Consider the following 54156-nt stretch of genomic DNA (forward strand, 5'->3'; position numbering starts at 1 on the left):
AAGCTATTTTCAACCCACTTAGTTTTCGTATAATTGTATTGTCGAATGTTTGCCAATTAGGAGAACGTGTATGGGAACTTATATTAACCAAAATTTATTAAACAACTTGTTTTATATTTTAACGAGCATGTTTGTGTATTATTTTATTTATGACCACCGAAAATGGTGGAAAACAAACTCGCGGCACCAACAATGGTTTTTAATTGTTTGCACCGCGATTCCGATGCTATTATGCATGAAATTTCCGATTTATATCGCGGATAATTGCGTGCATGATTTACGGCAAATTCCGTTTTTAATCGGAACGTTATACGGTGGGTGGACGGTTGGCAGTGCGTTACTCATTCTTTTGTTAGCGGTTCGTTTTTTGTTTTATGGCTTCCAACCAATTACGGTCGCTGTGTATATCACAATGCTTATCATCGCTGCTTTTGCATCCCCGTTTTTCCGCCGGATGAATCGCACAAATAAATTGGTTACATCGGTATGGCTGACGTTTTTTCTTGCTGTGCTTGTCACTATCATCGCCGTTGTCTTTTTCGACTTCCAAGTGATTGATTCGTATATTGTTGATTTTATTTTCATTCCACCCTTTGCGATGTTATTTGTTGTCTATATTATCGAAACGTTAAAAGACGCAATCATCATGCGGTCAAAGCTCGTGAAAGTAGAAAAAATGGAGATTGTCAGTCAACTCGCCGCGAGCATTTCTCATGAGGTGCGCAATCCGCTAACGGTCGTGAAAGGATTTCTTCAATTAATGAAATCGCAAACTATACCAAAAGAAACACAAGAGCGATACATGCACATTGCCCTTGAAGAAATCGACCGTGCAGAAACGATTATTAGCGACTATTTAACGTTCGCCAAACCGACGCCGAAAAAAGAAGAACCACTCCTCGTAGAGCAAGAGTTGGAGCGAGTGACCCATTTATTGCAGCCGTTCGCCCGAATGAATGGAGTACATCTCGTCGAAAAGTGCCAACCGTGTTCCATTATCGGCAATGCCGAATATTTTCGGCAATGTTTTTTAAACTTATTGAAAAATAGTATTGAGGCAACGCCTCGAGGCGGAACGGTCACTATTTCTTGTTCCTGCAAAGGAGAAGAAGTGGTAGTAACGATTGCAGATACCGGCATTGGGATGACCGTCGATCAAATTAGCCGGTTTGGAGAGCCGTATTTCAGTACGAAAGAAAAAGGGACAGGGCTTGGAGCGATGGTCGCTGTCAAGCTGATTGAAACGATGAACGGGACATGGAAAATTGACAGCGAAATCAAAAAAGGAACGACAATAACAATTACATTTCCGTCCGCAAAAACAAGGGGGTAGCAAGTCGCTACACCCCTTCTATATTGCGGTACATTCGTTTTTTCGATGGCTGTGAAAGAAGAAAGACCGTCCATAGAATGCACGCTGCCCCGATCGCCTGAAATACGCCAAACGAAACATGCAAAAACGCAATCGAGGCAAGGACAGCAGATAGCGGCTCAACGCTCGATAATAAGCTCGATTCGGTCGGCGACAAATGGCGGATGCTTTCAACAAACAATAAAAACGCAATTAACGTCCCGAAAAGCACGACGAACGTGATTAATAGCCACGTATCGACCCCGAATACAATATTCGTCGGGACAAGCGATGGAACGAGCCAACACATCGCCGTGCCGCCAATAACCATCCCCCAACCAACGACAAGCGTCGTCTGCCACGTTTTTAATAGCTTCGCAGAAGCAAGGGTATAAAACGCTAACGCGACACCAGACAACACGCCCCAAACGACCGACACGAGCGAAACGGTGAACTGATTCGTTGTGCCGTTCGTCATTAATAAAAACGTGCCTGCAAGCGCTAGAAAAACCGCAAAACTAATTTTTATCGTCGGCTTTTGTTTTTCTTTCACTAATGAATATAAAACGAGATACACCGGTGCTAAATATTGTAGTAGCGTCGCCGTCGCTGCATTCCCGGTCGCGATCGACGCAAAGTACGTATATTGCACGCCAAGCATGCCAACTAACCCAAACAAAATAAGCTGCCAACGGCTTTTTCGCTCTTTCCAAATAGCAAATGGTTCAATCCCTTTCCAAGCGCTTAATACGACGAGCACAAAACCAGCCAATACCATTCTTACTGCTACGAGCCACTCCGCAGTGACGTGCTTTTCTTGAAACAATATTTGCGCAGCTGTCCCTGACAGCCCCCAAAGCGCTGCGCCGGTTACGACCATCGCTAATCCTTTCGCGCGACTTGACATTTTCCCCCTCCTCTTACGATTGCTTTGTTTCAAGGACGGCAATGACAACCCCTGCAACGATGAACGTCCCGCCGAGCCAAAACGGAATATTTAATTGTTCATGCAAAAACAGCCAGCCAAACACTGAGCCGACAAGCGGCTGGAAAAAGAAAAAGAGCGAACCGATGCCAGCATCCATCATTTCCATTCCTTTATTCCAAAGGAAAAACGCGCCCGCGGTCGACACGATGCCCAGGTAGAGAACCCCAAGCACTACTGGCAGCGAAAATGGGAACGGCATCGCTCCCCATAACTCCCACATCATCATCGGTGTTGTGCCAATAAGTGCAACGAAAATCGCATACGTCGTAATGACTAATACCGACAGCCGGGCAGACGCGATTTTTACGAGCACTGATAAAAGCGCCCACGTTAGCGCCGCACCGACTAATAATACGTTCCCTACAAAAGAAGTCGCCTCCCCGCCACCTAATCCGACGACGACAACGACCCCTGCCGTTGCTAATAGCAGCGCAAACAACTTTCGCCACGTAATAATTTCGTGCAACATCCAGCGGGCAAATAGCACAATGAATGCTGGTGTCGCCGATGTGATGAGCGAAGCGGTATGGGCATCCGACCATTTCGTACCGACGAATTGCAAAGAAATCGAAAGGACGTAACCAATCATCCCAATCCAAATAATAAGCTTCCAATCTTTCTTTTCTTTCGGCACAGAAACGCGCTGCACACGTAATATCATCCATAATACAAAAAAGGCAACCGCATACCGTAGCCAAACAAGCGTAAATGGTGGAACGTAATCGAGCACATATTTACTAATGACATACATCCCACCCCAAATGCTAGCAGCGAGCGATAAATACAACGAACCGAAAAATGTTTGTTTCATCTTTTTTCCCTCCGTCTTTTTTCTTTTTCTTTCCTAGACGGAGCGAGCGCTTGCTCCGCCTTAGAAGCAAGCAGCTGGTTGGTCGTTTTCAAACAACATTTTCCATTCTCCTCTCTCTTCATTTCTTCTTATTGTAACAAACTAGGAAGGAAGATGCATGTATTTTTTTACTATTCTAATAATTAACAATAGGTATAGAATGGATTTTCTTGGGGATATTAATTCTAACATTCGCAAAGAAAGGTGTACATGGCTGCATGAGTGATCGATTAAATACACTACAGCTATTGTTTATGTTTATGCTTGCCATCGGTTTCACGAGCCACGTCGTTGCCATTCCGGTATTACTTGAAACGGCTCACCGTGATGCATGGCTTTCAGAAGTACTTGCGCTTTTATTTGTTCCTGTTTTCTTAATCGTTCCTTATTTTTTTATGAAACAGTCAAAGCAAGCGCCACTTTTTCTCTGGTTGAAAACCGAATTCGGTTCGTCAATCGCCTATTTTTTTAGCATATTAAGCAGCGGCTATTTATTGGTGACAAGCTGCATTACGATGAAAGATACAGTAACGTTTACAACGACGTCATATTTAACGACAACTCCAAACATCGTGATTTTACTTATGCTTGTGCTGTTATGTTTTTGGGACGCGTATTGTGGCATTCATTCGATTGCGAAAACCTCGTTTGTCATTTTACCCGTTGTTCTTTGTTTAGGTGTTTTCGTCGCGCTAGCGACCATCCCACAAAAAGACTATTCATTGTTGCGCCCATTTTTAGAGGATGGATGGCGCCCTGTGTTTCAAGGGATATTACCTTCCCTTTTAGGAGGAACAGAACTCGTTCTTTTGCTTTTTATGCAACAATACGTGCGCCCAAACATTTCTTTTCGTTCATTTTTGCTTATTGGCGTGCTATGCGCTAGCTTAGCAATTGGGCCGACGATTGGCGCCATTATCGAATTCGGTCCAGAAGAAGCAACAAAATTGCGCTACCCTGCTTTTGAGCAATGGCGGCTTGTGACGTTAGGAACGTTTATTGAGCATCTTGACTTTTTGTCAATTTACCAATGGCTGTCTGGAGCGTTTATTCGCATTTCTTTAGCGACTACTCTTATTCTTGAATTATTTCACGTCCGCAGTCAAAAAGGAAGAGCGTGGATGCTTGTTGCTATATACCTAGGAATAGTTGCTTTTTCCTTAGCACCAATGAGCGATACGCGCTTTTTTCAATGGCTATCGCTATATACATCACGAGGGGCGCTGTATTTATTCGCTTTATCGCTCCTTCTTAGTTTACTTGCTCTTCTTTCAAAGCTGAGAAAAAAACGACTGGAGGAAAAAGAAAATGGAATGTAATTTAGCGGTTTCTGAACAAATGCTTCGTCACCATTTTCGCTATTGCCCAGATGTAGCAGTCCTTCGAACCACAATTCGTTCTGAACGAGACGACTGTCCATTTTCTGTCATCTTTGTTTATTGCGAAGGATTATGTGACATTCAACAATTCCATAGTGTCATTTTGCCTGTTTTTTATGAAATGGGGAAAAATGCTTTTTTTCATTCTGTTGACGCCATTGAAACGTATCGAACATTTCCAATGCGGCTTCTTGGTAAACATGTATCTGCCGATATGCTTAATTTTGCTGTTTTTAATGGCGACGTTTTAGTTTATTTTGAAGCCGCTGATGTTCTATACACTTTTCCGCTCCAAAACCAACCAAACCGCGACCCGGAAGAGCCAAATACCGAAGTATCCGTTCGTGGTTCAAAAGATGGGTTTATTGAGGAAATTGAAAAAAATATGGCGCTTGTGCGCAAACGGATTAAATCGCATTTATTAGTGGCAAAGCCGTTCGTTATCGGTGAACGAACTCAAACAAAAGTTCGCTTATTATATATAGCGGATATTATAAACGAAGAACTCGTTCAAAAAGTGACAAGGCGGTTGCTCGATTTAAAAATCGACGGCTTGACAGGCTCTACTCAATTAGAAGAGTTAATTACCGAAGCAAAGCTGTCGATTTTTCCGCTTTTTACGTATACAGGAAGACCCGATCACGTCGCAAACGCTTTATTAAACGGTCGGTTTGCTCTTTTGGTTGACGGGTCGCCAACTGCGATTATTGGCCCTGCGAATTTAACGTTTGTGTTAAATACGGCAGAAGATAACAACACTTCGTTTTTATTTGTCATGTTTCAACGATTTATTCGGTTTGCTGGGCTCGTTTCGTCGATTGCGTTTCCTGGATTTTGGGTGGCGCTAAAAACATACCATCAAGACCAAATGCCGTTTACGCTGTTAGCAACGGTCATTTTATCGCGGCAAGGTGTTCCGTTGCCGACCCCGTTAGAAATGTTTCTTATTTTGATTTTATTTGAAGTTTTTAAAGAAGCTGGGATGCGTTTACCGATGGCAATTGGGCAGACGCTGTCCGTCGTTGGAGGACTGATTGTCGGCCAAGCAGCGATTAACGCTGGGTTAGCTGCGCCTGGAACGGTTGTCATGGCAGCGATTTCGCTCGTTGCGACGTATACGCTCGTCAATCAAGCATTATCTGGTGCGGTTACGATGATTCGTTTTTTTATCGTCGCAATGGCTTCATTTTTAGGAATGTTCGGGTTTATTGTCGCGCTATTTGTCATTTTACTGTACCTTTCTAATTTAAGTACGTTTGGCATCCCATACCTTACCCCGCTTGCCCCATTGGAAAAGCGAGATATATGGAAAGTGTTTATTCCGAGCGGGTGGAAAAAGTTTAAAAAGCGACCGTCGATGTTAAAAACAGACGATGAGCTGTTGAAGGAGTGAGACGCCATGAAAATAAAGATACTTCTTCCACTTTTACTATCGTTCATGTTATCAGGATGTTGGGGCGCGAAAAACGTCGATCAACTCACGTACGTTCATGCCATCGGCATTGATTATAAAAATAACAAGTTTACCGTATATGTACAAGTTATCAACTTCCAAAATTTAGCAAAAATCGAATCTGGGGGTGGGAAAGAAGAATCGTCGGTAGCCATTGAACAAGCAACGGGCGAAACGTTTAACATCGCCACCGATAAACTATATGCCGCGATGCAACAACGCGTTTCTTGGGGACATGTCCAAAGTATTATTTTTAGTAAAAACGCATTGCGTCCAGACGTTTTCCAAGACGTATTCGATGTACTGGGAAGATATAATGAAATTCGCCATACAATTTGGATATACGCAACCGATTCGTCATTAAAGCAGCTATTGCAAAATATCCCTGTTCTTAACGGCTCTCCTTACTACTCGCGGCTGTCGAATCCATGGGATGTATATCGACAAAGCTCCTTTATTCGACCGCTCCGTCTTAATCGATTTATTGCCTATGCGAATGAAAAAGCGGAAACAGTTCACATTCCGCTCATGAACAGCTCAAAAAAAGATTGGGAAGAAAATCGCAAAGCAAAACCAATGTTGAAGACAGAAGGCGCATGTTTTTTAGAAGGATATAAGCTAAAGTTATGTGAACAAAGTGATAAACTATCTGGGTTACGCTGGGTTGAGCCCGGGGTGAAACGAACGCCAATTTATGTTCGAGATAGGAAGAAAACAGTCGCTTCGATTGTTTTTTTGCGCCCGTCGGCAAAGATTACGTACAAACTAAAAAATGGACGTCCTATTTTCCAAATAAAAGTAAAAGCGAAAGGAAGCGTAATCGAAGTGCGTCGACCATTTACCGAAAAAGAGTTAGTTCGCCTCGGAAAAAAATCGATCGAAAAAGAAATTCGGTCTTTGTTTGAACTAGGATTAACCGACCAGCTAGATACTCTTAATCTGTCGGAAATACTTTATCGGAAAGATCCGAAAGTATGGAAAAAAATAGCGAAAAATGGACGAATCCCATTAACGAAAGACATGCTCGACAAAATCCAAATCGACCTTTCTATCGATACTTCTGGAAAGCTGAAGCTATAAAAAACGGCTCTTTCGCGAAAGAGCCGTTTTTTATGCTTCTTTAAAATATTCTTTATAAAACCCGCCGATTTTTCCGGTATTATCCACAATAAAGTAAAATTCTTCTGTTTCGTTTTTCACGTCATATGTTTTTCCTGGTGTCAATACGCGATTCACGACGTATTTTTCCGCATTCGTATGGACGCATGTCACTTTTTTGATCGTTGGGCGGTTTAGCCATGTATGATGAATCATCTCCCTACTCCTTTCGTCATCCGTTGCTTCTTCTATTGTAGCGTTCTTTTCGTTATTGGGCAATACGTCCTTTTTTCACATATTTTTCGTATAGTCCATACAAAATCACCGCTTTATACGTTTCGAGCTTTTTTCGCTCGACAGGATGGCGGTAAATTCCATTCTTTTTTAATTGCTCTACTAGCCAACCTTTTGAACCAACAGGAGTCATTGCAATCATCCCCTTTTTTTCGTCCTTGTCCTATCCATATGAAAAAAATAGGATGCATATGAAAAAAAGCCGACTGGCATTTCGCCAATCAGCTTTCTTGAACAGATTCTTTCTTTTTCCCTTTTAAGAAAAAGGATAAAATGAGCGCTAACAACGCTAGTGCGGTTGCCACAATAAACGCATCGTTAATGCCTTCTACCGCCGAGCGTTGCTGCACTAGTCCATACAGTAATTGAGTAACCGCTTCATCGCTCGGAATGAGCCGCTTCAATTGCGACACAACTTCTACCGCCATTGGGTTATCGCTCGTCAATTCGTTGCGGTAATTTTCCGCATGAAACTTTGCCCGGTTAGACATCACGGTAACGAGAAACGCTGTTCCTAATGAAGAAGCGACTTGACGCAACGTATTAGCGGTCGCCGTTCCGTGGCTATACAAATGGCGCGGCAACACATTTAATCCTGCCGTCATAATCGTCATCGATAACATCGACATACCGAGCATCCGGAAAATATAAAGCCATAAAATATGCCGATATGGTGTATCTAGCGTTAATTGGCTGAATTCCCATGTCGTCACAACGGTAATGATAAGCCCGACAATAGCGAGCGCCCGCACGCCAATCCGGTCGAAAATCATCCCTGAAATCGGCGACATAATAGCCATCACAATCGCTCCAGGCAACAGGAGCAATCCAGAATCAAGCGGAGTAAAGCCGCGGATGTTTTGTAAATACACAGGCAACAGAACCATCGCGGCAAATAACGCCATATTTAACACACAACCAATAATGGTCGTAAGTGTAAATACACTGTATTTAAAAACACGCAAATTTAAAATCGGATGTTCGGCAGTAAAACAACGCCAAGTAAACAAAATAAGGAAAAAGACACCAATAACAATGGAAATCGCTACTTCCGTACTCCCCCACCCGTTGCTTCCCGCTTCACTAAATCCATACAACACGCCGCCAAAGCCAAGGGTAGAATAGACAGCACCGCGGACATCGAATGTCGGGTTGGTCGTTTTTGGCGTATTTTTTAACCAAAGAAAGGCTAAGACAATATCGATAATCGCAATCGGCAAAACGATATCAAACAGAAGACGCCACGAATAATGTTCCACTAGCCACCCAGACAACGTCGGACCAATCGCTGGAGCAAACATCATCGCAATTCCTACCGTCCCCATCGCTACGCCTCGTTTTTCTGGCGGGAAAATCGTTAACATAACAACCATCATGAGCTGCATAATAATTCCTGCGCCAACTGCTTGAATTAACCGACCGGTTAAAATGACCGCAAACGATGGGGCGAACGAACAAATGAGCGCCCCGACGGCAAAAAACGTCATACCCGAAAGAAATAGTTTTTTCGTTGGAAATTTCGCGATTAAAAACGGACTGACGGGAATCAATACCCCGTTTACGAGCATATATCCCGTTACGAGCCATTGAATAGTAGATGTTTCTACGTTAAAGTCGCCCATCATATGCGGGAGTGCTACGTTAATTAATGTTTGGTTTAAAATCGCAACAAACGCCCCAAGCATAATTGTCGCTACGACTTTCGCCCGGCTCGCTCCTAACGCCATTTCCCCCACAGCTTGGGGAGTCATTTCTTTTTCCGCTACTTGTTCCTCTTCTTGCACGTCTTTTTGTTTTTTCTTTCTTAACATATAATTAAACAGCCCTAGCACAAGAAGGGAAAAGAAGATGTACCCCGTGAAAAACGTTGACATCATGATCACCTACTTATGAATGCGAACGGTGACGTTCATTCCTGGTACAAGTCCCGCTCCGTTATAGTTATCAATAGAAATGGTAATCGGAATGACTTGTGTCACTTTTGTATAGTTTCCTGTCGTGTTCGAGCTTGGCAATAAGCTAAACGTATTGGCAGTAGCGAATCCTAGCTTCTCCACTTTTCCTGTAAATTTTCGGTCTGGATAAGCGTCGACGTAAATATCGACATCTTGCCCTGTTTTAATATCTTCGATTTTTGTCTCTTCGATATTTGCAGTGACCCATAAATGCGATAAATCATATCCACGCGCTAGCGGAACGGTTGGCGCAACAAGCGAGTTGGCGACTGCGCTTTGCTGAACGATTGTCATATGATGTGGAACGGTAATCGGAAACGTATTTTTCCCGTCTGACACTGCGCCAATTTGGTCGCCGCTATCAAATGTTTTCCCGATATCGCCAGACCAGCTAACTAATTTTCCTGCCATTGGAGGCACGATGGAAATTGCTTGCCCGTCAATCCGTGCGTTGTCTGTCTTAATGTAATTCGTTGTTTCATTGACGTAGTAATAAGCCGCAAATCCCCCTGCTACTAATAAAAGCAACACAATAATATTTAACGTAATTAAACGTTTCATACTCACTGGTTTATTCCTCCCCTAATAAAATCGTTCTTACTTTTTGTTGTAGCGCTAGTAATGTTTCGATCTCCTCTTTTGCGAGCGTTGTCTCTACTTTTTGCAATCGCTGAAGAAGGAGCGATTCGTCATTGAACGCTTCTTGTAGTTTTTCTTTCCCTTTTTCTGAAAGATGGAGCGTGACCGCGCGCCGGTCTTCTTTGGATGGTTTGCGTATGACCAATTCTGCACTGACAAGACGTTCAATCGTCCCGCTAATCGTGCTATTGCTCATGTTCAGTTTTTCTGCTAAATCGTTTAAACGAATGTTGTCCTTTTTCGATAGCGTATAAAGAATGATTAGCTGTAGCTCTGTAATCCCTACTCTTGTAGCGTCTTCGCGAATTAATGTGTATAACGCTTTACGAATTCGGAACACAGAGTACATCATTTCTCTCCCGAATGTTTCCATCTTCTCCCCTCCCTTCCAACTGAAATAATTCGAATACGAACTATTCGCGTACGAATCATGATTATACTATGTTTGTAGGAAAAAAGCAAACGAACCGACCTTTTTTCGATCGGTTCGTTTGACGCCGCGAGTTGCCGTTGGTTGAATGCAGTTTCTCAACCACACTCCACTACGTGGGTGTTCGCAGAAACGTTCTTGTCGTCCCTGTTTCCGCATTGTAGGGCATGACATTCCCGTTTCGATGTAGAACTCCCTCTTTTCAGCCATCGGTTGAAACTTCATTCGTTCACGTACACCGCAGCGGTGATTATTATCATACATAATCTTTTTCGTTTTGGCAAGTTAGTTAGACGGGATAGACGCCATGCTTTCGTTCTGAGAACGTCATGTATTTTGTACGGTACGCATCAAAGCGGCGAATTAATTCCTCGCGAAGCGAATTCGGAGCGATAATCCCGTCAATCACCATTTCTGAAGCGAGACGGTAAATATCGATATCGCGGCGATATTCTTCCCGCTTTTGCTCAATAAATGCCGCGCGTTCTTCTTCTGGAAGCTCGGCAATTTTGTTGGCGTACACTGCATTTACCGCCGCTTCCGGTCCCATGACAGCAATTTGCGCGTTCGGGAACGCTAAGCAGCAATCCGGTTCAAATGCTGGCCCTGCCATTGCATAAAGACCAGCCCCGTATGCTTTGCGGACGATGACCGATATTTTCGGAACGGTCGCTTCGGACATCGCCGAAATCATTTTGGCTCCGTGACGAATAATGCCAGCGCGTTCTACTTTTGTGCCAATCATAAAGCCTGGGATGTCGGCTAAAAAGAGAAGCGGAATATGGAACGCATCGCAAAGCGTAATAAATTTTGCCGCTTTATCGGCGGAGTCATGGAACAAGACACCGCCTTTGACGCGCGGCTGGTTTGCGATAATGCCAATCGGTTCGCCGTTTAGGCGGGCAAGCCCTGTAATAAGTTCGGGCGCGAACAATTTTTTAATTTCGCAAAACGAGCCTTCATCAATGAACCGTTCAATTAAATCGTACATATTAAATGGCGCATTTTGGTTGACTGGCAAAATGTCCTCGATTGTTTTTTCAAACATTTTTGGCGGTCTTGCTTCATGAACAGGTGGTTTCTCGCTAAAGTTTGCTGGAAAATACGACAAATACTTACGCGCAAACTGAATCGCTTCTTCTTCTGTTTTGACAAGCACATCGCCGCAACCGGATACGCTACAATGCATGCGCGCTCCGCCCATTTCTTCGAGCGTCACTTTCTCCCCGATGACCATTTCTGCCATGCGTGGAGAGCCTAAGTACATCGACGCGTTTCCTTCGACCATAATGACGATATCACAAAACGCCGGAATGTAGGCGCCACCAGCGGCAGATGGTCCGAACAATAAGCAAATTTGCGGTACTTTCCCTGAAAGTTTGACTTGGTTGTAAAAAATGCGCCCTGCCCCGCGACGACCTGGAAACATTTCAATTTGATCCGTAATGCGCGCACCAGCGGAGTCCACTAAATATAAAATCGGGCAACGAAGTTTCTCAGCTGTTTCTTGAATGCGAATAATTTTTTCCACCGTGCGCGCTCCCCACGACCCCGCTTTGACGGTTGAGTCGTTTGCCATGACGCATACCGTTTGCCCGTTAATTTTCCCGACGCCAGTGACAACGCCATCTGCAGGCAGGCCGTCCGCAAGACAATTCGCAAACAAGGCGTCTTCGAACTGCATGCCGTCATCGAATAATAGCTTTAGTCGGTCGCGGACGAACAATTTTCCTTGTTCCGCGTTTTTTCGGTGATATTTTTGTTCCCCACCTTGCTCAATTTGTTTTGTGCGTTCGATTAATGTTTCCGTTAACGTTTTTCCGTTCATAGTTCTACTCCCCTTTATAGACCGGTTTTCGTTTTTCTTTAAAAGCAGCTAGCGCCTCTAAACGGTCTTTTGTCGGAATTGTGACTTCATACGCCATTTGTTCGATTTTTAGCCCTGTCGATAAATCGACGTCAAGCCCGCGGTTAATGGCAAGTTTTGCTTGGACGACGGCAATTGGACCGTTTTGGGCAATTTGTTGGGCAAGTTCGTTAGCTTTTGCCAACAGTTGTTCACGCGGGACGACGTGTTCGACAAGCCCGATGTCTAGCGCTTCCGTAGCGGAAATGCGTTTGGCGGTGAAGATGAGCTCTTTTGCTTTTCCTACCCCGACTAAACGAGGAAGCCGCTGCGTTCCGCCAGCGCCTGGAATAATAGCAAGCGATGTTTCGGTTAAACCGAGCAGCGCATGGTCAGCAGCGATGCGAATATCACACGCCAACGCCAACTCCAACCCTCCGCCGAACGCCGAACCGTTCAACGCACAAATAACTGGCTGTGGAAGCTGTTCAAATGCGTTAATGGTGTCGCGAATAAGCGCGACTGTTTGGCGCACTTCCGTTTCGTTCATGCCAGCGCGCTCTTTTAAATCGGCGCCTGCGCAAAACACTTTTTCTCCGCTTCCCGTAACAATGACCGTGCGGATATGTTTCGCGAATTTCAAATCCCGTAACAATTGTTGCAATTCATTCAGCAACGTGACCGATAGCGCGTTTGCCGCTTCCGGTCGATTTAGCGTAATCCACGCAACTCCATTTTCTACTGTATAAAGAACGGCTTCCATTCTCCCATCTCCCTTTGATTAAGTAAATACTCCTATGATGTTCTACACACGTCAGCGCCCGCGAGCGCGTCGATTTTACTATTAAGTACGGCACGAAGTAAGTGCTTGCAAATGGTGGCTATGGAGCGCTCGCCCGATTTTTTCTTGAATAAATAAGGCCGCTTCCGTTAAGCGATCAAGGTCAACGCCAGTAGAAATCCCCATGCTGTGTAGCATGTAAAGCAAATCGTCTGTCGCCACATTTCCCGACGCTCCCGGAGCATATGGGCAGCCCCCTAATCCGCCGAGCGAACTATCGAACGTAGTAATGCCCATTTGCAAAGACATGAGCACGTTCGCTAACGCCGTACCGCGCGTATCGTGAAAATGCATCGCGAGCTTTTCTTTTGGGAATCGCTTAAGCAATACTGTCAGCACTTCTTCCACTTGGCGAGGGTTGGCGACGCCAATCGTATCGCCAAGCGACAATTCATCAATGCCCATTTCTAACAATTTTTCGGCGACATTGCTGACTTGTTCGACGGAAATAGTCCCTTCATACGGACAGCCGAATACGGTCGATACATAGCCACGTACCGTTTTTTGTGCTGCTTTCGCTTCACGAACGACGTCAGCTAAAATTGGAAACGTTTCTGTGATGGATTTATTAATGTTTTTCCGATTGTGCGTTTCGCTTGCCGACATAAAGACAGACACTTCATCGACGTTGGCGGCAAGCGCTTTTTCTAATCCCTTTTGGTTTGGGACAAGTGCGGCATACGTTACACCTTCTACTCGTTCAATGTTCGTTGCTACTTCGTATGAATCCGACAGTTGCGGAATCCATTTTGGCGACACGAACGATGTAATTTCAATGTATCGCAATCCAGTGTTCGCTAGCTGATGAATCCAAGCAATTTTGTCTTCTGTTGCAACCGTGACCGCTTCGTTTTGCAGTCCGTCGCGCGGTCCGACTTCTTTAATAATGACATGCTCAGGCCACTTCATCATCATCGGGCGATTCCTCCTTTCGCTTAACAATGGTAGAGCTTTTTACAAGCCACCACTTCCAAAGCCTAATGTTTTCGTTCATTCCAACGTCAATAAAACGTCTCCCTCGTTGACGAAATCGCCCTCTTGCACGTGAATTTCTTGTACCGTTCCGTTTGCTTCTGCAGCGATTGGAATTTCCATTTTCATCGATTCTAAAATGACGACATCTTGCCCTTCTTCCACTTGTTCTCCTACGGTGACAACAATTTTCCATACGTTCCCTGCCATTGTTGCTACTACTTGTTTCATTGCTCATTTCCTCCCATTTTAGTATTTTATGTAAGCGAGTCTTCCGCTTCGATAAGCGGAAGACATCTTCAGAATTGGCTATTTCGCCGACTGTTTATACAAATGTGTTGAAATAAAATTCGTTGTTGTATGTCCCGCTTGAAATGCCGGATGATTCAATACTTCTTTTAACATCGGAATATTCGTTTTTATCCCTTCTACTTGATAGTGCGAAATCGCCTGTACCATCCGCGCAATCGCTTCTTCTCGAGTGTTACCTTTTGTAATCAGTTTGGCAATCATCGGGTCATAAAATGGCGTGACTGCGATGCCGCTTGTTACCGCTGTTTCGTTGCGAACGCCTTCTCCCTCCGGCAGCTGAAAAGCGGTAATCGTCCCAGGCGACGGGAAAAATGTTTTCGGGTCTTCGGCATAAATACGCACTTCAATCGCATGACCGTTCCGTTGGATGTCTTGTTGCGTGTAGCCTAACCGTTCGCCAGCAGCCACCCGAAGCTGTTCTTCGACAAGGTCGATGCCTGTAACTTCTTCCGTCACTGGATGCTCAACCTGAAGACGTGTATTCATTTCGAGAAAGTAGAAGTTTTTTTGCTCATCAACAAGAAATTCAATCGTTCCAGCGTTCGTGTAACCAATATATTTTGCCGCACGCACCGCTGCTTCGCCCATGTTCCGGCGCGTTTCTTCGTCTAAAAATGGCGACGGTGCCTCTTCAATGACTTTTTGATGCCGACGTTGAATCGAGCATTCCCGTTCCCATAAATAGACGCAATTTCCGTGATGGTCAGCAAGAAGCTGAATTTCAATATGCCTTGGGTTTTCAATATATTTTTCTAAATACATCGCACCATCGCCAAAGAAAGACGCCGCACGTTTTTGGTTTCCTTCAAACGCTTTCCGCAATTCTTCCTCGTTGCGGACGATTTGCATTCCAATTCCGCCTCCGCCAGCAGATGCTTTTAACATAATCGGGTAACCGATTGTTTCCGCAGTTTTCACCGCTTCTTCCACATCTTGCAGCGGAAACGAAATGCCAGGAACAATTGGAATACCAGCTTCCGCCATCGTTTTCCGTGCTTCAATTTTACTTCCCATGCTAGCGATGACGTTCGCGTTTGGACCAATAAATACAATTCCTTCTTCTTCGCAGCGGCGAGCGAACGTTGGATTTTCTGATAACAAGCCGTATCCTGGGTGAATGGCTTCGGCCTTTGTTTCTTTAGCGATTTCGATCATTTTTTCGATATTTAAATAGCTTTCACTCACCCGTGGTTTCCCGATGAGAAACGCTTCGTCCGCCCATTTCACATGAAGCGAGTCGGCATCTGCTTCGGAATAGACCGCGACCGTCTGGATGCCTAGCTTTTTGCACGTCCGAATGACCCGGGCAGCTATTTCCCCACGGTTGGCAATTAAAAGTTTTTTAAACATACAATCCCCCTATTCTGTCACAAGTCCAAGTCGCTGTTTCGCCTGTTCACGCAACTTAAATTTTTGAATTTTCCCTGAAGCTGTCATTGGATAAGCATCGGTAAATTCGATGTAGCGCGGAATTTTATGGCGCGAAATTTTCCCGCGACAAAATTCGCGAATTTCTTCTGCTGTTGCCGTTTGTCCTTCTTTTAAAATGATCCACGCCATCACTTCTTCTCCATATTTTTCGTCAGGCACACCGACGACTTGAACGTCTAAAATTTTCGGATGTTTATATAAAAATTCCTCGATTTCTCGCGGATAAATGTTTTCCCCACCGCGAATGATCATGTCTTTTAACCGACCTGTAATGCGGCAGTACCCATTTTCATCCATGACCGCTAAATCGCCTGTATGGAGCCACCCATCTTCATCAATCGCTTCTTTCGTTGCTTCTGGATTGTTATAATATCCTTTCATGACGTGATAGCCGCGCGTACACAATTCCCCTTGCACGCCACGCGGTACCTCGTTATTCGTTCCTGGTTCTACGATTTTCACTTCGACGTTCGGAAGGGCTCTACCGACCGTTTCGACGCGCAAATGAATTGGGTCGTCTGTTCTCGTTTGCGTAATGACTGGGGATGATTCTGTTTGCCCATAGGCAATCGTAATTTCTTTCGCCCCCATTTTTTCGATAACTGCTTTCATCACTTCGATTGGACAGTTCGAGCCTGCCATAATTCCCGTACGTAAAGATGATAAATCGAATGTTTCAAAGTCTGGGTCGTTCAACTCAGCGATAAACATCGTTGGAACTCCGTGCAACGCGGTGCATTTTTCGTCTTGCACTGTCTGCAATACTTGTTTTGCGTTAAATTCTTGCAGCGGTACCATCGTTGCGCCGACGGAGACGCATGCTAATGTGCCGAGAACGCAACCGAAACAATGGAAAAACGGAACCGGAATGCATAAACGGTCGTCTTTTGTTAGTTTCATGCATTGGGCGATGTTGTAAGCGTTGTTGACAATGTTGTAGTGGGTCAACATGACTCCTTTTGGAAACCCGGTCGTTCCTGAGGTGTATTGCATGTTGATGACATCGTGCGGGTCAAGGGAGTTCATTCGTTCGTCTAGTGCTTCTTCTGTTACGTCGTTGGCCATCGCCAATAAGTCGTTCCATGAGTAAGTGCCAGAATATCGTTTGTCGCTTAACACAATGACATTTTTTAATTTTGGTAGCCGTTTTGCTTTTAGTTGTCCAGGTTCGCATTCGTTTAACTCCGGAGCAATTTCATAGATCATGTCAATATACGAAGAATCTCGATATTGTTCGATTAAAAGCAACGTAGTAGAATCTGATTGTTTTAGCAAATATTCTAATTCGGCTGTACGGTAGTTCGTGTTGACCGTGACAAGCACTGCGCCCATTTTGCCAGTCGCAAACTGGCAAGCAAGCCATTCGGGAGTATTCGTCGCCCAAATGGCGATATGCTCTCCTGCTTCAATTCCTAATTTCATCAATCCACGGGCAACGAAACGGCAATAGTCGTCAAATTGTTTGTACGTCATTCGTAAGCCGCGATCTGCATAAACGACCGCTTCATGGTCTGGGTGCGCTTTTGCTTTTTCCTCGAGCAATTTCCCTACTGTGATATTCAACATGCCAACCATAAAATACCCCCCCTGTTTCACCTTGCGTACGTTTCCAGCCGATTAGCATCCAAGTTGACGGGCAATCACGAGCCGTTGAATTTCCGACGTTCCTTCGCCGATTTCCATTAGTTTAATGTCGCGTAAATGGCGTTCCACTCCGTATTCTTTCATATAGCCATAACCGCCGTGAATTTGAATTGCTTGGTTGCACGCGCGAAATCCTGCTTCTGATGCAAAAAGTTTGGCGTAAGCCGCTTCTTTTGTAAACGGTTTCCCTTGATCTTTTAACCATGCCGCTTTGTGTACCATGTTGCGAGCAAGTTCAATTTCCATCGCCATATCTGCAAGTTTGAATTGAATGGCTTGGAATTTAGAAATGGACTGCCCAAATTGGGTACGTTCTTTTGCGTATTGAAGCGCTTTCTCGAACGCGGCTTGTGCAATGCCAACAGCAAGTGCTGCGATGGAAATGCGTCCGCCGTCAAGCGTGTATAAAAATTGTTTAAATCCTTTCGTCGGGTCGCCAAGTACGTTTTCTTTCGGTACGCGCACGTTTTCAAAGACAAGTTCACACGTATTAGAAGCACGAACGCCCATTTTGTCATAGTCGCAGCGAATCGTAAAACCAGGGGTGTTGGTCGGAACGATAATGGCAGAAATCACGTTTTTGCCACGCTCATCTTTCCCTGTAACTGCAGTGACAATGACTTGTCTTGCGTGTCCTGCGTTTGTGATCCAACATTTTTCACCGTTGATGACGTATTCGTCGCCGTCAAGCACCGCTTTTGTCCGCGTTCCACCAGCATCAGAACCAGCGTTTGGCTCTGTCAATCCGAACGCGCCTAACGTTTCCCCTTTTGCCATCGGAACTAGCCATTGTTGTTTTTGTTCTTCTGTTCCGAAATAGTAGATCGGGCTTGCGCCAAGTGAAACAGCGGCCGCATAGCTCAATCCAGTTCCACCGCACGCACGACCAATTTCTTCCACGGCAATCGCATAGGAAATCGTGTCACCGCCTGCCCCACCGTATTGTTCAGGAAACGGGATGCCTAAAAGCCCTAACTCGCCCATTTTTTTGAATACTTCGACAGGAAAATACGCTTCTTCATCCCATTTCGCCGCGTTTGGTGCAATTTCCTTCTCCGCAAACTCACGCACCATTTCTTTAATCATTTGTTGCTCTTTTGTCAGTTCAAAATTCATCGTTTCTCTCCCCCATTGTTTAATATATTAGAACCGACTAGTCGGTTTACAGAAAGCACAAAGACCGACTAGTTGGTTTGTTTACGTTATTTAACCTGTGACCTTTATTTCATCTGTAATTTTTTGTTAAATCATTTGTTTACTCGCTAAGAAAAAGGATATGTTTTCCACTTTTTGCTTCGCTTCTTCCGTCAAGACGGAATGCAAAATGAAATCGATAAAATGGGTCGCGATTTGTTCAATCGTCATTGGACCGTTTGGTTTATACCATTTATACGTCCAGTTCACCATGCCAATAATGCTCATGCCGGTAATTTCAACAGAAAGTTCAGGACGAAATTCTCCTGCTTCTATCCCTTCGCGAATGACTTGGAAAATGACTCGTTTAAACTCGTCGCGCTTTTCGTTAATTTTTTGCGAGTATTCTGGCCGTAAATACGTAGACTCTTGATAAAAAACAGTAATATGTGGCTTATATAAATGGAATACTTTCACAAACGACTGAACGATCGCGCATAGCCGCTCTGTTGGCGTATGGTAATTTTTATATGCGTCTTGTGCTTTGTTTAATACATACGTAATAAATACGTCGTGAATATGGTAAAGAAGCTCATCTTTTGATTTAAAATTATGGTAAAATCCACCTTTTGAAGCGTCACTTTCTGTTACAATCCGATCGACTGTGACCCCGTGGTAACCATATTGCTCAAACAAGCGCAATGCTGTGTCAATAATTCGTTCTTTTAACGTTTTTTCTGCCATGAGAAACCCCTGCTCTTTCATGTTAACATAATTTTTTTGAAAAGTTAAATATTTTTTATATCGCTATTTATAACATACGGAATCGCTGCATGAAATGTCAATCATCATTTATAATAAGATAGACGAAAATAGAAAGAGGTTGATAGTATGCCAAACATTTTATTGCTAAACGGAAGCTCGCGAGAAAATGGGAATACGGAACAACTAACCAATATATTACTGCAAGATGTGGCGCATACGCACGTGAATTTGCGAGATTTTCTCATTCAGCCAATCGAGGACAAACGTCACACACCAGGTGGATTTACGGAGGTAGCCGACGATTATGAAAAACTTATTCAACTCGTCCGCGAACATGACATACTCGTATTTGCGACACCGATTTATTGGTATGGGATGAGTGGACAAATGAAGTTGTTTGTCGATCGTTGGTCGCAAAGTTTACGCGATCCGCGCTTTTCCTTCAAAGAAGAAATGAAAACGAAAAAAGCATTCGTTGTCCTTTGCGGCGGTGACGATCCGTACGTGAAAGGACTTCCCCTGCTACAACAGTTCCAATACATTTTTCAATTTTTCGGCACCGAATGGCTCGGTTATGTTATCGGGAAAGGAAATGCACCTGGTGAGGCGCTCAATGACCAACAAGCAGTTCAACAAGCAAACTATTGGAATAAAGTGTTTCGTTCTTTTTAACCTAATTCCGAGAAAAATCTCCCACTTCAAGCTAAGTGGGAGTAGTTTATCTTTCCCTCCATTATGGGAAGAGGCTATTTTTTGTTCATCAATTGCTTCGCTGTTTCGCTTCTCGGCACGTCTTTTTCATCTTTAAACGTGCCAAATACGATGTCCATGGATGGATTCGTTACGCCGAACCAAAAGTTTTCGTTTTTATAGTGATGCCAAAGGTGAATTTTTTTCATCCACTTTCCCCATCTTGTTCGCGGTTGAATCGGACGGTGCGCCACATAGTGGGTCCATTCGTAATAAAGGAGGGCTACTGCTAAGCCAGCATATATCGCGAGTGCGTAGGCAAGCTGTGGGAAAAGAAGATACGTTGCAACGCTAATGGCGATCATTTGCGGAAAACTGTACCAAATCGGCAAAAATAATAGTTCGAGGTCGTTTGGGTGCACGTGATGGTCATAGTGAAGCCGCTTCAGCAACGAAAGGAAAAACGGATGTTTTGGCGGCTTCATATGAAAAAGAAACCGATGGGTCAAGTATTCGCTTACGACATACAACACGATCCCGAGAAAAAACGGCAAGAAAACAAACCAACTTTGCGCCAAAACGGCTGTGGCAACGAGCGAAATGAAAGCGGTTGCAGACATGAAAACAATGTCCTTTACCGAAAAAAATTCTTTTATATACTTCCCCACTTCTTCTCACCCTTTCTGTTACTTTTCATTTCTTCATCTTTATTTCGCCGCACTTCCCTTCATTCCTCTCTTCGCATGCATAATTATCCTTCTCGTTTGAAAAATAAGAAATGGAGGTGATTCGTTTGGAACCGATGTTATGTCCAGGATGCAAAACAAACCGAACGCGGTTTAATATTATTGAACAGCACCCAAAAGCAGTCAAGCTTCATCCGCAAACTGGGGAAATTGAAACCGAATATACGAACGGAGCGCTCGATCCGTTTCATCTTCCTTATCGCGGCCCGAGTTACCGCGTGCAATGCGCTGCCTGCGGATTGATTGAAAATGCGGAAACGTTCGTCAAGCATGCACAACATTTTTCGGAGGTGAACAAATGGTGAAAAAACAGACCCCATCTAACGAAGTAGACCAAAAAGCGCTTGTCAACGAAAAAGCGAAAAAAGCGCAGACAGAAGAAAATAAGCACGTTCGCCGCGTGACATTAAACGGCGCTGACGGACAATAGCGAGGGACAGTCGTGAAATTTATCGACGAATTATACGAATATTATAAAGACCGGCTCAGTGGCGATGAAGAAGACGCAGAGATTTTAACAATGTCCGTATTAGAAGAGTTAAGCCGTGAAGATTTGTTGGAACTTATAAAAGAAATGGACGACGCCGAATTAGTTGGCATGGTTGGGCTGTATATGCTCGAAAGGTTAAAAGCAAAAATGGCACAAGAAGGAATCGGACAAACGAAATGGTTCTCCTCTCCATCGATTATCCATTAAAAAGGATGGCCTAGTAGCCACCCTTTTTTATTGGAAAAATTCCACATCGTACCCTTCTTTTATTAACACTTGATGAATGTGATGAATATGGTCTTGGTTTTTTGTTTCGAGCGAAAAATGAATTTCTGCCTGTCCCGGCAACACTTTTGCGCCGATTCGTTGATGATGGATGGACATCACGTTTGCTTCTAATTCAGCAATAATGCGCAGTAGTTTATTCAACTGTCCTGGTTTATCGGAAATAACGGTCGTAAATGTCACAAACCGGCCTGATTCGACTAGCCCACGCTCAATGATGCGGGAAATGAGCGTAACGTCGACATTTCCGCCGCTTAGCACTGCTACGACTTTTTTGCCGGTAAACGGAAGCTTATGATATAACAGCGCTGCCAGCGAACATGCTCCGGACCCTTCCACTAATAATTTATTTCGCTCCAACAAATAAAGCATCGTGCGCGAAATTTCCGCTTCTTCGACGCATACAACTCCGTCAACGTATTTTTCAATATACTCGTACGTAATGTTGCCAGGTTTTTTGACCGCAATGCCGTCGGCGATTGTATCGGAAGACGTGATCGTCACTGGCTTTTTATGGCGAAGGGCTGCAGTCATACCTGGGCAAGCGGTCGACTCTACCCCGTATACTTGAATCGACGGTTTTAGCTGCTTTAATGTAAAAGCTAAGCCAGCAAGCAATCCACCACCGCCCACTGGGCATAATACTACTTCTGCGTCTGGAAGTTGTTCTAAAATTTCTAAACCAATCGTTCCTTGCCCTGCCATTACCGCTAAATCGTCAAACGGATGAACGAACGTCGCTTGCTGTTGTCGCTGCAGGTCAAGCGCATATTCCAATGACTCATCAAACACGTCCCCATGTAAAATTACGTCTGCCCCGTACCCTTTTGTTGCCTGCACTTTGCTTAGCGGTGCTCCCTTTGGCATGACGATCGTGCACGGAATACCAATCATCGTACTCGAATATGCGACCCCTTGGGCATGGTTTCCAGCGGAAGCGGCAACTACTCCACGCTGTCGCTCCTCTTCACTTAACGACATAATTTTATTAAACGAGCCGCGTACTTTAAACGAACCAGTTTTCTGCAAGTTCTCTAATTTCATGTATACTTCGTTGTGGGAAAACTGGCTGAACGTTTGTGAATGTTCCAATGGAGTTTGGTGAACAATTCCTTTCATTTTTTCTCTTGCTTGCAAAACATCATTAAGCGTTAACATGTGTATCACCTTGTTCATCATGAGGTTAAACGGTTGCATTGCCATTATAGCGAATTTATGCACTGTATTCCACTGTCTGCTTTTTTTCTTTTACTAAATAGGCGACATAAAAAAGAAAAGGAAACCCCAAAAAGCTTAGGAGTGCTAGCGAAGCAAATAAATATCCGCCTTGCGACACGCCAAAAAAAGAAAGTAAAAAACCTCCGACTACGGGACCGAACGCGTTGCCGATGGAGGTAAATCCCATTGCGCCAAAATAGAGCCCTTTCATCTGCGGTTTCGCGATTTGGTCGACAAATAAATCGGTCATCGTAAACATCATTACCTCTCCAATAGTAAAGACAACCATCGCCGTTACTAGTAATAGCGGGTGGTGAAATAAACCAAATAGGCATAATCCAATACCGCTAGTTATTGTTCCGAGCGCAATTGATACTGCTGGTGAATACAGTTTGCCGATGCGCGTGATTGGATATTGGGCGATTAATACAGTAATTGCATTGACGACGATTAAATAAGAAAATAGTTGAACTCCATCGGTGTAGGACGATACGTATTGCGGAATAGTAGAGTTAAATTGCGAATACCCTGCTACTCCTAGCGTAATGCCAATCATTCCTAATAAAAAAATTTTATCATGAACAATTACCGTGCACGCGTTCCAAAAAGTAACGCGTGTTTCTTTTGGTTGAGAGGAAACCGTTTCACGTTGAGACATCCACCATAACGACAACCCATACAACGCATAAATGAATGCGGTCAACCAAAACGCTGAAGTCGAAGAAGCACTGCCCATTTTTAATCCGAAGAGTGGACCAATCGCCGCTGCGACATTAATTGCCGCATAGCGCAAATTAAAGACAAGCAATTTATGTTCTTGCTTTGTTACGTCGGACAAAAGCGCCCGAGAAGACGGTTCAAAAAAAGAACGGCATATTCCGTTTAAAGCATTCAATAAAAAAAAGAGCCATACATCGTTTGCTATCGCAAAACCGATAAAGACAAGCGACCAAAGCCATACAGAGCCAATCATGACGTTTTTGCGGCCAAAACGGTCAGATAAATATCCGCCAATAAATCCGCTAAATATGCTGACAAACGAACTTATGCCAATAATCATGCCTGCCTCTATTGCGCTTATCCCTTTTACTTTTGTTAAATAAATGGATAAAAACGGAATCGTCATAAACGTTGCCGCTCTTGCAAAAAAAGTTCCGATAATGATATGTAGACTAATACGGTTTAATTTTTTCCACATAGAGTATTTCTCCTTTGAAAATAAGTTGGTGCTCGATTATGATAAGAAGAGCATTATTTTACTGGAGGTGATAGCAATTGAATCTCTCGCTTTTATTCATGGTGATGTTTCTTGTGATGTCCGGGTTTGGCATTATTATTCCTGTTCTTCCGTTTTTTGCGGAAAACTTAGGGGCTACGCCGACGGAGCTCGGGCTGTTAATGGCGGTATATTCGTTGATGCAGCTGTTGTTTGCACCCGTCTGGGGTCGCCTGTCCGATCGATACGGTAGAAAACCGTTTTTATTGCTCGGCATTAGCGGGTTGGCGCTTTCCTTTTTCTTATTTGCCATCGCTAATACCCTTTCGCTGCTGTTTATTGCACGCATCATCGGCGGAATGTTATCGGCAGCGACGATGCCGACAGCAACCGCCTATGTCGCAGACGTTACTTCCGTTGAAGAACGCGGAAAAGGAATGGGAATGATTGGGGCAGCGATTGGACTAGGGTTTATTTTTGGTCCAGCGATTGGCGGAGTACTTTCGAAAAACGATTTACATACACCGTTTTGGTTAGCTGGGTGTCTTTCGCTTGCCACTTTCTTACTTGTACTCGTTTTTTTAAAGGAGTCACTGCCAAAAGAAAAGCGAACACATCGCGCACCGAAGCGATTGGCATTATCCATATGGAAAGAGCCTGTTATGTTTTTATACCTTTTGCAATGGTTTGTTTCTTTTTCGCTAGCGGGCTTAGAAGCAACGTTTGCTTACTACGCAGCGCAACGGGCAGGGCTTCATTCCGTTGAACTTGGCTATATTTTTATGATGATGGGGCTAGCGAGCGCGTTTGTTCAAGGTGGATTGATTGGCAAGCTGATTCGCACATTCGGCGAAGGAAAAGTTATCCAAAGCGGAATTGTGCTTTCTGCGCTCGGGTTTGCGCTTATTTTGCTCGTTCATAACTTTTGGACTGCTGCTTTCTATTTGTCGATTTTCGGGATAGGAAACGGTGTCATCCGTCCATGTCTTTCCTCACTCATCACGAAGCAAGCACCAGATAGTGAAGGGAGCGCTGCTGGATTCCTTTCTTCCTTTGATTCACTCGGCAGACTAGTCGGGCCGCCGCTTGCTGGATGGCTTTTTACGATCACCGCCTATTTGCCATATGTGCTTGGCATCGCTTTATGTAGTCTGGCTTTTCTCTGCTATTATTTGTTTGTTGCCAAGCAAAAGAGCCATGCGATCGGATAAGGGAAGCAATCTCTTCCCTTATCCAGCAGAAGAATCGTTTCGCTGCAAAGAAACCGAATTACCTGTTTCGCGCACGAAGAAATAGATAAGAAGTAACAATGACAAACCGCTAAATAACACTACCATCTTTTCGAGACCAACGACATCAAGGAAAAAGCCTGTTCCGAGCAAGACGATTTGAAATAATACGCGATCTAACATATTTTTCAAAGAAAAAAAGCGACCGTGATATTCTTTCGGGATGTTCGTTTGAAAAATGGTCGCTGTAATTGGGAAAAAGCACCCTACGCTGAATCCAAATAAGGCGAATGATGCTAATGAAGCGATTTTCATCGCTGCTAAATATAACGAACCTTGCGAAACAGCAATTAGAAAGGAAAAAATATATAGCAGCTTTCGCAAATCACGATTCCTCGTCATTTGCTTCACAGCAAACGCACCGACCATAAAAGCAATTCCTTCTGTCGTGTATAACAATCCCTTTATTGCGCGATCGTGCTGCAACTCACTAATGCTCATGACGATTAAGTTAAATCCCCCAAGGAATAGCATTGGAATGAGCGTTAATAGCAACGCGATTTTCACAAGTGGATACTTTTTTAATAACGGAATCATCTCTGTAAACCGCATTTTAGGACGCTGGTTGGACTCGTTTGTATGTTCATCATTAGGAACGTTTAGAAAAAACGTCACTCCGAATAATATTACGTAAGCGACGAAACTCGCGATATAAAGCGACCGAAGGCTTACAAGCGCAAGTAACATCCCTCCTAGCGCTGTTCCTGCAATTCGCGAAATGGTGGAAACATTCATATGAATCCCATTTATCGTAAGCAATTCTTTTTCCTCTACAATTAATGGAATCGTTGCTTGAAGGGCAGGAAAATAAAAAGCAGCAGAGATTTGAAACGTTACCGTAAAAACAAGCATCCAACTAATGGATGAAAAATGAAGCGCTAGCAACATAAACGTGACACTGATCATCCGAAGAAAACCGGAATACAGTAAGACAATTTTTTTGCTATAACGGTCACACACTTTGCCAGCGAATGGCCCAACGAGCACTCCTGCTAATAGCCCAATAAACAAAATAAGCGATTTGAAAAAGTCAGACGGGACGTGTTGTTGTAAAAATTCTAAATTACCGATGATCCCGAACCAAAGCCCTAGCCCTGCTACAAGTTCGCCCGCTAAAATAATCCATACATTTTTATTTTTCCACATTACACCTCTCCCTTTCTTTGCCAATTTATTGTATCATAATGTTTCGTTTAACGAAATATTTTTTTATTTTGCTGATTATTTAGAACATAGTTTTCTAAAAATAAAAAAATCCCCTCTAGCCGAGTGGCGAAATTTTCGGTACACTACTAACGAACCTTTGTTTTTTTTAGATAAGGAGCAATGACGAATGGATAGGAAGATAGAAAAAAGAAGCGCGGAATTGGAAAAAGAAGTTCAATTTTATAAACGTTTTATTCAACAGTTGCCATTTCCTTTTCAATTCACAGACTATTCGTTAGGAATGACGATGACGAAAAAACGTGGAACAGCTGAGCCAGAAATTCGGTTTGACGTGGCTACTCATCAAGCACCTGCAAAACTTCAGCTAGATATTGATCCGATTTCGGACTTGCCGTTTGAAAAAGTGGAAGCATTTTTAGCCCCGATTCTCGATCTTGTTCCCCATCATATCGTATTTGTCGATGGGAACGGCATTATCACTCTTTGTAACTTGCAAGCTGCAAACGATACCGGTGTAGACCGCGATGCGATGATTGGCAAACATATTCGCGAACTACTGAAACTACCAGACGAACTCATTATGACGCTTAAATCGATTGAAAAAAATGAGCCGATTTACAACCAAGAAGTATTAGATCGTTATTACGGAATTATTAATACGCGCTTTATTCGAAATGAAGATGGCTCGATTAAACGCGTCATTAGCATGTTTCAATCGCTCAATTTAATGAAAGAAACAGAAAAATTAGCTGTCGCCGGTCGCATCGCCGCTGGGATTGCCCATGAAATTCGCAATCCTCTGACAACGGTGCGCGGATATTTGCAGTTTTTTAAAAACGAACTTCCCGACCGAATTGTGTCGCTTATTGATAAATTGCTTATTCCTGAATTAGATAGAGCCAATGGAATTATTACCGATTTTTTAAACATTGCGAAACCAGCGGAAGTAAAGGCAGAAAAGATGAATATTAACCAATTCATTACGGAAGATTTAGGGATTTTGCTGCATAGCGAGGCATTGCTTCGTGATGTGGAAGTCCATTATCAGTTGGATGAACGACTAAGCAACTACGACGTAGAAGCAGATAAAAATCAGCTCCTGCAAGTGTTTTTAAATCTTTTCCATAACGCAGTAGAAGCAAAAGTAAAAAAAACGATGCGTATTTCGATTACAAGCAAACTGCATAACAACATTGTGCAAATTTTCTTTTGCGACGATGGCCCAGGGATTCCGTCAACAATTATTGATTATATTTTTGACCCATTTTTCTCGACAAAAGAAACAGGAACGGGACTCGGATTGTCATTGTCGCGCAAAATCATTGAACTACATAAAGGAACAATGAAAGTGCAAAGCGATGAAACCGGCACATGCTTTTTACTTGAATTGCCTGTTTATCCTCGTGCCTCTTTATGAGGCGTTTTTTTGTTATAGGTTGTTTATTTAGAACAATGTTTCATTTATTTTTAGGGTTGTTTATTTTCCATTTTTTTCGTAACCTATAGTAATAGCGAGAAGGGAGGTTTTTACGTGAGACAGACGTTTTCACCTAAAGAAAAGATGTGGCAATTGCTTCATCTTCTGTTGCCTGTATTGGTCACACAAGTTGGGCTTTATGCGATGAACTTTGCAGATGTGGCAATGTCGGGGCATGCTAGCGCACAAGACTTGGCTGGAGTGGCGATTGGGTCAAATATTTGGGTTCCTATCTTTACAGGTCTAGGTGGTATTTTGCTTGCACTTACTCCGGTCGTTTCGCACCATCTTGGCGCCAAACGTCCTGAACAAATTCCATATTCGGTCATGCAGGCGGTTTATTTAGCCGTTATGATTGCTTTCGCCATTCTGTTTATCGGGTCGTTTACACTGCCAAGCATATTAGCCATGATGCAGTTAGAAGAAAGTGTAAAGGATATTGCCTATCATTATTTAATTGCACTTTCGCTTGGTATCATTCCGTTATTCATATACCACGCACTTCGCTGTTTTATGGACGCACTCGGGCAAACAAAAATAACGATGTTCATTACATTAAGTTCTTTGCCGGTCAATGTTGTGTTTAACTATTTGCTTATTTTCGGGAAGTTTGGTTTTCCGGCATTAGGTGGTGTCGGCGCTGGGTACGCGACGACAATTACGTACTGGTTTTGCTTAGTTGTCGCGTTATTCGTCACAACGAGATGTCGCCCGTTTTCTCATTACGGGCTTTTCCGCTCGTTTCCTTCTCTTTCCGTTGCCGCATGGAAAGAGTTGTTGAAAATCGGGCTACCGATTGGCTTTGCCATTTTCTTTGAAACGAGCATTTTTGCAGCCGTCACATTGTTAATGAGCCAATTTAACACGGTGACAATTGCAGCGCATCAAAGTGCGATTAATTTTGCTTCCCTTCTTTATATGATTCCGTTAAGCGTATCGATGGCGTTAACGATTGCGGTCGGATTTGAAGCAGGAGCGAAACGTTATGTAGATGCAAAGCAATATAGCATTCTTGGCATTAGTATTGCCGTCAGCACCGCGGTCATTACTTCGCTTGTTCTTTATGTATTCCGCGGCGAAATAGCAGCTCTCTACACAAACGATGAACCTGTATGGGAGTTGACAAAACAATTTTTATTATACGCGATCTTTTTCCAGTTTTCTGATGCCGTCGCTGCACCTATTCAAGGGGCACTTAGAGGATATAAAGACGTAAACGCTGCTTTTCTTGCTGCACTTTTAGCCTATTGGGTCATCGGATTGCCAGTTGGCTATGTATTGGCTAATTACACTGCCGCTAAAGCGTTCGGCTATTGGATCGGGCTTATTACCGGATTAGCTGCCGGTGCAGTCTTTTTATCGTTTCGTTTATTGCGCGTTCAAAAGAAAGAGCATAACGAACAAAAGGCGGAAGAAGCGTGTTAGCCTCTCCGCCTTTTTGTTAAAAAATTAGCACCATGCGGCACCGACGATAATTAATAAGATAAACAACACAACGATGAGCACGAAGCCGCGCCCATAGCCGTATCCACCATATCCATAGCCGCCGTAACCATAACCGTATCCGTATCCAAATGGCATCTCTTTCCCTCCCTTTTTTACAAAGTAACGTTTTCATAGGCGCAGGGATTAGTACCCCCAACCACCAACAAATGCCGCACCAACAATAATTAACAAAATAAACAACACAACGATTAACGCAAATCCGCCGCCGTAAGCTGCACCCATCTTGAGCACCTCCTTCACTATTGTACTTGTAGACTATTCATCTAATGGGAAAAAGGTTAGATATTTTTACGAAAATGGGTATTTGCCGACTAAAAAACGGACTGCCTACTGGACAGTCCGTTATCTTGCACCAAATGAATTTCGTTGGACAATTTTATGATGCCATCCTTGCATTCGTTTTGTTTTGGCAAATGAAAAAACGATAAGGGCAAGCCAAATGCAGCTGAACGCGTATAAGTGCGCTTTTGTAAACGGTTCGTGAAACAAAAAAACGCCTAACATTAAGCTTAATGTCGGAGAAAGATATTGTAAAAAGCCGACCATCGTTAAAGAAATTCGTTTTGCCCCTTTAGCAAAATATAAAAGCGGCAAAGCGGTTGCTGGGCCTGCTCCTACCAATAAAAATGTTTGCCAATTGGATAATGAAAGCGGTTCGCTATGTATGATAAGATAAACAAACGAAATTGGCATGACAACCATTGTTTCAAACGTTAATCCAATGGCTGCTTCAAATGAAGCTAATTTTTTCGTTAGTCCATAAAAAGCAAACGATAAGGCAAGCGATAAGGCAACGAACGGAAACTTTCCGTATTGGAACGTAATAATTAACACACCGCAAAGCGCAAGCAAAAACGACACCCATTGCCATATGTTTAGCCGTTCTTTTAATACAACCATCCCTAAGGCAACGCTAAATAGCGGGTTAATATAATACCCTAAACTCGCTTCGACGATATGGTCATGATTGACTGCCCATATGTAAATAAACCAATTGGCGCTAATTAAACAGGCAGACGCGATGACCCCGATCGCTAGTTTCGGCTGCTTCCATATCTCAACAATCTGTGCCCGAAAGAGCGAAAATTGCTTCGTTACAACGAGCAAGCCAATCATAAAAACGAACGACCAAACAATTCGGTGGGCCAAAATTTCTGCTGCTGCATAATTGTCCAACAGTTTCCAATAAAGCGGTAAAATCCCCCACATAAGATAAGCTGCTGCGGTATAAAAAATACCAAGCTTTCGTTCATGTTCGTTCATCACTATATCTCCTTGTTTTCCAAGTTGGCAATAGTTTTATTATAAACGGTTTTTATCGCTTTTCCAAGAAAAAGCATTTCTATGACTTCCCCCACCATTTTTCTTATCTTTTAAAAAACCATTTAATCGTTTATGAGTGATTAAGGTCTGGTTCGATATGTACGTGCGTCGTTTCGATGTGGTATTGGTTTTTCATCATTTTTTCTATTTCGTCGGCAATTTCGTGGCTCTCGGCAACCGTTAAATCAGCGGCAACGTGAATAGTGACATCGAGAATAATTTGGTTGCCGACCATTCTCGCCTTCACATCCGATACTCGCTTCACCCCATTAATCGATGCAATTTCTTGTTCGTACGCCGTTAACGCTTGTTCGTCAAACCCGTCGGTTAGCAAATGTGACGTTTCGAAAAAAATATGCCATGCCGTTTTACAAATAATGACGCCGATGAGCAAGGCGGCAAGCGGATCAAGCCACCATATTCCCCATTTCGCCCCGAAAATTCCAACGACTGTTCCCATGCTGACAAGGGCATCGGATAGATGGTCTTTGGCAGCAGAAGCAAGCGCCTGACTGTTCACTCGTTCAGAAAGCCGTTTATTAAACGAATAGACGACAAACATTATCGCGGCAGAAAACATCCCAACCCATGCCGCAATAAATTGTGGCACCTCCTCTTTCCGATGAAAGAGCGACATTCCTCCTTTGCCGACGACATCTAGACCAATTGACATCATCATAAACGCCGCAATAAGCGATGAAATGTTTTCCGCACGTGAATGGCCGTACGGATGGTTATGGTCGCGCGGTTTTTGCGCGATTTTAATGCCGATTAAAATCGCGACGGACGAAATAATATCACTGAAGTTGTTCCAGCCATCTGCTGTGACCCCATCGGAATGAGCAACATACCCAATGATTAACTTTATCATTGCTAAACTAATATAACTGCCGATGCTCACCCATGCTCCTAGTTCTGGTTTCATCTTTTTCACCCTTATTTTTCTTGCTTGCACGTATTAGTTTACCAGCATCGGATCGTGTGAGTCTACAGCAACAAAATTGTGACGTCGAACAACTATAGAAGGCGACAAACTTTTTCTCCCTTAGCGAAATTTATTGGATAAAGGAAAAATAATTATTTACATAAGTTTTATTATGTAAACTATATAACTATAAACGGATGCTCGCCTTGAGCATCCGTTATACTTTTTTCACTATTTGGAAATATTCTTCTAACGTGATGTTTTTTTCATAAATGACTTTTGCTGCTTTTTGCCCAACATATCGAATGTGCCATGGCTCGTATTGATAGCCCGTGATGGCTTCTTTTCCTTTTGGGTAGCGAATAATAAAGCCGTATTCGTGGGCGTGAACGGCAACCCATTTCCCTTCGTTCGTGTCACCAAATGAAGCAGTAAGGTTAGCTTTTATGCTTTGGCTTGAAATGTCGATGGCAAGCCCGGTTTGATGTTCGCTCTGTCCTGGAAATGCCACTGCATGAACGGCTTTTTCTTTCCCGTTTTTCTTCACTTCTTCATCGAACAGTTCTTTTTGCCGCTCATACGACCGATAGCCGGAAACCGCTATGAGCGATATTCCTTCTTTTTGTGCTGCGGCAAATAGTTGTTCAAGCGCCCTTGCTGCTTCTAGGCGCATGTACCGTTTTTCCACATTTGTTTCGGAAAACGAAAACGGCACGTTCGGAACGACTAAATCGTTCGGTTTATAGGAAGCTGGCAAACTTTGTTCTTTATTGACGAGCGCTAATATATTCGTTGGGTTCATAATGATTTTTTGGCCGTTTTTCACTTCGATGACGTTCCAATATTTCGCCTCTAAAAATAAATCTTGGTCAACCGGTGGGTGTTGGGCAGGTTGTTCTGTGCTAGGTTGCTCTATATTAGGCTGTTGCTCTTCTGTCGTCGGTGCTTCGGTCGAAGGTTGTTTTTCGTTTTTGTTTTCTACTTGCGGCTTCGTTGGTTGTGCATGTTGTTCAACGGGCGCGCAACCGGCTGCAAGGCAAACCGCAGTGAGCATTAATAATGTGCGTTTCACTTTCTTCACCTTACTTGGAAACACCCTTGGAGAACCAAGGGTGTTTTTGTTTACACACGAATCGCAGCTTCTAAAGCGACTTCAATCATTTCATTAAACGTCGTTTGCCGCTCTTGCGCTGTCGTTTCTTCTCCGGTTAAAATGTGGTCGCTTACCGTTAATACAGAAAGCGCTTTACGACCGAATTTAGCAGCTAGCGTATAAAGAGCCGCTGTTTCCATTTCTACTGCAAGCACACCGTAACGAGCCCATTTTTCAAACTCTGCATTGTCATTGTAGAACATATCTGCGGTGAATACGTTCCCTACTTTTAATTGCAACCCTTTTTCGACCCCAACTTCATAAGCTGTTCGCAACAAATCGAAGTTTGCCGTTGGTGCATAGTCGACTCCTCCGAAAGTAAGCCGATTCATTTGCGAATCCGTTGAAGCGCTCATCGCTAAAATGACGTCGCGCACCTTCACATCTTTTTGAATCGCTCCGCACGTGCCGACGCGGATTAACGTTTGGACGTTATAGCTTTGCATTAATTCGTTTACATAAATCGAAATTGATGGAACGCCCATCCCTGTTCCTTGTACCGAAACGCGATGGCCTTTATATGTACCCGTAAATCCAAGCATACCGCGAACGCGGTTATAGCAAGTTGCCCCTTCTAAAAACGTTTCCGCAATATATTGCGCTCGGAGCGGATCGCCTGGCAACAAAATTTTATCGGCAATTTCATGTTCCTTTGCTTCGATGTGAATGCTCATCTGTTTGTCCTCCTTCATTCTCAGTCATGGGAATTTCCCTTTCTCATTGTACACCCTTTATCGTTTAGATACAATGGGAGGACGGATGGATGTCAAAAAGGCAACAAACGAAAAGGGGCCACGAGTGTTGATTATCCATTATTTTACTAAAAAACACAGAATCATTTGACTGAACACAAGCTTTTCTGCCTCTTCCCTCGAACAAGAACGCCGGCGGGCAAATGTCATTTGCCCGCAAAGCGTTCATTGTTCGAGGAGGGCATGCGTACAGCATGCCCAGTCGGCAAGCGAACCGCTTGCCGACTACGGCAGAAAAGCTAGGAATAGAGCGATTTCAACTGGTTTTTAATGGTTAATCAACACGCCTGAAAAGGGGCAAAAAAATAAAGGGGGACTCCCTTTTAAGATGTTTTGGAATGATAATGATCGTGCCGCCGGTGCGTTAAATATTTTTGTTTAATGTATAGCACCTTTTTGTCCGCGCTTGTCGTATATTTTTTCTCCTTTTTCTCATAACGGGCAAACCAAATGCCGAACAATACATAAAGAGGTAATAATAGCTCGATTGCCCCGAAATAGACATAAAACAGCTGTTTTCCGTGAAGCGACATATTCGCAAGCGAATAATACACGCTAGCGATAACTCCGCCGATGGCCAATACGTTGACGGCATGTAATGAAGGAATTTTTTTACGTCGATAAAACCGTCGCTCGATTGCTGCTTTTACGTACAACGAAGCCGCCGTCAACACTACACCGAGAACTGCAGAAACAAATAGTGCCGTCATCGATCATTACTCCTTTCTGGAAAATTTCCTAAAATAGTTATCTATAACAAAAGGCAACGAGCGCATACTAATAACCGACAAACGAAAAGGGAGGAACAAACGATGGGAAAAAAACATCGCAACCGCATTAACGGACAGAAGAAAAATAACCATATTCCGAAAGAAGCGTTGCTGTCAGAAGATGCTGCCCATGGGAAAGAATATTCGGCAGCGGAACGAAAAAACGGACCTGGACACCACGATAACCCGTCCGATTGACAACAAACCCTTGTATTTACAAGGGTTTGTTTGCGGTGTCCACTTCGTCAAACGATAATGTCGTTACTTTCGTATACTCTCCGCGAGCGATTTCTTCTTTCGAGGCGTTTCGATTGAGCTCTTCCGAATCATCGATTCCTAGTGCAATCGTTGGAAATTCGTGTTGTTTTGCCAAGTGCTCGCCCCCCTTTCTTTTTCTAACCATTCCCTTGTGCATCCCGTTTTATTCGTTTTCTTTATTGTATCACATTGCTCTTATGAATAAAACTAATTATTTTGAATTTTCTTATTTTTATCGAAGATGGAGGCGATTAATTTTTTTCCATCCATCCGAACAAAGCTTATAATACGTTTGCCCGCGCACTCCTTCGTCGATTAACACAATATCGCCAGTGCTCACGTAGCGAGCTTTGTAATCTTCTGGAAGTAAATCTGCTACATTAAACGTGCGATACACAGCGGCTAACACTTCATCGTGCATCGAAGCTGTTAACGTCAGCCGGTATACTTGTTCATATCCTTTCCATTGGCCGAATTTAGGTGTTTGAAACAATGTCACATCATACGTCTGTTTTGTTTTTAATACTTTTTTCAAAAGACTAACCATTACCATCCACTTCCTTTCTTTTCTACAACATATTAGCGCTTTACCGTGTCGATTCCTTTAGCAAAATGACAGTTGTTTTGTCGAATAAAATAAAAAGACTGGGTGATCACCCAATCTTTAACAATATGATTGTATAAGTTGTGTTAATTTTCGCGAAAGATTTGGGATATCAGCCGTTGTTAGACGAATTCGCACATATGATTCGTCTAAATCAAGCGCTTCCGCGAATAAACTGCCAATCCCCCGCGCGCGGCGGTCAATTTGTAATAACGCATCGACTTCTGTTTTCGAAAGCGGGAAAAAAATGACTTCGACTTCATCGAGTTTTCCGCGAAACGGACCGCTTTTTGGCACGTACTCAAACTCTTGGACAAACGGTAAGCGATGATGCCAGGAAGCTTTTTTGCACTCTACTTCGCGAAGGCGAAACCCAAGTGTTTCCATCGATGAGAGCAGTGCCATCATAATCGGAATTGGCTCGACGCGAATGTAATCATTGTCCGTCGGGTCGACTGCTTGCTTAATGTCTAAGCCGGTGTGAAGCCACACTTTCGTCTTGCCGACAGAAATCGGGGTATCAATTGGCAGCGTAAATCGAAAGGGGATGCTTCTTTTTTCATTGGCACCAATCGTCAACTGTTCAGTCACTTTCCACTTCCCGATAAGCGCATGGGAGGTCGTTTTTCTGTCGTTTGCCTCCACTGTGTACGTCGCATACAGCGAAAGATAAATGTGGTCGATTGCTTGCGCAACTTGACCGCCTGTAATTTCGATAACTCCTTCGACTTCGTCTCCAGCCATCAACCGCTCGGATAAAAGCTTCGTATCCACTTTCGCCGCACCGATTCCGATGCTTGCTAACATTTTATGAAACAATGACATCTTTTCTCCACCTTTCCATCGTTTGTTCGATTTCTTTTATCAATTCTCGACTATCGCGATACATTTCGTCAATTTGTAACATTTTTCGCAACATTATCCGTACTGGTTCGGAAAGATTTAATTCTTCTTCCCAGCTGCGCTCTTCCTTTGTGTCTGGTTGATACGACGAATAAAGCAAAAATAAGAAGAAATGACCTAATGCATAGATGTCGCTTTTTACGTCAATTTCGCGGCGCAGCTTTTTTTCTAACGGATACGTATCCTCTGGAGGAGTCTTCTCTCCTAGAAAGCGAGCTAAGCCAAAATCGATGATATAGACGCGGTCATTTTTGAGTAAAATGTTTGGGATACGTAAATCGCGATGGACGATGCCTTTTTCATGAATGAATGAAACAATTTCCAACACGCGTAACAATACCGCCAACGCTTCTTGTTCCGTATATGTTTTCCCCGTTTCAAAAATAAGCGATTCCACCGTCTCCCCATCGATATATTCCATCACAAGATGCATCACCCCACGTTCCAAAAACGTTTCATATAACGAAGGGATTTGCGGATGGGAGAGATGCTGTAAAATAGTGGCTTCTCGCAAAAAAGATTCCTTTATTTGTTTCTTTCGTATCGTTCGCATTTGTTTAATGACGACTTGGTTATTCGTCTGTTTATCAAACGCAACATACGTAATCCCATAACTTCCCATCCCAAGTTCACGCATTATTTTATAGCGACCGCGCAACATCATCCCAGAGCGATAACGACGCTCGCATAACCGTTCGACGAATCGGGAAATATAAGAAAAACACATTGTTAACTACCAAAAAAGCTAGAGAAAAAGCTGCCGCTATGGTGCTTCTTTTTATAATGGCTATGGCCGTAATGAGAAGGATGAATCGATTTATACTTGTAATTGTAATAGCGGTCGCTACTTGTATAGTGTGGTTTATGGTATTGGTGCGACAGGCTTTCTTTCAAAATGGACTTAATAATTTTTTTCAACATTCTCATCGCTCCTTTTTTTCATTAACTATTTATGTATACGGAATAACCGTCGCAAGGTTTCAAAAAATTGGTGAGGAGATTTACGATGAATGCATTCGTTCGACTTTTCGCTACACTTTCTCATCCGATTCAATCGCTCTATCGTCACTGGCTGTATCGACAGTCCATTTCGATTAGTTCCTCAGCCATGCTTCAAAAGCTATTTCAAGAGGAAACACTAGTAAAACCGTTAACAAATGACGAACGAAAATTAGTGATGGCGATAAAAAACGAAACAACACGGCTAAACCGGGATAACATTACCCGCACAGAAGCATATTTTTCCTTTTTTCAACGCCATCCTGAAATACATTGGGCGTTTTTAGCACACCTTGTATCGCGCAATGGTGGATGGAATATGACGGACTTAAAAGGAAGCCTTGTTCCAGTAGTCGTGGCAACCGAGCAAATTAAGCCATTGTTTTTGTTTTTGGAACGAGCCAATGCCCTTATTTTCCATGACGCATACCCACAACTTCTTTTATACGAAAAAAGTAAAGAACAGAAGAAAAAACTATTTCATTTATTGCCGTCCTTTTCTGTTTCCGCGTTTATGCGGCCATTTTGGGAACATTTTTACGAAACGAACGATGCACCGTTGTTGACGGTTGCGCTTATTATTAATGAACAGCAATATATTCAACATCGTGTCGTACAACATCCTTTTTTTCAAGAACAAGTCGTTAAAACCTTTCCGTTTTTATGCCAGCAATGGCTTGGATTCAACGATGTGCTCATCCCTTATAAAAACGGTCGCCGCGTTCGCTTAACCGGCATTACCGTTCGCGACTTCGCGGACGTTTCGCACCGTATCGAAATCGGCAAAGCGCTTTACGGAATGCTCTTTTATCGAAACTCGCTGTTTCAGCGGGTGTATCATTTTGCTTGCCAAACGAAACATACCGGATCGCGTGCAGATTTTTGGCCACACATCTTTTCGGCAACGAACGACGGGGTTCGTATCTTCAGTCCGACGCTAAACGACGCTTGGCCTGTGATAGAACATCGGTTTCCAGATAAACACGACTGGTTTTATGACTTAACGATTTTACGTGCGGCAGAAACGATTCCTTTGATGAGCCATCCTTCGCTAACTGCCCATTATGTCGACAACCTAAAAAAATTACAAAAAATCGCAACCGCCGCAAAACAAGCAACGCATTCATGAATCCTACGTGCACGTCGATCGATGAGTTTCATGAAAAAACGAAAAAACGACGAGCCTTCTCGTCGTTCCTATTCTTCCCATTCTTCGTCAATAATACATTTTTCAATTAAGTAATCAAACGTGATGTCGGCGAGTTCTTCGAGTTCGATTTGCGATGGAACAAAGCCGCGACGGATGAGCTCTCGATGAAAAAATTCAGCAATTTCCTCCGTATCAATAACGACTTCGATTTCTTTCACTGTATCGCCCCCTTTTTACTGTTTTATGTTTCAAACGATTGCTTTATGTCAAAAAAATTTTCCGTGCGTATGTATGGAAAAAAAGAAGCGGTCATACATTGGAAATAACAAAATGAGGAGGGATGGCCATGAATAAAGTCGATGAAATCATCGACAATGTGATGGAGTTTATTACAAACGGCATGTTTTTAATGATCGTTTTGTTTGGGGTGCCTTACTTTTTCTACGTGATTGCCCAATTTTTAAGCGGATGAGTTTTTTTCGTGGACAAGCTTTTGCAAGGTAATCAATGTCATTTCCATCTGTTGTTTATATTGCTCATCGCCAAACCATTCATACAATCGCCGATAATCATTATACATATCTAATAATTGGTCGACCGATTCCGTTGGTACGGACGGAGCCGCTGGCAAAAGAGGATACGGCTCATGCCGGCCAATGTATCCTAGTAGCGCAATATTTTGCAGCACAACAACCGATGGTTCTTCGGAAGAAGCGATGGAAATGACGTCCTCAATACTTGCCTCAATTTCTAGTCCATCCGTTAGCCTCTTCAACTCATAAACGATTTCTTCCCATCCTTCCTCTTGGTAACGGTAAATTTCCGTGCGAACACCAATAATTTTGAATACGTCGTTATCGTAGTTGTGCACGTGAACAAGTTCTCCGAGGAAAAACGGCAATTCTATTTCTACTTCATCAGTAATCCACACATCTCCAGAGAACTCCGATAATAGCACTAACGATTGCTCCATAAACAAACTCGCACTATGATTCACTTCATATAAAAACACCCCGTCAATATATTGCACATCTGTAATCGCTCCGACCGTTCCGTATAGCGTGTTTACGACAACATCGCCAATCGTAAATTTTGCCCCTTCCATCTTACTCCCTCCTCTCGTGTTATTATTAAATTATATGCAACGAAAAACAAGCGGACACATACGCAAGCGCCCTATGATAGCGTTTTCAAAAAAAGAGGGAGCGTTTTTTCGCTTACACCTCGTGCAAAAAACGCTCCCATGCTTCATCGAAAATAGACATGCTTTCTAAATAATCGCCATTCATTTCTAAGTAACGGCTAATTTCATCATAATCGGTCGACGCTTTTGGAAAGCTATGGTCGTAATACACCCCATTTGCGAATCGAACGACCGGATCGTCTTTTTTTCCGTCGCGAAATTTAAGTAAATAGCGATAAAACGAACACATCATTGCCCCAGCCTCTTTCGTTATTCTTGTTGTTTGTCATTTTAATCGCTTTTTTGTTATTTGTGAAGCATTATCGAAAATAATTTCGTTTCAAACGCCGCGGTTGGCTCATGAGTGCCTCATACGTAATCGATTTCGCTAAATGGGTCGTGTCGATAAGAAAAAGCTGGTCTTCAATTGCTGTTACTATTTCTTCCTCTTGATAAATCATGCCGCACGCATGGCACGAGACGCTTGGTGTACAAGTAATTTCAATCGCGCGCAATCCATCGGGAAGCTCCCAATATACCGTTTGCTTGGTCGCCGTCCCCTCGTTAGAACCACACCAAAGACAGATCATTCGCTTGTTCGCTCCTCCGTTTTTTGTAGCATTGCTCGATATTTTTTCTCTTTTAATTCGTTTCGCTTCTCACGCAAATCTTTTAATGACTTATGGGTTGGGTCTGCTTCATACATTTTCCGCCGCTCCATCCGGTTGAGCCCTTCCGGAACGATTACAGACTTACTTTCGTTGGCAATAGCTGCAATGCCAGTTGTCGACTGTTTTTCATCAACATCAGGAAAAATTTCTTTAAAGTATGCTTCGGCACGATTCGGCACGTACTCTTTTGGCTCTGGGTAAAACGTAATGACCCCTTCATAGTTGCGTAAAATGACTTTTTCTGGCGTTTGTGATAATAAATAGTTTGGCTGTAGCGCAATTTTCCCTCCCCCGCCTGGCGCATCGACGACAAACGTTGGTACAGCATAACCGGAAGTATGCCCACGCAATCCTTCGATAATCTCCAGCCCTTTCGAAACAGGGGCACGGAAATGGCTAATCCCTTCCGACAAATCACATTGGTAAATATAGTACGGACGGACACGCATTTTCACTAAATCGTGCATTAACTTTTTCATAATCGGAACGCTGTCGTTAATACCTGCTAAAATGACGGATTGATTGCCGACAGGTACGCCAGCGTTCACGAGCATTTCACATGCCCGCTTCGACTGTTCGGTAATTTCAATCGATGTGTTAAAATGGGTATTCAACCAAATCGGGTGGTATTTTTTTAAAATGTTGCACAAGTTTTCGGTAATTCGTTGTGGAAAAACAACAGGAGCTCTTGTTCCAATGCGAATAATTTCTACATGAGGAATAGCACGCAATTTCTTTAAAATATACTCTAAAATTTGGTCGTTCACTAATAATGCATCCCCGCCAGATAATAACACGTCGCGCACTTGGGGGGTTTGGGCAATGTATTCAATTGCAGCATCGAGCTGTTTCTTTGGCACCCCCATGCCAATCTGCCCAGAAAAACGTCTTCTCGTACAGTAGCGACAGTACATTGAGCATTGGTTCGTAATTAAAAAGAGGACGCGATCTGGGTAGCGATGTGTTAAGCCAGGAACAGGCGAGTCTTCATCTTCATGAAGCGGGTCTTCTAAGTCGTATTTTGTTTTTTGCTGTTCTTTCGCAACTGGTACGGACTGCATGCGAATTGGACAGCGCGGGTCATCTGGGTTCATTAACGAAGCATAGTACGGAGTAATGTTCAATGGGATAGTTTTCGCTGATATTTTCACCCCTTCTTCTTCTTCCGGTGTTAAGTGGATCACTTTTTTCAAATCTTCTAACGTACGAATCGTGTTCGTTAATTGCCAAAGCCAATCGTTCCATTGTTCTTCCGTGACGTCTTTCCAAAGCTCAATTTCTTTCCAATGGCGTTTCGGGCGATACATACTTAACTCCTCCTCTCCAAATTTATTAGCAATGTATGCCATATATAAAAATGCGTCACGCACTCGATACGTCTTTTACCCATATATTCATATCTTCTAAGTCTTCGTAAATGTAGCAATTATTTGTTAGTCTTCCGCTATAGCGGTAGCCAAGCTGGTGAAATGCTGCGTTCATTCCGTATGATGGTGCGCGCGCAAGCGAATAGACGCAAAAGATAGTTTGCTTTTTCAACTCTTCTTCTAGTTTTTTTAATAAATGTTTCATTAAGCCGTGCGTACGGTAATTAGGCAACGTTGCGCAGTCGGTCAGTTCTGCGTTATGGTACATTTCGTTGATTTCTGCTGAGGCAGCGCTAACGATTTGTTTATCGTGTTCGATGACGTAAAACATTGCTCCCTTTTTCAACACGTTTTCTACATATGCCAAGTCGTGAAGCGGGGAAGGATAAATAACAAAAATCGATCGATATAAATTCACGAGCGCTTCGGCATCCGCCGGTTCTGCCTTGCGCATCGTATATTCCGCCGGAAGCGGGGCTAAAGAAACGAAACGCGGTTTTGTTTGGATGGACGCGACGATTTGGTCTTCCATATTGGCATTTTCGCTCGTCTTTCGCTCTTGTTGGAAATAGAGTACTAAAAAATGGGCGTCACTTCCGTTAAAATAGCCTTGAATCCAACCTTCATATTGAAACCCTTTTTCGATAAAGATCGACAAATGCTCATATCTTGCTTTGACAATTAATTTTGTATATCCTTTTTGCTGCGCTGCATCCGTCACGTAGTCAATTAACGCAGGGACGTAACCGCGGTAGTCTTCGACGCGCAGCCGCTCATTGAAATCGTCAAAAATAACGGACGCAGCAAACCGCTCTGTCTGAATCGCTTGCTCCATTAAATTTCCCCCCTATCGTTCCGCCACGCCACACCAGTCAATCATGGCATAAGCAATCATTTCCGCCGCCTCTAAGACGCGGTCGATATCAATATATTCGTTTGGATAGTGTGCGACCGCAGTCGTTCCTGGCCCGAACACAATCGTCGGAATCGCTCCGACTTGGGTAAGCAGCCCACCGTCCGTTCCCCATGGAGCCGCTTCGATGATCGGATCTTCTCCTTTTACTTGGCGGTATGCTTTTGTCATTGTTTGTAGCAACGGATGCGTCACCTCAAGCGAGCTAGGCAGCCATTGGGCACCGAACCATTCTAGTTCAATGTTCGATTGCAGCCATGCATCTTGTTCGCCAAGCGCACAAAGTGCCTCTTTCATCTCTTGTTTTGCTTGTTCAATCGTTTCATTCGGTGCGACCCCCATTCGCCCTTCTAATACGACGCAATCCGGCACGGATGAAGGCCACGTCCCGCCACGAATCGTGCCGATATTAATAGGAATCGGAATCGGAACGTGCGCATACAGCGGGTCGTCGATACGTTCGTTTCGTTTTGTTTCTAATTGTTGAAGGCAACGAACGACGGTCCATGCTTTTTCGATTGCGCTTACCCCTTCATACCGTGTTCCTCCGTGCGCTGATTTGCCGCGAACGGTAATGCGAAACCAGAGTGAACCTTGTTGTTTTGGAAATAATTTCATATCGGTTGGTTCAGGAATGATTGCTCCATCCGCTCGATACCCACGTAAGATAGCAGCTAATGTCCCTGCCCCGCCGCTTTCTTCTTCGATGACGCTTTGGAAAATCACATCTCCTTTCAAACGAATGCCAAGCGCTTGCAATGCCTCGATTGCTAATAAAAGTGCGACCGTCCCGCCCTTCATATCTGACGCACCACGCCCATACAATTTGCCATCTTCCACTTTGCCGCTGTATGGATCTGCTGCCCATTGGGTAACATCCCCCTCTGGCACGACGTCAATGTGGCTATTTAAAATGAGCGAACGTCCGCCGCCCGTTCCCTTCCATACCGCAACAACATTCGGGCTATGACGAAAGCTCGTACGTGCAGAAACAAAATAGGGGTGCTTTTTCAATTGTTCGATTTCTGGTTCCCATATGTCGAGTTCCAGCTGCAACTGGCGGCATTTTTCGATAATGAGCGCTTGGGCAGTGGCTTCGTTCGTTTGCGTACTTGCCTCTTGGACGAGCCGACGCAATAGTTCGATGCCCCCCTTTTTTTGCTTGATGAACCAACGATGAAGGTCGTTCATTTTCTTTCCCCTCCTCTTTCACTCGACACGCTTTAACGAAGCCGCAATACGTAGCGGTGCGGCAGTATAGCGCACAACATCTTCTACATCATATGGAGCCATCACTTCTGTTAGCAATAACCCTTCGTCTGTCACTTCAATGACTGCTCGATCGGTAATGATTAAGTTGACGCACCGTCTTGCCGTAAGCGGCAATGTGCACGTCGAAACAATTTTCGGTTCATTGTCTTTGCTGACATGGCTCATAACGACAATCACTTTTTTCGTTTTTTGCGCCAATTCCATCCCGCCACCGACTCCTGGCACTCGTTTTCCCGGCACCATCCAATTCGCCAAGTCTCCTTTCTCACTTACTTGCAATCCTCCTAATACCGTGACATCAATTAGTCCTTTCCGAATCATCGCAAACGCCGTAGCGCTGTCGAAATAGGAGGCACCGCTAACGACGGTTACCGGATAGCCCGCTGCATTGCAAAGGTTAGCGTCTTCCTTTCCTTTGGAAGGACTTTTTCCGATGCCAAGCACTCCGTTTTCCGCTTGAAAAAAGATGCGTTTATCGCCTAAAAAATTTGGAATAAGCGACGGAATGCCGATCCCAAGATTAACAACCATTCCGTCCATTAATTCTTGCGCTGCCCGTTTGGCGATGCGCTCTCTTCCCATATCCATTTCCAGTTCACCCCATTGCTTTGCACGATATAGTGGACAAATACGCCTGGTGTAACGATTGCTTCCGGATCTAGTGCACCAAGTGGTACGATTTCTTCGACTTCGGCAATCGTTATCGTCCCCGCCATCGCAACGAGCGGATTCGTATTGCGCGCACTTTTGTCATATATTAAATTGCCGAATGGGTCGGCTTTTTTCGCATACACAATCGATACGTCGGCAGTGAGCGGCAGCTCTAAAAGAAAGCGCTTTCCATCCACTTCAATGACTTGTTTCCCAGCCGCAAGCCACTCGTGATCGACGCCGATATCGACAAGAATGCCGCCAAGCCCCGCTCCGCCGGCACGAATTCGCTCCACGAGTACCCCTTGCGGACAAAACTCGACGTCTAACGTTCCATCGTGAAGCCGTTGTCCCGCGATTGGATTAGAGCCGATATGGGAAACGATCGCTTTTTTTACTCTTCCTTCGCAAATAAGCGGACCGACGCCAAGATGGGGAAACGCGGTGTCGTTACAAATGAGCGTCAGCTCTCTAACTCCTTTTTCGATAATCGCCTGCAACAATGACGGCGGCGAACCGACCCCACCGAATCCGCCCACCATTAACGAACAGCCGTCAGTAATGTAAGAAGCAGCTTGCTCGATGGAAATAATTTTGCCATACTCATTTCGAACCATTGTCATCATTCCTTTTTAAAATGCCGGGACATCTCCGTTGTACTTCCCGAAACGTTTGTTCAAGCAAATCAATGAGTTCATCAACTTGCGATTGTTCGATTGTTAGCGGCGGGGCGATGATAATGGCTGCGCCGTCTTTTCCGTTACCCGCAGCGGCTGGATAAACAAGTAGTCCTTTCTGTTGAGCGACAGTGACGACGAGATCAGTGAAAGCAAGGTCGCTTGGAACCATTTCCTTTCCTGATACGACAAACTCGATGCCGAGCAACAGCCCTTTGCCGCGGACGTCGCCAATCCAAGCAAACTGTTTTTGCAAGTTTTGCAGTTTCGTGAATAAATATGTCCCTATCTCGTGCGCCCGCTGTACGAGATGATGTCGCTCGATGTATTGTAGTACCGCGAGTGCGACAGACGCTGATAGCGGATTTGCGCTTAACGTATGCCCGCTCATAATGACTCCAGAACCGTTCATAATTGGCGCCATGACACGCTCGCTTGCTAAAGTTGCGGCGATCGGTGTATACCCTGCCCCTAATCCTTTCCCGAGCGCAATAATGTCCGCTTGTACATTCCAATGGTCAAGCCCCATCATTTTTCCTGTCCGCCCTAGCCCTGTCATCACTTCATCGGCAATAAACAAAATGTCATGCCGTTGGCAAATGTCATAAATGCGTTCGTAGTAACCGTCTGGCGGGGTGATTGCCGCCCCAGCCGCGCCAATAATCGGTTCGGCGATAAACGCAGCAATATGTTCTGCACCGATGCGAACGATTGCCGTTTCTAGTTCATCCGCGCAGCGCCATTGGCAGCTAGGATAGGTCAGTCCGTACGGGCAGCGAAAGCAATATGGCGGCGAAATGGTCGGAAAATCTTCGAGCAGCGGAACGAAACGTGCACGCCTCATTGGATGACCTGATAACGAAAGGGCGCCAATCGTAATGCCGTGGTAGCTTAACCAGCGGGATAAAATTTTGTTTTTCCCTTTTCGCCCTTGTTCTTGCCAATATTGAATGGCGATTTTCATTGCTGTTTCGGTCGCTTCCGAACCGCTATTGACAAGAAATGTCCAATATGTCGTTCCGCGGCCGATTTGTTGACTTAACGCTTCTGCTAGTTTCTCTGCCGCTTCGCTCGTAAACTGCGAACGGTACACGAACGCTACTTGCTCTGCTTGTTTGTTCATTGCCATCATTACTTCTTGTACCCCGTGGCCGAGGTTTGCTGTTACCGCTCCGGAACAGCCGTCGAGATACTTTTTTCCATCGGTATCGTACACGTATATTCCTTTCGCTGATCGCACCGTCGGATACGTGCGGTGGAGATGCGGTTTAATGAGATACGTCATGCATTGCTCCCCCTTTTTTTCTCTGTATTGAGATAGTATGCAGCGAAAAACTTTTTCATGAAAGTAAGTGATTGATTGGAAAAAGAAAAACTGCTTCCGTATTGGAAGCAGTTTAGCAAACAGGCTGAGGAACAAAATCGATTTCAAAGCCGAGGTCTTCGAGCATTTGAAAATCTTTTGACTTTTCTTGGCCAGCCGTCGTTAAATAATCGCCAACGAAAATCGAATTAGCGGCATATAGTCCAAGCGGCTGCAATGAGCGCAAGTTCACTTCCCGTCCGCCAGAAATGCGAATTTCTTTTGTCGGGTTAATGTAACGGAACAGCGCTAATACTTTTAAGCAGTACCGTGGATTCAGTTCGTTCGTACCCGCAAGCGGAGTGCCATCGATCGCATGCAAAAAGTTTACCGGAATCGAATCTGCGTCGAGCGCTTTTAAGCTGCGCGCCATGTTAATCACGTCTTGTTTCGTTTCTTTCATGCCGATAATGACCCCTGAACATGGCGACATTCCCGCTTGTTTTACCGTTTCGACTGTTTGGACACGGTCATCGTATGTATGCGATGTCGTAATGTTTGGGTGGTGTTCTTTTGACGTATTAATGTTATGGTTGTAACGGTCCACCCCTGCTTCTTTTAGCCGCAGCGCTTGTTCTGGTTTTAAAATTCCTAAACAGGCGCACACTTTTAGCCCGAATCGTTCTTTAATTTCTTGGACGGCGGACACAACGACATCGACTTCTTTATCGCTCGGTCCACGGCCGCTCGCCACAATACAGTATGTGCCGATTTGTTGACGGTACGCCTCTTCTGCACCGCGAACGAGCGTGTCTTTATCGACCATTTTGTACGTGTTCACCGGCGCATTAGAAATCGATGATTGCGAACAGTAGCCGCAGTTTTCTGGGCATAGCCCCGATTTAGCGTTCATAATTCTATTTAGTTTTACTTTGTTGCCGAAATATGCCCGACGAATCGTATACGCCCCTTGCATTAATAAAAGCAGTTCGCTATCTGGGCAATCTAGCATCGCTTCTGCTTCGTTATCCGTAATTTCTTCTCCCGCTAATACGCGGTCGGCAAGTGCTAACCAATCTGGCATGACGCCTCTCCCCCTTCTGTCACTTTCACACAACGTGTGATTACATTTATCGTATGGCAAGGAGTGTTTAATTGTCAACCGTTTTTAAAAATAAGTTTACTATAATAAAAAAGGATGAGGCTCTCCCATCCTTTTATCTCGTCAGTTTTTCAACAATATCGCGAGCGATCCAAACGCCACATGCACTTGCTTGCGCTAACCCACGAGTAATGCCTGCGCCGTCGCCGCCTACATACAATCCGGAAATTTCCGTTTCAAACCGGTCATTTAGCTTCGGACGAGCGGAATAAAATTTCGCCTCTACCCCGTAAAACAGCGTATGTTCAGAAGCAAGCCCTGGCGTGACGTGATTTAATGCTTCTGTCATTTCTATTAAACTTTTCATTGTGTTATACGGTAGCACCAACCCTAAATCGCCAGGAACGGCTTCTTTTAATGTCGGTTCAATAAATCCTTCTTTTAGGCGCTTTTCGGTAGAGCGTCTTCCTTTTAAAATATCGCCATATTTTTGCACAATAATGCCGCCGTTTGATAAAGCGTTTGCTAAGCGAGAAATTTCGTGCGCATATTCGTTTGGTTTATCAAACGGATCCGAAAATTTATGGGATACTAATAATGCAAAATTCGTATTGTTGCTTCCGAGTTTTGGGTCTTTGTAGGCGTGTCCGTTCGCTAACATAATGCCGGAATGGTTTTCAACGACAACATGACCGGACGGGTTGCTGCAAAACGTCCGCACTTGAGTGCCGACCGATGTGTTGAAAATAAACTTTCCTTCATATAAATGCTCATTAATTTCTTCCATGACAATATTCGACGTTTCGACGCGCACACCGATGTCGACCTGGTTGTTAATCATGCGGAGGCGGCGTTTTTTTAATAGCTTCGAAAGCCAAGCCGACCCGTCACGTCCCGGTGAGATGACTACTTTTTCAGCGGTGATTGTATTGCCGTTTTTTAATAAAATCCCTTTTACGACATGCGTGTTGTCTTGTTTTTCGGTCACTAAATCGTCTACTTCTGTTTGGAATGCCATATCGATATGTTCGCGCAAATATTCATAAATGCTTTTTAAAATTTCTAAGTTTTGTTCCGTTCCTAAATGACGAACGTTCGCCCTTAACAACTTCAACCCAGCCGCATAGGCCCGTCGCTCAATTTCTTTCACTTTTTCTGTCGTCGGGTCAGTGATGGACTCTGTCGCTCCATGTTTTAAGTTAATCGCATCGACATAGCGGATGAGTTCTAGCACTGTGGATGCCGGCAAATAGTCCGTCATCCACCCACCAAATTCGCTTGTAATATTAAATTTTCCATCTGAATACGCTCCGGCGCCGCCGAATCCGTTCGTAATCGAACAGGCAGGTACACAGCCTGCATAGTCTTTTTTTCCCGCAGGTGGCGGACATTTTTCAATCTTTTTTTGCAAAATCGGACAATGCCGTTTATAAATATCATGCCCTTTATCAATAAGAAGAACATTTGCCTCTTTCAACTTTAGCGTTAATTCATAGCAAGTAAAAATTCCTGCCGGGCCTGCCCCGACAACAATGACATCATAATGCGATTTCATCGAAAAATCCTCCAACCTATCATTTTTTCCATTTGTAACTATAGCAAGGAAAAGCGAGCGAGTCAACTATAAAAACGAACTTTTTTATTAATAAAATTTAATAATGTTCGTGTTTTAACCAACTTGTCTTTTTGCATAAAACTTGATAAGGTGATAAAGGAAAATGAAGGAGGGAGACATGTGAAGTTTTTCGTCAAAAATTTTCTAAATGGCGTGTTGACAATTGTGCCAATTATTTTAGCGATTTATGTGTTTGTCGAAGTATTTGCGTTTCTCGACGGGTTGCTCGGAAAATATGTAAAGCCTTATTTGGCGGATGCGTATGTTCCTGGAATTGGGATTTTATGCACCATCGCATTAATTACCGTGCTCGGTTGGTTGTCAACGCAATACGTTAGCGGGCGATTCATTCGGTTGCTCGATCGTTTACTTGAAAGTATTCCGTTTATGAAAACCGTTTATTCCGTGTTAAAAGATACAATCGCTTCGTTCGTCGGGGAAAAACGGTCGTTCGCTAAAGTCGTGCTTGTTAAATGGCCGAACACGGAAATGAAGTGTATCGGATTTATTACCACCGAAGAAGTCGACACGCTTTTTCATTCATTGGAAGACCATGTCGCTGTATATATTCCGCAAACGTTTCAAATGGCTGGAATCACTTTGTTAGTGCCAAAAACGAACATAGAAGTCGTTGACGTAAAGCCGGAAGAAGCGATGAAGTTTGTGCTGTCTGGTGGGATGGCATCGTCAAAAAGTAAAGGGCCTTCCATGTAAGGAAAGCCCTTTTTGTTTAAAAATAGCGTTTTTTCCAAAACAAAAACGCTGTAGCGCTTGATAATAGCGCAGAAAGAAGGAGCGCTGTCAAAAAGGCGTGTGGCGAGTTTTGGTACGGGATTGGCACGTTCATTCCATAAAAACTAGCCACCATTGTTGGCAATGACAAAACAATCGTCACGGCGGTTAAAAATTTCATCACAATATTCAAGTTATTGGAAATAACGGAGGCAAACGCGTCCATCATGCCGCTTAAGATGCTGCTATATACTTCGGTCATTTCAATCGCCTGCTTGTTTTCAATGATGACATCTTCAAGCAGTTCTTGATCGTCATCGTACATGCGCAAATAATTGAGACGCATGAGCCGCTCCATCACGATGTTGTTGGCCTTTAACGAAGTAGTAAAATACACTAAACTTTTTTCCATGCTAAGAAGCGAAAATAGTTCTTCATTTTTCATCGACTGATGTAGCCGTTTTTCGATTTCGCTCGTCCGGCGGTTAATTTGCTTTAAATAACGCAAATAGTACGTGGAAATCATATAGAGCATTTGCAGTGCAAACCGTGTTTTCATAAACGTGTAAAAGTTCTTAATTTTGTTGTTCGCAAATTCTTGAAAGATCGGGTTTTCTTGTAAGCAAACGGTAATAAAACATGTGTTCGTAATAATCATGCCGATTGGAATCGTTTCGTAAATCGGTCCATCGACTTCGTCTTGAGTGATAATTGGAATATCAACGATAATAAGAACATGGTTGTCTTCTTTTTCAATGCGCGACCGTTCTTCGTCATCGAGCGCATCTTTAATCGAGTCAATCGGGATGTCCAAGTGATTCGCAATGTAACGAATTTCTTCTTCCGTCGGCGCGATTAAATTAATCCAGCAGCCATTTTTTAGCTCGTGGATTTCTTCGATTTTTCCGTTGGCATTGGACAAATACATTTTCATCATAAGCACACTTCCTCCTTTTCCTAAGCGAGGAAGGTTGCTATCTCCTCTTTTCGAATGGAGCTCGTTTTCGAGAGTAGCTCGTTCATTCGAAAAGAAAAAAGCAATGCTTCCCCGCTGTATTCCGGTTCTGGTTCGTTCGAACTTCGACTACTCATATACGAAAACGTCACCCCTTCTACAAAAATTTCTGTCCTTATTAATAATAACGTTGAAACGACTATTTGTATAGTAATTTTTTCAATTTGTCATGGAAAAAGCAGCCGGTGTTAGCTGCTTTTATTCGCTCGACGGTGTTGTGTTAAAGAATGGTTTCATTTCCTTTTTGTTGGCAGGTTGTTTTTTTGGTGAACGTTTTCCCATCACTCCATCGGATTCATAGCTTAAAGGAGAAGAGGGGGATTTTTTATCCATGAATATCTCTCCTTTCAACAATCGTTATGCTTACTTTGCGCAAGCATCGTACAATTTAGTCAACGTCACGAAATGTTTATACTTTTTTTGGTCGACTATGTTTGGATAGTTTATAATGAAGGTATAGGAGGTTTTGGCGATGGAAATTGTGATCAAACCAAAAGCGTTCGAATGGTATAAAGAAGAGTTGAATTTACGTCAAGGCGATTTTGTCCGCTTTTTCCCGCGCTACGGCGGCTGTGGTACGGTACATGCAGGATTTTCTCTCGGGATCGATAAAGAAACGCCGCTAGATGCAAAAGTAGTCACAACAGTGGACGGTGTGACATTTTTTATTGAAGAACGCGACACATGGTATTTCGATGGGCGCCATTTAGTTGTCGATTTTAATGAACAAGCTGCGGAGCCGGTGTTTCATGTGCAATAAAAAAGCTAGCGTTACGCTAGCTTTTTTTGATGACGGCGATGGTACAGCGGGAAACGCAAACGAGGCGCTGTTGTTCGTCGGTAATTTTAATGTCCCAAACCATCGTTGTTTTGCCGCGGTGTAACACCGTGCCTGTCGCCGTAACAGTCCCGCTGCGAACCGCGCGAATATGGTTGGCGTTAATTTCAAGCCCAACTACCCCTTCTGTTTCTTGATCGACGAGCGCATATGCCCCGATGCTCGCAACCGTTTCTGCTAATGCGACGGATGCCCCGCCATGAAGCAGGCCGAACGGCTGGTGGGTGCGATGGTCGACCGGCATCGTGGCGACAACGTGTCCTTGCCCGAGTTCTGTAATTTCAATACCAAGCGCTTCTAATAACGTACCTCTCCTCATTTCCTTTGCGTCCATTTTTTTCTCCCTTTCTACAAACGAAATCGTTTGACGTGTTCGCCAAGCCCTTCCTTGCGCAAAATTTCTTTTTGCCTCTCTCCTAATAAGTCAAAATGGGGAAATGAATCGCGCTTATGTATCCATTCTGGGCGAAGGTTGTATTTCGCTCCCCAAGCCACCAATTTCTCTAAGTCGCTGCAGCCCACTTTCGTTACCGTTGTATAGTGTGGGAAGCGCGCATCGTACCAAAAATGGGTGAGAAACGCGATTTCTCCATTTTGTACTTTCTCTTTCCATTGTTCCAATTCCTGCTTTCGAATGCCAAACGCCATATGTATCGCCTTACTTTTTCGCCCGTTCGTAAGCTTCGTGCCAGTCGGGAAAATATTTGCGAATTAAAATCGGACGAAACGAATCCCGTTTGACGCAAACGTGCTGCGTTTTTCCTGTCGCAGCTAATTCTCCATCTGGCGTCAAAATTTCGTATGCATAGGTGACGCGAATCCCGTCGTACGACTCAATCCATGTTCTTACCGTTGCTGTTTCCCCATAACGCAACGGCTTTTTATAAGAAATTTGCAAATCTGTTACCGGTGCGATTACCCCTTCTTTTTCCATATCCGTATATCGAAATCCAAGCTGTTCAATTAACGCTGCCCGCCCAATTTCCATCCAAACAAGATAGTTTGCATGGTATACTACTCCCATTTGATCCGTTTCTGCATAGCGAACTTCGACTTGTTTTTCAGCTACTTTCAAAGTCGTTCCCCCATTCGTTTGTTGTTTCTTTTATCTTATCATATTAGTGGGAAATTGTCCCACAAAGAAAGCGACCCGAATGAATGGGTCGCTTTTTTATTGATAGCCGTTTTCCCTTGCTCTCGCTTCATCTTTAATTTCTTCGCGCATCGCAGCGATCGCTTCTTCGCGTCGCTCGTTTTTCGCTTTAATTTTTTCTCGTTCTTCTGGCGAGGAAAATTGCATCGTTTCTTCTGCTTTTTCGATATTTTCAATCGTATTTTGAACCATATCTTGCAGTTTTTCAACATTATCGCTGCGGTCGTCTGGATTTGGGCGTTGGTAAGACATTCTCGTTCCTCCTTCGTGCCAACAATAGAAGTTTCTGATAATCATATTATGTCAACAATACTATTCTCCCTTTGTTTGGATTACTTGAGCATGTTGACCAGATTGATCTTGCATTTTCTTCCCTTTGTTTCCTCCGGCGGCACGAGATTGTGTGCCTAGATGGTTCGGAGCATAATGTTCGTTTTTCCCATTTTGGTTGCTCATACTCTCGCCTCCTCACCATCTAGGGTACCCGATTCGTTTTTTATTATGCACATTACTCTGCTTTTTTCAAAATGCGCTCTTCTAGCTTTTTCTCGATTTTTTCCATTTCTTTCTCGTCATTTAGCAATTGACGTTTATTTTCATTTACTAATTGTTCAAACGTAAATTTCCGAATTTTTCTCATGTCGCAACCTCCCTCACTTTTATTATAATTTTAATAATTCCCTAAATAAGTGAAATTTATTACAAATTTTCGAAAAAAAAAGAGAAAAGTGAAGGCGACTGGGTTACATAAAAGTAAAAAGAAGCCCCTTTTCGAGACTTCTTCAAGGAAGTAAAGCTATTGCTTCTTGTAGCTGTTTATACGTCAACGGTCCGAGCACTTTTTTACGAATGACGCCGTTTTTGTCGAGAATGTAGGTCGTTGGTATCGTTTGGATGTTATATAACTTCAGTATTTTCCCTTTCGTGTCTAATACGACAGGGAACGTTATCCCGTATTGTTCCATAAACGGTGCCACTTTCTCGCGGCTATCTTGTGACGTTAAATGGACAGACAAAAACTCGACATGCGATTGATAGTCGTTATAAAACTTTTCTAAGTCCGGCATTTCTCGTTGGCACGGCGGACACCACGTTGCCCAAAAATTGACGATGACTGGTTTGCCGCGCAAATCGGATAAACGAATTTGTTCGTTATGTAGTGTCTTTAAAGCGAAATCCGGGGCGGTATCGCCTACCGCAAGACCAACTTCTTTCGTCTGTCCAGCAGCAAGCGCTTGCCAAATGCCATATCCCGTTAATCCTAGAAGCAATATAATCGCGATCACTTTTTTCACGTCTTTTCCCTCCCACCCTCATTAAACCATAAAATGAGCAAAAGAAAAAGGCTGCCAGATGGCAAG

The 54156-nt window shown here is 43.7% G+C and carries 69 protein-coding genes and 1 other RNA gene; 17 read left to right on the forward strand and 53 right to left on the reverse strand.

Annotation, left to right across the window (positions count from 1 at the left end):
* Window positions 1-70: 70 nt before the first annotated feature.
* On the forward strand, window positions 71-1333 hold the full coding sequence (locus tag GGR02_RS08030; protein WP_183184216.1) for a sensor histidine kinase: 1263 nt from the start codon (window positions 71-73) through the stop codon (window positions 1331-1333).
* Window positions 1334-1340: 7 nt separating this feature from the next.
* Here GGR02_RS08030 and GGR02_RS08035 read toward each other — a convergent pair whose 3' ends face one another.
* Both GGR02_RS08035 and GGR02_RS08040 read right to left on the reverse strand, forming a co-directional pair.
* Window positions 1341-2258, reverse strand: coding sequence for a DMT family transporter (locus GGR02_RS08035; RefSeq protein WP_183184217.1), 918 nt, complete (start codon window positions 2256-2258; stop codon window positions 1341-1343).
* A gap of 13 nt (window positions 2259-2271) precedes the next feature.
* On the reverse strand, window positions 2272-3150 hold the full coding sequence (locus tag GGR02_RS08040; protein ID WP_183184218.1) for a DMT family transporter: 879 nt from the start codon (window positions 3148-3150) through the stop codon (window positions 2272-2274).
* A 257-nt stretch (window positions 3151-3407) separates the two neighbouring features.
* Here GGR02_RS08040 and GGR02_RS08045 point away from each other — a divergent pair, with 257 nt between their 5' ends.
* The 3 genes from GGR02_RS08045 to GGR02_RS08055 are packed head-to-tail and all read left to right on the forward strand — an operon-like array spanning window position 3408 to window position 7101.
* On the forward strand, window positions 3408-4508 hold the full coding sequence (locus tag GGR02_RS08045; RefSeq protein ID WP_183184219.1) for a GerAB/ArcD/ProY family transporter: 1101 nt from the start codon (window positions 3408-3410) through the stop codon (window positions 4506-4508).
* The gene (locus GGR02_RS08050; RefSeq protein WP_183184220.1) at window positions 4498-5961 is read left to right on the forward strand and encodes a spore germination protein; all 1464 of its coding nucleotides are present in this window, start codon (window positions 4498-4500) and stop codon (window positions 5959-5961) included. Before GGR02_RS08045 ends, GGR02_RS08050 begins: the two co-directional genes overlap by 11 nt.
* A 6-nt stretch (window positions 5962-5967) precedes the next feature.
* Complete coding sequence (locus GGR02_RS08055; RefSeq protein WP_183184221.1) at window positions 5968-7101, forward strand: Ger(x)C family spore germination protein; 1134 nt, start codon at window positions 5968-5970, stop codon at window positions 7099-7101.
* Between the two features lie 30 nt (window positions 7102-7131).
* On the opposite strand, the gene GGR02_RS08060 is transcribed toward GGR02_RS08055, so the two are convergent.
* The 14 genes from GGR02_RS08060 to GGR02_RS08125 form a co-directional block, all read right to left on the reverse strand.
* Window positions 7132-7335: a DUF6501 family protein gene (locus GGR02_RS08060; RefSeq protein ID WP_183184222.1), complete on the reverse strand. Its 204-nt coding sequence runs from the start codon at window positions 7333-7335 to the stop codon at window positions 7132-7134.
* Between the two features lie 52 nt (window positions 7336-7387).
* Window positions 7388-7555: a DUF2639 domain-containing protein gene (locus tag GGR02_RS08065; protein WP_373286620.1), complete on the reverse strand. Its 168-nt coding sequence runs from the start codon at window positions 7553-7555 to the stop codon at window positions 7388-7390.
* Between the two features lie 79 nt (window positions 7556-7634).
* Window positions 7635-9287 (reverse strand): DHA2 family efflux MFS transporter permease subunit, encoded by a 1653-nt coding sequence (locus GGR02_RS08070; protein ID WP_183184223.1) that lies wholly within the window; start codon window positions 9285-9287, stop codon window positions 7635-7637.
* 9 nt (window positions 9288-9296) lie between these two features.
* Complete coding sequence (locus tag GGR02_RS08075) at window positions 9297-9929, reverse strand: HlyD family secretion protein (protein ID WP_183184287.1); 633 nt, start codon at window positions 9927-9929, stop codon at window positions 9297-9299.
* A gap of 10 nt (window positions 9930-9939) precedes the next feature.
* Window positions 9940-10380 carry a MarR family winged helix-turn-helix transcriptional regulator gene (locus GGR02_RS08080; protein WP_183184224.1) on the reverse strand — a complete coding sequence of 147 codons (441 nt, stop codon included), beginning with the start codon at window positions 10378-10380 and terminating at the stop codon, window positions 9940-9942.
* A 117-nt stretch (window positions 10381-10497) separates the two neighbouring features.
* Window positions 10498-10687, reverse strand: a non-coding RNA gene (gene ssrS / locus GGR02_RS08085) — 6S RNA.
* Between the two features lie 39 nt (window positions 10688-10726).
* Entirely contained in the window at window positions 10727-12265 is a 1539-nt protein-coding gene (locus tag GGR02_RS08090) for an acyl-CoA carboxylase subunit beta (protein ID WP_183184225.1), read from the reverse strand.
* 4 nt (window positions 12266-12269) lie between these two features.
* Window positions 12270-13046, reverse strand: a complete 777-nt coding sequence (locus tag GGR02_RS08095; protein ID WP_183184226.1) for an enoyl-CoA hydratase — start codon at window positions 13044-13046, stop codon at window positions 12270-12272.
* A gap of 81 nt (window positions 13047-13127) precedes the next feature.
* The gene (locus GGR02_RS08100) at window positions 13128-14036 is read right to left on the reverse strand and encodes a hydroxymethylglutaryl-CoA lyase (protein ID WP_290908989.1); all 909 of its coding nucleotides are present in this window, start codon (window positions 14034-14036) and stop codon (window positions 13128-13130) included.
* Window positions 14037-14114: 78 nt separating this feature from the next.
* Window positions 14115-14327, reverse strand: a complete 213-nt coding sequence (locus tag GGR02_RS08105; protein WP_183184227.1) for an acetyl-CoA carboxylase biotin carboxyl carrier protein subunit — start codon at window positions 14325-14327, stop codon at window positions 14115-14117.
* Window positions 14328-14405: 78 nt separating this feature from the next.
* On the reverse strand, window positions 14406-15758 hold the full coding sequence (gene accC, locus GGR02_RS08110) for an acetyl-CoA carboxylase biotin carboxylase subunit (protein WP_183184228.1): 1353 nt from the start codon (window positions 15756-15758) through the stop codon (window positions 14406-14408).
* A 9-nt stretch (window positions 15759-15767) separates the two neighbouring features.
* Window positions 15768-17405 carry an AMP-binding protein gene (locus GGR02_RS08115; RefSeq protein WP_183184289.1) on the reverse strand — a complete coding sequence of 546 codons (1638 nt, stop codon included), beginning with the start codon at window positions 17403-17405 and terminating at the stop codon, window positions 15768-15770.
* 51 nt (window positions 17406-17456) lie between these two features.
* Window positions 17457-18599, reverse strand: a complete 1143-nt coding sequence (locus GGR02_RS08120) for an acyl-CoA dehydrogenase (protein ID WP_183184229.1) — start codon at window positions 18597-18599, stop codon at window positions 17457-17459.
* 126 nt (window positions 18600-18725) lie between these two features.
* Window positions 18726-19361, reverse strand: coding sequence for a TetR/AcrR family transcriptional regulator (locus GGR02_RS08125; RefSeq protein ID WP_183184230.1), 636 nt, complete (start codon window positions 19359-19361; stop codon window positions 18726-18728).
* A 147-nt stretch (window positions 19362-19508) separates the two neighbouring features.
* Here GGR02_RS08125 and GGR02_RS08130 point away from each other — a divergent pair, with 147 nt between their 5' ends.
* On the forward strand, window positions 19509-20054 hold the full coding sequence (locus tag GGR02_RS08130) for a flavodoxin family protein (RefSeq protein ID WP_183184231.1): 546 nt from the start codon (window positions 19509-19511) through the stop codon (window positions 20052-20054).
* Between the two features lie 74 nt (window positions 20055-20128).
* Here GGR02_RS08130 and GGR02_RS08135 read toward each other — a convergent pair whose 3' ends face one another.
* Window positions 20129-20740, reverse strand: coding sequence for a sterol desaturase family protein (locus GGR02_RS08135; RefSeq protein WP_373286618.1), 612 nt, complete (start codon window positions 20738-20740; stop codon window positions 20129-20131).
* A gap of 125 nt (window positions 20741-20865) precedes the next feature.
* On the opposite strand from GGR02_RS08135, the gene GGR02_RS08140 reads away from it, so the two are divergent.
* The 3 genes from GGR02_RS08140 to GGR02_RS08145 are packed head-to-tail and all read left to right on the forward strand — an operon-like array spanning window position 20866 to window position 21515.
* Window positions 20866-21123, forward strand: a complete 258-nt coding sequence (locus GGR02_RS08140; RefSeq protein WP_183184232.1) for a DNA alkylation repair protein — start codon at window positions 20866-20868, stop codon at window positions 21121-21123.
* The gene (locus GGR02_RS17495) at window positions 21117-21248 is read left to right on the forward strand and encodes a hypothetical protein (RefSeq protein ID WP_260175018.1); all 132 of its coding nucleotides are present in this window, start codon (window positions 21117-21119) and stop codon (window positions 21246-21248) included. Before GGR02_RS08140 ends, GGR02_RS17495 begins: the two co-directional genes overlap by 7 nt.
* A 12-nt stretch (window positions 21249-21260) precedes the next feature.
* Window positions 21261-21515, forward strand: a complete 255-nt coding sequence (locus GGR02_RS08145) for a DUF6154 family protein (RefSeq protein WP_183184233.1) — start codon at window positions 21261-21263, stop codon at window positions 21513-21515.
* Between the two features lie 27 nt (window positions 21516-21542).
* Here GGR02_RS08145 and ilvA read toward each other — a convergent pair whose 3' ends face one another.
* Together ilvA and GGR02_RS08155 are read right to left on the reverse strand one after the other, a co-directional pair.
* Entirely contained in the window at window positions 21543-22751 is a 1209-nt protein-coding gene (gene ilvA, locus GGR02_RS08150; RefSeq protein WP_183184234.1) for a threonine ammonia-lyase, read from the reverse strand.
* A 55-nt stretch (window positions 22752-22806) separates the two neighbouring features.
* Window positions 22807-24009, reverse strand: coding sequence for an MDR family MFS transporter (locus GGR02_RS08155; RefSeq protein ID WP_183184235.1), 1203 nt, complete (start codon window positions 24007-24009; stop codon window positions 22807-22809).
* A 98-nt stretch (window positions 24010-24107) separates the two neighbouring features.
* Here GGR02_RS08155 and GGR02_RS08160 point away from each other — a divergent pair, with 98 nt between their 5' ends.
* Window positions 24108-25238: an MFS transporter gene (locus GGR02_RS08160; RefSeq protein WP_183184291.1), complete on the forward strand. Its 1131-nt coding sequence runs from the start codon at window positions 24108-24110 to the stop codon at window positions 25236-25238.
* Window positions 25239-25256: 18 nt separating this feature from the next.
* Here the strand turns inward: GGR02_RS08160 and GGR02_RS08165 are convergent, their stop codons facing one another.
* Window positions 25257-26462: an MFS transporter gene (locus GGR02_RS08165; protein WP_183184236.1), complete on the reverse strand. Its 1206-nt coding sequence runs from the start codon at window positions 26460-26462 to the stop codon at window positions 25257-25259.
* Window positions 26463-26649: 187 nt separating this feature from the next.
* Between GGR02_RS08165 and GGR02_RS08170 the strand changes: the two genes are divergently transcribed.
* Both GGR02_RS08170 and GGR02_RS08175 read left to right on the forward strand, forming a co-directional pair.
* A complete protein-coding gene (locus GGR02_RS08170; protein WP_183184237.1) occupies window positions 26650-27900 on the forward strand; it encodes a two-component system sensor histidine kinase NtrB in 1251 nt (416 codons plus the stop codon).
* A 114-nt stretch (window positions 27901-28014) separates the two neighbouring features.
* Complete coding sequence (locus GGR02_RS08175) at window positions 28015-29385, forward strand: MATE family efflux transporter (RefSeq protein WP_183184238.1); 1371 nt, start codon at window positions 28015-28017, stop codon at window positions 29383-29385.
* Window positions 29386-29409: 24 nt separating this feature from the next.
* Here the strand turns inward: GGR02_RS08175 and GGR02_RS08180 are convergent, their stop codons facing one another.
* The 6 genes from GGR02_RS08180 to deoD form a co-directional block, all read right to left on the reverse strand.
* The gene (locus GGR02_RS08180; protein WP_183184239.1) at window positions 29410-29541 is read right to left on the reverse strand and encodes a YjcZ family sporulation protein; all 132 of its coding nucleotides are present in this window, start codon (window positions 29539-29541) and stop codon (window positions 29410-29412) included.
* Window positions 29542-29589: 48 nt separating this feature from the next.
* Window positions 29590-29688: a YjcZ family sporulation protein gene (locus GGR02_RS08185; RefSeq protein ID WP_084256263.1), complete on the reverse strand. Its 99-nt coding sequence runs from the start codon at window positions 29686-29688 to the stop codon at window positions 29590-29592.
* Between the two features lie 120 nt (window positions 29689-29808).
* Window positions 29809-30729, reverse strand: a complete 921-nt coding sequence (gene rarD, locus GGR02_RS08190) for an EamA family transporter RarD (protein ID WP_183184240.1) — start codon at window positions 30727-30729, stop codon at window positions 29809-29811.
* 130 nt (window positions 30730-30859) lie between these two features.
* Window positions 30860-31714, reverse strand: coding sequence for a cation diffusion facilitator family transporter (locus GGR02_RS08195; RefSeq protein ID WP_183184241.1), 855 nt, complete (start codon window positions 31712-31714; stop codon window positions 30860-30862).
* 217 nt (window positions 31715-31931) lie between these two features.
* Complete coding sequence (locus tag GGR02_RS08200; protein WP_373286617.1) at window positions 31932-32795, reverse strand: M15 family metallopeptidase; 864 nt, start codon at window positions 32793-32795, stop codon at window positions 31932-31934.
* Between the two features lie 41 nt (window positions 32796-32836).
* Window positions 32837-33541, reverse strand: coding sequence for a purine-nucleoside phosphorylase (deoD, locus tag GGR02_RS08205; protein WP_183184242.1), 705 nt, complete (start codon window positions 33539-33541; stop codon window positions 32837-32839).
* Window positions 33542-33762: 221 nt separating this feature from the next.
* On the opposite strand from deoD, the gene GGR02_RS17500 reads away from it, so the two are divergent.
* On the forward strand, window positions 33763-33897 hold the full coding sequence (locus GGR02_RS17500) for a hypothetical protein (RefSeq protein ID WP_260175019.1): 135 nt from the start codon (window positions 33763-33765) through the stop codon (window positions 33895-33897).
* A 45-nt stretch (window positions 33898-33942) separates the two neighbouring features.
* Here the strand turns inward: GGR02_RS17500 and GGR02_RS08210 are convergent, their stop codons facing one another.
* On the reverse strand, window positions 33943-34329 hold the full coding sequence (locus GGR02_RS08210) for a hypothetical protein (RefSeq protein ID WP_183184243.1): 387 nt from the start codon (window positions 34327-34329) through the stop codon (window positions 33943-33945).
* A 102-nt stretch (window positions 34330-34431) separates the two neighbouring features.
* Here GGR02_RS08210 and GGR02_RS08215 point away from each other — a divergent pair, with 102 nt between their 5' ends.
* Entirely contained in the window at window positions 34432-34587 is a 156-nt protein-coding gene (locus GGR02_RS08215; RefSeq protein ID WP_183184244.1) for a hypothetical protein, read from the forward strand.
* A gap of 16 nt (window positions 34588-34603) precedes the next feature.
* Here the strand turns inward: GGR02_RS08215 and GGR02_RS08220 are convergent, their stop codons facing one another.
* The 5 genes from GGR02_RS08220 to GGR02_RS08240 all read right to left on the reverse strand — a co-directional run bounded on the left by GGR02_RS08220 (window position 34604) and on the right by GGR02_RS08240 (window position 37075).
* Complete coding sequence (locus GGR02_RS08220) at window positions 34604-34762, reverse strand: hypothetical protein (protein ID WP_373286616.1); 159 nt, start codon at window positions 34760-34762, stop codon at window positions 34604-34606.
* Window positions 34763-34879: 117 nt separating this feature from the next.
* Window positions 34880-35194, reverse strand: coding sequence for a YodL domain-containing protein (locus tag GGR02_RS08225; protein WP_183184246.1), 315 nt, complete (start codon window positions 35192-35194; stop codon window positions 34880-34882).
* Between the two features lie 117 nt (window positions 35195-35311).
* Window positions 35312-36076, reverse strand: coding sequence for a sporulation protein (locus tag GGR02_RS08230; RefSeq protein ID WP_183184247.1), 765 nt, complete (start codon window positions 36074-36076; stop codon window positions 35312-35314).
* The gene (locus tag GGR02_RS08235; protein ID WP_229706135.1) at window positions 36060-36881 is read right to left on the reverse strand and encodes a serine/threonine protein kinase; all 822 of its coding nucleotides are present in this window, start codon (window positions 36879-36881) and stop codon (window positions 36060-36062) included. The genes GGR02_RS08230 and GGR02_RS08235 overlap by 17 nt, the downstream gene beginning before the upstream one ends.
* Before the next feature lie 2 nt (window positions 36882-36883).
* Window positions 36884-37075 (reverse strand): hypothetical protein, encoded by a 192-nt coding sequence (locus tag GGR02_RS08240; protein ID WP_183184248.1) that lies wholly within the window; start codon window positions 37073-37075, stop codon window positions 36884-36886.
* An 85-nt stretch (window positions 37076-37160) separates the two neighbouring features.
* On the opposite strand from GGR02_RS08240, the gene GGR02_RS08245 reads away from it, so the two are divergent.
* Window positions 37161-38282, forward strand: coding sequence for a DUF2515 domain-containing protein (locus tag GGR02_RS08245; RefSeq protein ID WP_183184249.1), 1122 nt, complete (start codon window positions 37161-37163; stop codon window positions 38280-38282).
* Between the two features lie 68 nt (window positions 38283-38350).
* Here GGR02_RS08245 and GGR02_RS08250 read toward each other — a convergent pair whose 3' ends face one another.
* Entirely contained in the window at window positions 38351-38521 is a 171-nt protein-coding gene (locus GGR02_RS08250; RefSeq protein ID WP_183184250.1) for a YozD family protein, read from the reverse strand.
* Window positions 38522-38649: 128 nt separating this feature from the next.
* Here GGR02_RS08250 and GGR02_RS17505 point away from each other — a divergent pair, with 128 nt between their 5' ends.
* Window positions 38650-38775, forward strand: coding sequence for a hypothetical protein (locus GGR02_RS17505; protein ID WP_260175020.1), 126 nt, complete (start codon window positions 38650-38652; stop codon window positions 38773-38775).
* Here GGR02_RS17505 and GGR02_RS08255 read toward each other — a convergent pair.
* The 11 genes from GGR02_RS08255 to GGR02_RS08305 form a co-directional block, all read right to left on the reverse strand.
* A complete protein-coding gene (locus GGR02_RS08255; RefSeq protein WP_183184251.1) occupies window positions 38764-39408 on the reverse strand; it encodes a hypothetical protein in 645 nt (214 codons plus the stop codon). The two genes, GGR02_RS17505 and GGR02_RS08255, sit on opposite strands and share 12 nt — an antisense overlap.
* Before the next feature lie 112 nt (window positions 39409-39520).
* Window positions 39521-39739, reverse strand: coding sequence for a YozE family protein (locus GGR02_RS08260; RefSeq protein ID WP_183184252.1), 219 nt, complete (start codon window positions 39737-39739; stop codon window positions 39521-39523).
* 67 nt (window positions 39740-39806) lie between these two features.
* The gene (locus tag GGR02_RS08265; RefSeq protein ID WP_183184253.1) at window positions 39807-40076 is read right to left on the reverse strand and encodes a YokU family protein; all 270 of its coding nucleotides are present in this window, start codon (window positions 40074-40076) and stop codon (window positions 39807-39809) included.
* Window positions 40073-41464, reverse strand: a complete 1392-nt coding sequence (gene kamA / locus GGR02_RS08270) for a lysine 2,3-aminomutase (RefSeq protein WP_183184254.1) — start codon at window positions 41462-41464, stop codon at window positions 40073-40075. The genes GGR02_RS08265 and kamA overlap by 4 nt, the downstream gene beginning before the upstream one ends.
* Before the next feature lie 55 nt (window positions 41465-41519).
* Entirely contained in the window at window positions 41520-42359 is an 840-nt protein-coding gene (gene ablB / locus GGR02_RS08275; RefSeq protein WP_183184255.1) for a putative beta-lysine N-acetyltransferase, read from the reverse strand.
* Between the two features lie 12 nt (window positions 42360-42371).
* A complete protein-coding gene (locus GGR02_RS08280; protein WP_183184256.1) occupies window positions 42372-43628 on the reverse strand; it encodes a peptidase in 1257 nt (418 codons plus the stop codon).
* Window positions 43629-43646: 18 nt separating this feature from the next.
* A complete protein-coding gene (locus GGR02_RS08285) occupies window positions 43647-44297 on the reverse strand; it encodes a 3-oxoacid CoA-transferase subunit B (RefSeq protein WP_183184257.1) in 651 nt (216 codons plus the stop codon).
* On the reverse strand, window positions 44249-44983 hold the full coding sequence (locus GGR02_RS08290) for a CoA transferase subunit A (protein WP_183184258.1): 735 nt from the start codon (window positions 44981-44983) through the stop codon (window positions 44249-44251). The genes GGR02_RS08285 and GGR02_RS08290 overlap by 49 nt, the downstream gene beginning before the upstream one ends.
* Window positions 44964-46322, reverse strand: coding sequence for an aspartate aminotransferase family protein (locus tag GGR02_RS08295; RefSeq protein ID WP_183184259.1), 1359 nt, complete (start codon window positions 46320-46322; stop codon window positions 44964-44966). Before GGR02_RS08295 ends, GGR02_RS08290 begins: the two co-directional genes overlap by 20 nt.
* Before the next feature lie 112 nt (window positions 46323-46434).
* A complete protein-coding gene (gene bioB, locus GGR02_RS08300; RefSeq protein WP_183184260.1) occupies window positions 46435-47424 on the reverse strand; it encodes a biotin synthase BioB in 990 nt (329 codons plus the stop codon).
* A 133-nt stretch (window positions 47425-47557) separates the two neighbouring features.
* Complete coding sequence (locus tag GGR02_RS08305; protein ID WP_183184261.1) at window positions 47558-48997, reverse strand: NAD(P)/FAD-dependent oxidoreductase; 1440 nt, start codon at window positions 48995-48997, stop codon at window positions 47558-47560.
* A 180-nt stretch (window positions 48998-49177) separates the two neighbouring features.
* Between GGR02_RS08305 and GGR02_RS08310 the strand changes: the two genes are divergently transcribed.
* Complete coding sequence (locus tag GGR02_RS08310) at window positions 49178-49771, forward strand: DUF502 domain-containing protein (protein ID WP_183184262.1); 594 nt, start codon at window positions 49178-49180, stop codon at window positions 49769-49771.
* 16 nt (window positions 49772-49787) lie between these two features.
* On the opposite strand, the gene GGR02_RS08315 is transcribed toward GGR02_RS08310, so the two are convergent.
* The gene (locus tag GGR02_RS08315; protein WP_183184263.1) at window positions 49788-50726 is read right to left on the reverse strand and encodes a magnesium transporter CorA family protein; all 939 of its coding nucleotides are present in this window, start codon (window positions 50724-50726) and stop codon (window positions 49788-49790) included.
* Between the two features lie 276 nt (window positions 50727-51002).
* A complete protein-coding gene (locus tag GGR02_RS17510) occupies window positions 51003-51137 on the reverse strand; it encodes a hypothetical protein (RefSeq protein WP_260175021.1) in 135 nt (44 codons plus the stop codon).
* A gap of 139 nt (window positions 51138-51276) precedes the next feature.
* Between GGR02_RS17510 and GGR02_RS08320 the strand changes: the two genes are divergently transcribed.
* A complete protein-coding gene (locus GGR02_RS08320; protein WP_183184264.1) occupies window positions 51277-51564 on the forward strand; it encodes a HesB/YadR/YfhF family protein in 288 nt (95 codons plus the stop codon).
* Window positions 51565-51580: 16 nt separating this feature from the next.
* On the opposite strand, the gene GGR02_RS08325 is transcribed toward GGR02_RS08320, so the two are convergent.
* The 7 genes from GGR02_RS08325 to GGR02_RS08355 all read right to left on the reverse strand — a co-directional run bounded on the left by GGR02_RS08325 (window position 51581) and on the right by GGR02_RS08355 (window position 54090).
* Entirely contained in the window at window positions 51581-51976 is a 396-nt protein-coding gene (locus GGR02_RS08325) for a hotdog fold thioesterase (RefSeq protein ID WP_183184265.1), read from the reverse strand.
* Between the two features lie 14 nt (window positions 51977-51990).
* Window positions 51991-52290, reverse strand: a complete 300-nt coding sequence (locus GGR02_RS08330; RefSeq protein WP_183184266.1) for a hypothetical protein — start codon at window positions 52288-52290, stop codon at window positions 51991-51993.
* A gap of 10 nt (window positions 52291-52300) precedes the next feature.
* Window positions 52301-52717, reverse strand: coding sequence for an acyl-CoA thioesterase (locus GGR02_RS08335; RefSeq protein WP_183184267.1), 417 nt, complete (start codon window positions 52715-52717; stop codon window positions 52301-52303).
* 96 nt (window positions 52718-52813) lie between these two features.
* Window positions 52814-53047: a small acid-soluble spore protein Tlp gene (gene tlp, locus GGR02_RS08340; protein ID WP_183184268.1), complete on the reverse strand. Its 234-nt coding sequence runs from the start codon at window positions 53045-53047 to the stop codon at window positions 52814-52816.
* A 60-nt stretch (window positions 53048-53107) separates the two neighbouring features.
* Window positions 53108-53251 carry an acid-soluble spore protein N gene (locus tag GGR02_RS08345; RefSeq protein ID WP_183184269.1) on the reverse strand — a complete coding sequence of 48 codons (144 nt, stop codon included), beginning with the start codon at window positions 53249-53251 and terminating at the stop codon, window positions 53108-53110.
* A gap of 52 nt (window positions 53252-53303) precedes the next feature.
* Window positions 53304-53435, reverse strand: coding sequence for an FbpB family small basic protein (locus tag GGR02_RS08350; RefSeq protein ID WP_084256255.1), 132 nt, complete (start codon window positions 53433-53435; stop codon window positions 53304-53306).
* A 142-nt stretch (window positions 53436-53577) separates the two neighbouring features.
* Entirely contained in the window at window positions 53578-54090 is a 513-nt protein-coding gene (locus GGR02_RS08355; RefSeq protein ID WP_183184270.1) for a TlpA family protein disulfide reductase, read from the reverse strand.
* Window positions 54091-54156: the final 66 nt, after the last annotated feature.

Source organism: Anoxybacteroides voinovskiense (genome assembly GCF_014196205.1).
Classification (GTDB): Bacteria; Bacillota; Bacilli; order Bacillales; family Anoxybacillaceae; genus Anoxybacteroides; species Anoxybacteroides voinovskiense.

What these genes read in the sequence shown, in the direction of transcription:
- GGR02_RS08030 (WP_183184216.1), top strand. Translation starts at nt 71, where the DNA reads ATGGGAACTTATATTAACCAAAATTTATTAAACAACTTGTTTTATATT.
- GGR02_RS08035 (WP_183184217.1), bottom strand. Translation starts at nt 2,258, where the DNA reads ATGTCAAGTCGCGCGAAAGGATTAGCGATGGTCGTAACCGGCGCAGCG.
- GGR02_RS08040 (WP_183184218.1), bottom strand. Translation starts at nt 3,150, where the DNA reads ATGAAACAAACATTTTTCGGTTCGTTGTATTTATCGCTCGCTGCTAGC.
- GGR02_RS08045 (WP_183184219.1), top strand. Translation starts at nt 3,408, where the DNA reads ATGAGTGATCGATTAAATACACTACAGCTATTGTTTATGTTTATGCTT.
- GGR02_RS08050 (WP_183184220.1), top strand. Translation starts at nt 4,498, where the DNA reads ATGGAATGTAATTTAGCGGTTTCTGAACAAATGCTTCGTCACCATTTT.
- GGR02_RS08055 (WP_183184221.1), top strand. Translation starts at nt 5,968, where the DNA reads ATGAAAATAAAGATACTTCTTCCACTTTTACTATCGTTCATGTTATCA.
- GGR02_RS08060 (WP_183184222.1), bottom strand. Translation starts at nt 7,335, where the DNA reads ATGATTCATCATACATGGCTAAACCGCCCAACGATCAAAAAAGTGACA.
- GGR02_RS08065 (WP_373286620.1), bottom strand. Translation starts at nt 7,555, where the DNA reads ATGATTGCAATGACTCCTGTTGGTTCAAAAGGTTGGCTAGTAGAGCAA.
- GGR02_RS08070 (WP_183184223.1), bottom strand. Translation starts at nt 9,287, where the DNA reads ATGTCAACGTTTTTCACGGGGTACATCTTCTTTTCCCTTCTTGTGCTA.
- GGR02_RS08075 (WP_183184287.1), bottom strand. Translation starts at nt 9,929, where the DNA reads ATGAAACGTTTAATTACGTTAAATATTATTGTGTTGCTTTTATTAGTA.
- GGR02_RS08080 (WP_183184224.1), bottom strand. Translation starts at nt 10,380, where the DNA reads ATGGAAACATTCGGGAGAGAAATGATGTACTCTGTGTTCCGAATTCGT.
- GGR02_RS08090 (WP_183184225.1), bottom strand. Translation starts at nt 12,265, where the DNA reads ATGAACGGAAAAACGTTAACGGAAACATTAATCGAACGCACAAAACAA.
- GGR02_RS08095 (WP_183184226.1), bottom strand. Translation starts at nt 13,046, where the DNA reads ATGGAAGCCGTTCTTTATACAGTAGAAAATGGAGTTGCGTGGATTACG.
- GGR02_RS08100 (WP_290908989.1), bottom strand. Translation starts at nt 14,036, where the DNA reads ATGATGAAGTGGCCTGAGCATGTCATTATTAAAGAAGTCGGACCGCGC.
- GGR02_RS08105 (WP_183184227.1), bottom strand. Translation starts at nt 14,327, where the DNA reads ATGAAACAAGTAGTAGCAACAATGGCAGGGAACGTATGGAAAATTGTT.
- accC (WP_183184228.1), bottom strand. Translation starts at nt 15,758, where the DNA reads ATGTTTAAAAAACTTTTAATTGCCAACCGTGGGGAAATAGCTGCCCGG.
- GGR02_RS08115 (WP_183184289.1), bottom strand. Translation starts at nt 17,405, where the DNA reads ATGTTGAATATCACAGTAGGGAAATTGCTCGAGGAAAAAGCAAAAGCG.
- GGR02_RS08120 (WP_183184229.1), bottom strand. Translation starts at nt 18,599, where the DNA reads ATGAATTTTGAACTGACAAAAGAGCAACAAATGATTAAAGAAATGGTG.
- GGR02_RS08125 (WP_183184230.1), bottom strand. Translation starts at nt 19,361, where the DNA reads ATGGCAGAAAAAACGTTAAAAGAACGAATTATTGACACAGCATTGCGC.
- GGR02_RS08130 (WP_183184231.1), top strand. Translation starts at nt 19,509, where the DNA reads ATGCCAAACATTTTATTGCTAAACGGAAGCTCGCGAGAAAATGGGAAT.
- GGR02_RS17495 (WP_260175018.1), top strand. Translation starts at nt 21,117, where the DNA reads ATGGTGAAAAAACAGACCCCATCTAACGAAGTAGACCAAAAAGCGCTT.
- ilvA (WP_183184234.1), bottom strand. Translation starts at nt 22,751, where the DNA reads ATGTTAACGCTTAATGATGTTTTGCAAGCAAGAGAAAAAATGAAAGGA.
- GGR02_RS08155 (WP_183184235.1), bottom strand. Translation starts at nt 24,009, where the DNA reads ATGTGGAAAAAATTAAACCGTATTAGTCTACATATCATTATCGGAACT.
- GGR02_RS08160 (WP_183184291.1), top strand. Translation starts at nt 24,108, where the DNA reads ATGGTGATGTTTCTTGTGATGTCCGGGTTTGGCATTATTATTCCTGTT.
- GGR02_RS08165 (WP_183184236.1), bottom strand. Translation starts at nt 26,462, where the DNA reads ATGTGGAAAAATAAAAATGTATGGATTATTTTAGCGGGCGAACTTGTA.
- GGR02_RS08170 (WP_183184237.1), top strand. Translation starts at nt 26,650, where the DNA reads ATGGATAGGAAGATAGAAAAAAGAAGCGCGGAATTGGAAAAAGAAGTT.
- GGR02_RS08180 (WP_183184239.1), bottom strand. Translation starts at nt 29,541, where the DNA reads ATGCCATTTGGATACGGATACGGTTATGGTTACGGCGGCTATGGATAT.
- GGR02_RS08185 (WP_084256263.1), bottom strand. Translation starts at nt 29,688, where the DNA reads ATGGGTGCAGCTTACGGCGGCGGATTTGCGTTAATCGTTGTGTTGTTT.
- rarD (WP_183184240.1), bottom strand. Translation starts at nt 30,729, where the DNA reads ATGAACGAACATGAACGAAAGCTTGGTATTTTTTATACCGCAGCAGCT.
- GGR02_RS08195 (WP_183184241.1), bottom strand. Translation starts at nt 31,714, where the DNA reads ATGAAACCAGAACTAGGAGCATGGGTGAGCATCGGCAGTTATATTAGT.
- deoD (WP_183184242.1), bottom strand. Translation starts at nt 33,541, where the DNA reads ATGAGCATTCACATCGAAGCAAAGGAACATGAAATTGCCGATAAAATT.
- GGR02_RS17500 (WP_260175019.1), top strand. Translation starts at nt 33,763, where the DNA reads ATGTCATTTGCCCGCAAAGCGTTCATTGTTCGAGGAGGGCATGCGTAC.
- GGR02_RS08210 (WP_183184243.1), bottom strand. Translation starts at nt 34,329, where the DNA reads ATGACGGCACTATTTGTTTCTGCAGTTCTCGGTGTAGTGTTGACGGCG.
- GGR02_RS08215 (WP_183184244.1), top strand. Translation starts at nt 34,432, where the DNA reads ATGGGAAAAAAACATCGCAACCGCATTAACGGACAGAAGAAAAATAAC.
- GGR02_RS08225 (WP_183184246.1), bottom strand. Translation starts at nt 35,194, where the DNA reads ATGGTTAGTCTTTTGAAAAAAGTATTAAAAACAAAACAGACGTATGAT.
- GGR02_RS08230 (WP_183184247.1), bottom strand. Translation starts at nt 36,076, where the DNA reads ATGTCATTGTTTCATAAAATGTTAGCAAGCATCGGAATCGGTGCGGCG.
- GGR02_RS08235 (WP_229706135.1), bottom strand. Translation starts at nt 36,881, where the DNA reads ATGTGTTTTTCTTATATTTCCCGATTCGTCGAACGGTTATGCGAGCGT.
- GGR02_RS08240 (WP_183184248.1), bottom strand. Translation starts at nt 37,075, where the DNA reads ATGTTGAAAAAAATTATTAAGTCCATTTTGAAAGAAAGCCTGTCGCAC.
- GGR02_RS08245 (WP_183184249.1), top strand. Translation starts at nt 37,161, where the DNA reads ATGAATGCATTCGTTCGACTTTTCGCTACACTTTCTCATCCGATTCAA.
- GGR02_RS17505 (WP_260175020.1), top strand. Translation starts at nt 38,650, where the DNA reads ATGAATAAAGTCGATGAAATCATCGACAATGTGATGGAGTTTATTACA.
- GGR02_RS08255 (WP_183184251.1), bottom strand. Translation starts at nt 39,408, where the DNA reads ATGGAAGGGGCAAAATTTACGATTGGCGATGTTGTCGTAAACACGCTA.
- GGR02_RS08260 (WP_183184252.1), bottom strand. Translation starts at nt 39,739, where the DNA reads ATGATGTGTTCGTTTTATCGCTATTTACTTAAATTTCGCGACGGAAAA.
- GGR02_RS08265 (WP_183184253.1), bottom strand. Translation starts at nt 40,076, where the DNA reads ATGATCTGTCTTTGGTGTGGTTCTAACGAGGGGACGGCGACCAAGCAA.
- kamA (WP_183184254.1), bottom strand. Translation starts at nt 41,464, where the DNA reads ATGTATCGCCCGAAACGCCATTGGAAAGAAATTGAGCTTTGGAAAGAC.
- ablB (WP_183184255.1), bottom strand. Translation starts at nt 42,359, where the DNA reads ATGGAGCAAGCGATTCAGACAGAGCGGTTTGCTGCGTCCGTTATTTTT.
- GGR02_RS08280 (WP_183184256.1), bottom strand. Translation starts at nt 43,628, where the DNA reads ATGAACGACCTTCATCGTTGGTTCATCAAGCAAAAAAAGGGGGGCATC.
- GGR02_RS08285 (WP_183184257.1), bottom strand. Translation starts at nt 44,297, where the DNA reads ATGGATATGGGAAGAGAGCGCATCGCCAAACGGGCAGCGCAAGAATTA.
- GGR02_RS08290 (WP_183184258.1), bottom strand. Translation starts at nt 44,983, where the DNA reads ATGACAATGGTTCGAAATGAGTATGGCAAAATTATTTCCATCGAGCAA.
- GGR02_RS08295 (WP_183184259.1), bottom strand. Translation starts at nt 46,322, where the DNA reads ATGACGTATCTCATTAAACCGCATCTCCACCGCACGTATCCGACGGTG.
- bioB (WP_183184260.1), bottom strand. Translation starts at nt 47,424, where the DNA reads ATGCCAGATTGGTTAGCACTTGCCGACCGCGTATTAGCGGGAGAAGAA.
- GGR02_RS08305 (WP_183184261.1), bottom strand. Translation starts at nt 48,997, where the DNA reads ATGAAATCGCATTATGATGTCATTGTTGTCGGGGCAGGCCCGGCAGGA.
- GGR02_RS08315 (WP_183184263.1), bottom strand. Translation starts at nt 50,726, where the DNA reads ATGATGAAAATGTATTTGTCCAATGCCAACGGAAAAATCGAAGAAATC.
- GGR02_RS17510 (WP_260175021.1), bottom strand. Translation starts at nt 51,137, where the DNA reads ATGGATAAAAAATCCCCCTCTTCTCCTTTAAGCTATGAATCCGATGGA.
- GGR02_RS08320 (WP_183184264.1), top strand. Translation starts at nt 51,277, where the DNA reads ATGGAAATTGTGATCAAACCAAAAGCGTTCGAATGGTATAAAGAAGAG.
- GGR02_RS08325 (WP_183184265.1), bottom strand. Translation starts at nt 51,976, where the DNA reads ATGGACGCAAAGGAAATGAGGAGAGGTACGTTATTAGAAGCGCTTGGT.
- GGR02_RS08330 (WP_183184266.1), bottom strand. Translation starts at nt 52,290, where the DNA reads ATGGCGTTTGGCATTCGAAAGCAGGAATTGGAACAATGGAAAGAGAAA.
- tlp (WP_183184268.1), bottom strand. Translation starts at nt 53,047, where the DNA reads ATGTCTTACCAACGCCCAAATCCAGACGACCGCAGCGATAATGTTGAA.
- GGR02_RS08345 (WP_183184269.1), bottom strand. Translation starts at nt 53,251, where the DNA reads ATGAGCAACCAAAATGGGAAAAACGAACATTATGCTCCGAACCATCTA.
- GGR02_RS08350 (WP_084256255.1), bottom strand. Translation starts at nt 53,435, where the DNA reads ATGAGAAAAATTCGGAAATTTACGTTTGAACAATTAGTAAATGAAAAT.